The sequence below is a fragment of the Burkholderia dolosa genome, assembly GCF_902499135.1.
In the GTDB taxonomy this organism is placed as follows: Bacteria; Pseudomonadota; Gammaproteobacteria; order Burkholderiales; family Burkholderiaceae; genus Burkholderia; species Burkholderia dolosa.
In genome coordinates, this window is sequence record NZ_CABVPR010000052.1 from 1 (window position 1) to 41,082 (window position 41,082).

Below are 41,082 nucleotides of genomic sequence, written 5' to 3' on the forward strand. Positions count from 1 at the left end.
CAATTCCGGCAACTGCATCAACCGAAAACCGGCGAGCCCACTAAATTACGAATGGTGTACTCGGCGGGGTAAGGTCATCTCGACAGGACCCGATGTCAGACAACGCAAGACGCGCCCCGTCCAAGGAAACCCCACTTAACTCGTGGTACCGGGATCCGCCCCTCCAAATCGGCTGCGATACAGTTCTGGCCCAAGTGCCATCGCCTCAATGTCATTCTCGTTCACCGCGGAAGCATTCTTTACACTCAACTCTCGCTTGAGGATTGCGAGCTCTGGAAGAAGCTCTGGCTTGGCACCTCCATTCAAGATCGCAGGAAGGAGCAGATAGGCGCGTGCCTGATCATAGATACTGAGGAAACGATTCAGATTGACATCGGACTCCGCGTGCATCGTTTGAATTCGCGACGCCATCATGATGGTCTTACCCGTTGGCCTCTGGTCTTCGGGAGGAAGCCGCGAAGTAATGAGAACACGGTAGTGGGCCGGGCTTTCAATTGAGATACCTCGCACGATCGCCACGTATATCTCGTCTTGACTGTCGACCTGCCCCAATCTTTCGCGCCAATGCGCGAAGATCTTCTTGGCAGCGTCTTTGTTCGTGAACATGAGAGCGACCGCTGGCGGATAGGAGGCCCCCCAATGGGCAAAGGCCGTCCCAGTCCAACCTGCCCGGTTCCAAAGATGCACATCGATCACGGAGCGAACCCCGAGATCCCGATGATCGCTCATCGGAAATGGAGCACTTCGGCCACGCTCTGCCGAGGGGCCGTCGCCATCATCTTCAGAATCAAGCACGCGACGAGTGATGACAGGGCGCGACAACTCAAGAGTGAACTCCGATGTGGCCAGTTGCGTCCAGTCGCTTAGCCTAGACATCCCCCTCTTGAATATGCGTTGGCGGCTATTTCCGACAACCACAATCATCCCAATGCGATCGAGCACTGCCTCGTTCTCAAAGAGATATTCGATCGTCTTCCGCAGATCTTCCACATAGCATGTGGCAGCAAAGATCGAACTCGCCAATCCGATCAGCATCTTCTGGACGTCGTCCTGTCGCTCGTATGTGGCTGGGATAAGTCCTACAGGCCACCGAACGGTGGCAGTCATTTCCTCAGCATCGACGGTGAAGTCGGGCGCCAGGATCTCTGAACTTTCTCGAATTGAGATAGTAAAGTTCTCCGTATGCGCTGCAGCGCCCAGCTCGATCGCGGTTGCAAAAAGTGCTTCTATGGAACCTACTACGGCTTCCGCGGCCAGGACTAAGACGTCAGAGCATGGGTGATGAACAGCCACTCGAACGCCCTGCACTCTCGATACAAAGCACTGCTGCTCGGCCTCGTTAAAGATAACGGGGCCATGCGGGTTGCTGGACACCGGTTGGCTAGCCAGTAAATCGAACAGCTCGGCCACACGCTCTGGCGTTTCTTCTTGCGGTATTGATCCCTCCTCGCGGAGTACGGCCTCATGGCCGAGCGTATAGAGCAGCGAGTTTCGACTCTGTAGCAGACCGAGCCCGCCGAGAACATCGGGCAACTTGACAACTCGCCGAAGCTCTTCCGTCGTGAAATTCAGAATCTGGCTGGCAAAAATGAGATCGAATTCCGCGAGGCGCTTCGCGACACGCTCTTTTGACAAGTCGTCGAGCGGGAGTCCTGCCGCACAGCCTCGAACCAGTCGAACAGCTTCGAGAGCGTCTGGAAGATGCCGAAGTTCGATGGCGACCCAGGCAAGCATCATGACCGTAGGCACGATCGAGGCCGGAAGATCGTTGCCCTCTTCCGCTTCGATGAACATCGAAGCCATCGAGAAAATGCAGCTAGCGCGCGCAGCCCAGAGCAATCCGGCACTGCGATAAGCCAGCGTGAGCAGTTGCAGCGCTTCGATCAGTGAATCGGCGTACTCCTTTTTGGTGAGCTGCCGCGCGGCCTTGCCCAGCAATCGGATCATTTCGAAGTTGTCTTCAAAATCGAGTTGCTGGGCGCGCTTAAGGAGCACAAGCGCTCCCTGAGCCTCACCAGTGCGCTCCGACACAAACGTCGCCACGTCATCGACGAGCTTGGCGTAGCCGGGATCTTTGCCCGCGATGTTGCCAAACGCCTCAATCATCTTGGTCAACCGATCGGCAGAGAACTCGCCGAGCCCCCTTGCTTGCTTGATCACATCGGAGAACTGCGGCCAAAGCAAACTCAGTCGCTGAGGATCTTTGCTGAGTGCAGACTGATTGACCTCGATGACGAGCTGCGAGGTTCGAGCTTCCAGTGCGTTGTTCGGACGCTCGTCATCCGCAGCTATGGACTTTAACCTGTCACTCAATCGAGCTATTCGCTCTGCGAGCTTGGTCTCGTCGGCCGTCAAGTGCCGATGGATAACCGAATTGAAAAGTAACTGCGCCAGGTTGCACAGAAGCTCAATGTTCTTGGCATGATCCGTCTCGATTACGAGCTTCTCGAATGTATCGTAGCTGCTGTTCAAGTGCGAAATATCATCGAACCACCAGAAAGCAGTCCAGATCCATTCGTAGTGAGCTTCCAGCTTCTGGCGATAGGTCCCATTCTGCTCGGCAAGTCGAACTGCGCGAGCAAACCGCCCATCCGTCTCGGTTCGCGGACGCTCAAGATTGCGCGAGAGCTTGGCTGCTACCAGAGCCTCTGTCACACGCTGCATCTCCATCCCTGAAAATGCCTCAGGATTTCCGAGCGCCTTCTCAATATCTTCGAGCTGCTGGGAGCGAGAATAGTCCGACGGCCCCAGCCGGCGCGTATCTACAATCTCCTGACCCATACCGAGGTAGTTAAACGCCAGATCCCTGCGATCACCACCAACAATCTGGTCAACGATCCAATTCCGATCGAGGATAGTGACCGTCACGCCATATTGTTTGGTTAGTTCGTCTTCGACCCGCGCACGGTCCTTTGCACGGGCGAACTGCGCCGTGACACAATAGATTTTCTTATAGTCGCGTTGCGTCGCAACAATGCCTTCAACGTCGTTGCGTACCTTCTCAGCCCACTTCTTCTTGGCACTGAAGGCGAATGCCCAGCGCTCCTGGCCGGCATTTGCGTTTCCCACGTAAGTGAGATTTGCAATCTCGTCGGCAACCGGAATGGTTTCGGTGTCAGCCTTGCTGTCCCCGCCTCCCTCGGGCCCGGTGGCAGGTTTTAGATTTGGGCAGATCGTACGCTCGCACAGCTTGCGACAGAAGATCTCGAAGTCATGCGTCTGGTTGCGCGCAGTGATGGTATCGAGGCAATACTCAAGTGTCTTTGCATCGAGTAGGTATGCTATTCGGTCACTGGTGTCTGAATAGAGCTCAGGACGCAGTTGGCGCATGAATTCCGATGGGGACACCCTCTTTTCTTGTTCTTCCTCAGCCATTCACTGCCTCCTTCAAGAAACTACCGGCCTAATCGTATCCATCCAACCAACATATCAATCCACACGCCTCATCCAACCAAGGCTTCCAGCCCCTTGGAAGCCGAGCGCGGCAACCGGCGACCTTCTTTCGCCACGTTGACCTGCAAGGCCGCCTGCGCCACGTCGAGAACGTCCTTGGCCAGCGAATAGCCGCCCTTGGCCTGCAACCAGGCCAGCACGTCCGCCAGGTGCCAGATCGACGCACTGCCTTCATGCACCGGCGCCGGAAAGCTGCCCGGATGGGCCAACATCAGCTTGCGCATGTTCTGCCGCGACACGCCGACGATCTCGGCCACATCGGTCAACCCGACGAGATCCGGCGCCACCTCGATCAACCTGGCCGACGGCACGGCGCTGCGCACGTCGGCCAATGCGCTGCGCACGGCCGCGTCCGCACTGTCCGCCTCTCGGGTGAACTCCAACGCCAGCCGCCCCGGCTGGCCGATGCCGACCAGGGCATCGTCGCAGCCGGCCTCGCCCAGACGCTCGACCAGGCCATCCGGGTCGCTGTCGTCTTCGGTGAGCTGGTATTTCAGGGTGAAGGTGTATTCCATCTTGCTACTCCTCGGCGCCACCATCAGCCTCGTGCTGCTCGCGATGCGTGGTGCAGTTGTCCACGACGCGCCGAAGAGCGCGTGCGTGGTTGCCAGGGTTTCCCGGCGTGCTCCATACGCTGGTGATGCAGAACTCGCCGCAGCGACACTCCTCATCGTTGTACGGGCAATAAATCCGCCCCCAGGCGTGGCTGCCACCGACTTCGACGCGCCAGCCCTGCCCTTCGGCGTGCCTGAGAGCTTCCTCGACCTCTTTCTTCGGATGAGAGGGACGGGCCATCAATGATCTCCAGTATGGGGATGTCTGGGCGGGTTGTCAAGTGACAACCCGCTCGCCATATCAGGCCGTCGCACTCAGTGCCGGCACTACCACGTTCTCCGGCATCAGCTTGGGTACGTAGGTCTGCCCGTCGATCCAGGCATCGACCATGTTGGCCCACTCTTGCAGCATGTGACGCCGCTGCTCGGCGTACTCGGCCTTGTTGTAGATCGAGCGCGAGGAACGGCCGTCTTCGTGCGCCAGGCACTTCTCGATCCAATCACGGTTGAAGCCGACTTCGTTCAGCAACGTCGAGCCGGTGCGGCGCAGATCGTGGACGGTGAACGGTTCCAAGGGCAGGCCCGCAGCTTTCGCCCGCTCTGCGACGATCTGCGTCACCCGGTTCAGGGTCGCGTTCGACATGCAGCGGTCGGCGTCATAGCGCGACGGCAGCACGAACTTGGAGCCAGCCGCGCAGGTGTGCAGCGCCACGAAGATGTCGAGCGCCTGGCGCGACAGATAGACCACGTGAGGATTGCGCCCCTTCATCCGCTGCTTCGGAATCGTCCAGGTCGCGTTCACGAAATCCACCTCGTCCCAGGTGGCTTGAATCAGCTCGCTCTTGCGCACCAGCGTCAACAAGATCATGCGCAGCGCCAGCCGGATGGTCGGATAGGTCGCCACGGATTCCATCTGTCGTGCCATCAGTCGGATCTCCAGCGGCGACAAGGCGCGATCCTTCGGCACGAAGGTCGCAATGGAGGCGGCCCCCACGTCCTCGGCCGGGTTGTCCACCTTCTCGCCGTGCAGGATGGCGAAGGCGTAGACCTGCTTCACGATGTCACGGATGTGGACCGCGGTGGCAGGCGCACCACGCCCCTTCACCTTGTTGCAGAGGGCACGCAGGTCATCGGCGGTGATTTCGTTGAGCTGCCGGTTCTGGAAGGCCGGCAGGATGTCCCGATCGACGATGCTCTTGCGCATCGCCTTCGTGCTGTCGGCCATCCGTGCGCCCGCCAGCCACTTCTCGGTCACCTCGCCAAAGGTCTTGGCGGCGGTCAGGCGGCGCTTCTCGCGCTGCTTCTCCAGTGCGGGGGACTTGCCTTGGGCGACGGCCTTCTTGGCGTCGATCAGCTTTTCACGGGCCAAGGCAAGCGAAATGCCGGACGGTCCATAGCGGCCGATGGTCAACGTCTCGCGGCGACCGTTGAGACGGTAATCGTAGCGGAAGGTGACGGTACCGGTAGGCGATACCGTCACGTACATCCCATCGCGGTCGGAAGCCTTATAAGTCTTGGACTTAGGCTTGAGATTGCGCAGTGCGGTATCGGTAAGCATCGAGGTTTTTCCTCCTGTTCGTGACGGCTTTTACCGTCAGGGGCCAGGAGACCTGCTGATGCTCGGAAAGCCGCATAAAACCAGCTTTCCCGAGGAGACTTTTACCGTCAAAGACCGGTTAGGTCTCAATAGTGAACAGGAAGGTCTTGATCCGGCCTCCGGCTCTTACCGCCACTTTTACCGCCGACTTGTTCTGCTGGCCGGCGATAGCCACCGATAGTCGCTGCGACGTATTTATCTAAAAATCAATACGTTACGGCGTATTCTCGATAGCTAGCGATAGTCCCCGAAGGACCTGATTTCACTCCCACTCAATCGTCGCCGGCGGCTTCCCCGAAATGTCGTACACGGCGCGATTGATCCCGCGCACTTCATTGATGATCCGGTTCGACACGCGGCCGAGCAGCGCGTACGGCAGATGCGCCCAATGCGCGGTCATGAAGTCCGTCGTCTGCACCGCGCGCAGCGCCGTCACGTAGTCGTACGTACGACCGTCGCCCATCACGCCGACCGACTTCACCGGCAGGAACACCGCGAACGCCTGGCTCGTCAGGTCGTACCAGCTCTTGCCGACGTCCGCTTCGCCGCACAGGCCGGCCGCCGCATCGTGCGCGGTCGCGACCGTGTTGCGCAGCTCCTCGATGAAGATCGCGTCCGCGCGGCGCAGCAGATCCGCGTACTCGCGCTTCACTTCGCCGAGAATCCGCACGCCGAGGCCCGGGCCCGGGAACGGATGGCGGTACACCATCTCCGGGGGCAAGCCGAGCGCGACGCCGAGCTCGCGCACTTCGTCCTTGAACAGGTCGCGCAGCGGCTCGAGCAGCTTCAGGCCGAGCGTTTCCGGCAGCCCGCCGACGTTGTGGTGGCTCTTGATCGTCGTCGCCTTCTTCGTCTTCGCGCCGCCCGATTCGATCACGTCCGGATAGATCGTGCCCTGCGCGAGCCATTTCGCCTTCGACAGCTTCTTCGCCTCGGCCTGGAACACCTCGACGAACTCGCGACCGATGATCTTGCGCTTCGCTTCCGGATCGGCGACGCCGGCCAGACGGCCGAGGAACTGCTCCGACGCATCGACGTGCACGACCTTCGCATGCAGACGGCCCTCGAACATGTCGAGCACCATCTTGCCTTCGTTCAGACGCAGCAGCCCGTGGTCGACGAACACGCAGGTCAGCTGATCGCCGATCGCGCGATGAATCAGCGCGGCCGCGACGCTCGAATCGACGCCGCCCGACAGGCCGAGAATCACTTCCTCGTCGCCGACCTGCTCGCGGATCTTCGCGACCGCTTCCTCGATGTGGTCGCGCATGATCCAGTCGGGCTTCGCACCGGCAATCTGCAGCACGAAGCGCTCGAGCATCTGGCGGCCCTTCACCGTATGCGTGACTTCCGGGTGGAACTGCACCGCGTAGTAGCCGCGCGCCTCGTCGGCCATCCCGGCGATCGGGCAGCTCGGCGTCGACGCCATCAGCTTGAAGCCCGGCGGCAGCTCGGCCACCTTGTCGCCGTGGCTCATCCAGACCTTCAGCATTCCGTGGCCTTCGGCGGTCGAGAAATCCTCGATGCCGTCGAGCAGACGCGTATGGCCGTGCGCGCGCACTTCCGCATAGCCGAATTCGCGATGATCGCTCCACTCGACCTTGCCGCCGAGCTGCACGGCCATCGTCTGCATCCCGTAGCAGATGCCGAGCACCGGCACGCCGAGATCCCACACGGCCTGCGGCGCGCGCAGCTGATGGTCCTCATACGTGCTCGCGTGGCTGCCCGACAGGATCACGGCCTTCGGCGCGAACTCGCGGACGAAGTCGTCGGACACGTCGTTCGGATGGATTTCGCAATAGACGTGCGCTTCGCGCACGCGCCGCGCGATCAGTTGGGTGACTTGCGAACCGAAGTCGAGAATCAGGATTTTGTCGTGCATGGCTGCGGACGGGATGAAGAGAATAAGAAAAGCAGCGCATCGCTTCGCTGATGCGCTGCGTCAATAGCATGGACGACGCGTCGGGCGGCAGGCGGCACGCGCGACGCATCGCCGGTCAATCCTGCATCGGCGGGCGCCGGTCCAGTGCGACGGTGCCTGACGACGTGTCGGATGCAGCGGGCGGAGCCGCCGCATCCGACGATCGCGCGACGGGCGCCGCCGGCGCTACCGGACGGCTGACGATCGGCTCCGCGCGCGGCGACACGGCGACCGGTGCGACTGCCGGCTCGCCCGGCACTTTCGCGGCGCGAACCTCGAGCGCCTGCGCCTTCTCGCGCCGCCGGACGGCCGATGCGAGACGCACGCCGCCGAGACCGAGCACGATCAGCGCGACGCCGGCGATCGCCGACAACACCCTGCCGGCCGCGGCGAGCGCCGGGCCGCTGCCCGTGCCGACCGACCACACGACCGTCAGCACGCCGGTCAGCCAGTTCACATGGCCGACCGCCCGCGCGACGGGCGCCGTCAGATCGCCGTTCACCGCCGCATGAAACGCGAGCCACGCGAGCCCGAGCAGCGCGATGCCGAACGCCTGGCCCAGCATCGCCGGCTGCACGCTCGCGAGCCGCAGCGCGTCGAACAGCGCCTGCCACGGCGTCAGCACGAACAGCAGGCCGAACGCCAGCAGCAACACGGCATCGACGACGAGCACGGCTCGCAGCAGCGGTTTCATCGGCGCTCAGTCCACGTGGTAGTTCGGCGCTTCCTTCGTGATCTGCACGTCGTGCACGTGCGACTCGCGCATGCCCGCCGCGGTGATCTGCACGAATTCGGCCTTCTCGTGCAGCTCGTCGATCGTCCGGCAGCCGCAGTAGCCCATGCTCGCGCGCACGCCGCCGACCAGCTGGAACAGGATCGCGTTGACCGAACCCTTGTACGCGACGCGCCCTTCGATGCCTTCCGGCACGAGCTTGTCGATGTTCGCGGAGTTGTCCTGGAAGTAGCGGTCGGCCGCGCCGTCCTTCATCGCGCCGACCGAGCCCATGCCGCGATACGACTTGTACTGGCGGCCCTGATACAGGAACACGTCGCCCGGCGCCTCTTCGGTGCCGGCGAACATGCTGCCCATCATCACCGCGTTCGCGCCGGCCGCGAGCGCCTTCGCGACGTCGCCGGAGAAACGCACGCCGCCGTCGGCGATGCACGGCACGCCGGTGCCCTTCAGCGCTTCGGCGACGTTCGCGATCGCGCTGATCTGCGGCACGCCGACGCCCGCGACGATCCGCGTCGTGCAGATCGAGCCGGGGCCGATGCCGACCTTGACCGCGTCCGCGCCGTATTCGACGAGCGCCTTCGCGGCGGCGGCCGTCGCGATGTTGCCGCCGATCACCTCGACGTGCGGGAATTTCTGCTTGACCCAGCGCACGCGCTCGAGCACGCCCTTGCTGTGGCCGTGCGCGGTATCGACGACGATCACGTCGACGCCGGCCTGCACGAGCAGCTCGACGCGCTCTTCATTGTCGGGACCGACGCCGACCGCCGCGCCCGCGCGCAGCTTGCCGTGCTCGTCCTTGCACGCGTCCGGGTGCTCGGTCTGCTTCGTGATGTCCTTGACGGTCATCAGGCCGCGCAGTTCGAACGCGTCGTTGACGACCAGCACGCGCTCGAGACGATGGCTGTGCATCAGCGCCTTCGCTTCGGCGAGCGGCGTGCCTTCCTTGACCGTGACGAGCCGCTCGCGCGGCGTCATGATCGACTTCACGGGCTCGTCGAGACGCGTTTCGAAACGCAGGTCGCGGTTCGTGACGATACCGACGAGCTGCGGGCCTTCGACGACCGGGAAGCCGGAAATGCCATGCTGGCGCGACAGCGCGATCACGTCGCGCACCTTCATCTGCGGCGGCACGGTGATCGGATCGCGGACCACGCCCGACTCGAAGCGCTTGACCTTCGCGACTTCGCGGGCCTGCTCGGCCGGCGTGAGGTTCTTGTGGATGATGCCGACGCCGCCCTGCTGCGCCATCGCGATCGCGAGGCGACCTTCGGTGACCGTGTCCATCGCGGCGGACACGAGCGGCATGTTCAGGGAGATGTTGCGGGTCAGCTTGGTCTTGAGGCTGGTGTCGCGCGGCAGAACGTCGGAGAAGGCCGGGACGAGGAGCACGTCATCGAACGTGAGTGCTTTTTGGATCAGACGCATGGCAAATCCTATGGGCGCAAAAGCGAATTATACGCGAAGCGCTGCGAATTTTCACAACACGAACAACGGCTTAGCCGTTTTCCGGCATTCGGGGGCCGAATCGTTCGGATCGCCGTTCGGTTCGTTTTCGATCGCCTTTCGTTTTGCCCGGGGATCGGGTCGTTCGCGCAACGGGCCGGTGCCGGGACGCCGCGTGCCGTGTGCGCGGTCTCGCGCAAATGCACCGCTGCACCCGCGCCCACGCGTGACGGCGGTCGTGCGGCGCGTGCAGCCACCCTACCCGACGCTAGCCGCGCGCACGATCATCGCGACGCCGCCCGCGACCGCGACCCAGCCGACGGCCCGCGCAACGCGAGCGCCCGCCGGCGCGACGCGCTCGGCCGCGATCGCGATCGTCACCGCGACCATCACACGCAGATCCATCGCGCCTGCCGCCAGTGCGACCGCCATCAGGTTCCCGCAGCACGCGCTGCAATGCGCGGCGGCCCGCACCCCGTACAACCACGCCGCGGCGGCGCCCGCTTGCGACGCGCGCGCGTCCCGCAGCACGTGCCGGCAGCACGCAAGCCGACGCGCCTTCCACGCGGAAAACTGCAGCGCACCGGCCACGACGACCACCGCGCCCGCGACGAACGGCAGCGCGCGCGCGAATGCGGGCGCGCGTGTCGCGACGGCCGCCAGCGCATCGCCGAGCGGAAACGCCATCGCGCCGAGCGCCATCCACACGGACAAGTACGCGCCACCGACGATCGCGACGCGCGACGCGTTACCCATCGCGCCCGGCCGACCAGCGCGCCGGCCGTATTGCCACAGCACCGGCGCGAGCACCGGCAGCATCATCGCGACCGTCATCGCGCCCCACATGCCGGCAAATGCGGCGAATGCGCGTCCGGCCGACGAGCCGCACGGCCGCAACCATCCGCCGGGCATCGACATGCCGCCCATTGCGCCGATCGACGCATGCCGCGCGAGCGTCGCCCATGCAACTGCCCACGCGCCCACGGCGAACACCGCGACGAGCGTCGCGCCGAACACACGGCGATCCGCACCCGCGGTCAGCTTGGCGGCGCGGCTTGCCGCCCGCTCATGCATCGGCACGAGCGCCGGCTCGCGCTCGCCGCCGCCCGCCTGCTCACCCGCGCGCGTACTCGTCATGACGGCGCCACCATACGCCCGCTTCGTTGCGTCCGCGCGGCGCGCGATCGAGCCACTGGTACATCCCCCACAGCGCGTCGAGCCCGCGCGCATAGGTCGAGTACGTGTGATAAACGACGCCGTCCTCGCGCACGAACGCGCTCATGCCCGGCCGGTCGAGCGAGTACGTGACGGGATCGGTGCCGCACGTCGCCGCGAACGCGACGACGGGCGCCGGCGGCGGATTCATGTCCATCGCGTGGCCCGCGCGTTCGTAGTTGTATTCGACGGCGCCCGTGCGCTGCTGCGTTTCGGTGAACGACACGTTGAAGTCGAAGTTGAAGTCGCTGCCGACCGACGACGCCCACGGAAACGTCCATCCCATCCGCTGCCGATACGCGAGCAGCTTCGCGAGCGGCGCGCGCGATACCGCGGTGAGCGTCACGTCGTGGTGCGCGAGATGGATCGCGAAACCGTCGAAGCCGTCGGCAAGCGCGGAGCACGACGGGCAGCCGGCCTTGTAGTCGGGGCCGAACATGAAGTGATAGACGAGCAGTTGCGAGCGGCCGCGGAACAGGTCGTCGAGCGTCGCGGGCCCGTCCTCGGTGTCGAACCGGTAGGTCTTGTCGATCCGCATCCACGGCAACGCCTGGCGCCGTCGCGCGAGTTCGTCGCTTTGCCGCGTCAGCGCCTTTTCCGCGTCGAGCAGCGCCCTGCGCGCCGCGAGCCACTCGTCGCGCGTTCCGGTCGGATGAGTCGTCATCGCCGTTCCTCCTTTCGATGGTTGTCCGGGCACGGCGTACCGCGCCGTGTGCGTGGTGCTAGATTAGTGCGCGGCATCGAGCCGCAGGGAGTGACAACTGTGTCGGGATTCCGATGGATTCGCTGATCACCGCGGCCGCGCGCGCACTCGCGGCCGGCGACGCGCTCGGTGCGCTGAACCGCGTCGCGCTGCGCGACGACGCGCCGGCGCTCGCATTGCGCGGGATCGCGCTCGCGCAGCTCGGCGACTTCGAGCGCGCACGCTCGCTGGTGCGCAGCGCCGCGCGCGCATTCAGCGCGAAGGAAGCCGTCGCGCGGGCGCGCTGCATCGTCGCGGACGCGGAGATCGCGCTCGCATCGCGCGACCTCGGCTGGCCGTCGCGTGCGCTCGATGCCGCGTGCGCGACGCTCGATGCGCACGGCGACCGCGCGAACGCCGCGCATGCGCGCTATCTCGGCATACGCCGGCTACTGCTGATCGGACATCTCGACGAAGCCGAACGGCGGCTCGCGGGCCTCGACCCGGCGCCGCTGCCCGCTGCGGCGCGCGACGCGCTCGAGCGCGCACGCGCGGCCGCGCGGGATGCCGGCATCGCCGCGCTGACGGCGGAAGTCGATACGGCATTCGACGTGCTCGATACGCCGGCCGCGCGGCTGATCGCGCGCGGCGCATCGCGGCTCGTGCTGCTCGACGAAATCGAAGCGCTGCAGGCATCGAACACGCTCGTCGTCGACGCGTGCCGCCATACGGTGCGCGACGCGCGCACGACCGTATCGCTCGCGCGGCGCCCGGTGCTGTTCATGCTCGCGCGTGCGCTCGGCGAAGCGTGGCCGGCCGACGTATCGAGAAATGCGCTGGTAGCCGCCGCGTTTCGCGCGCGGCATGCGGACGAATCGCACCGCGCGCGTCTGCGTGTCGAAATCGGCCGACTGCGCGCCGTGCTGCGCCCGCTCGCGAACATCAGCGCGACGCCGCGCGGCTTCGCGCTCGAGCCGCTCGGCGTGCGCGAGACCGTCGTGCTCGCGCGGCCGGTCGACGACCGTCATGCGGCCGTGCTCGCGCTGCTCGCCGACGGCGAGGCGTGGTCGAGCTCCGCACTGGCGCTCGCGCTCGGCGCGAGCCAGCGCACCGTCCAGCGCGCGCTGGATGCGCTCCGCGAAGCCGGCAAGGTGCACGCGCTCGGCCGCGGGCGCGCGCGCCGCTGGATGATGCCGCCGCTGCCCGGATTCGCGACGACCTTGTTACTCCCGGCGCCGCTGCCGGCCGACTAATATCGGTTCACCGAACCTTGGGGCGACCATCATGAAGCGATCCACCGCAGACATCATCCGCGAATACGGCCCGTTTCCGGGCGTCGACGGCGTGCACGGCGTCACGTTCGACGGGCGGCACGTATGGTTCGCGTCCGGCGACCGGCTGAACGCGCTCGACCCCGACGACGGCACGACGGTCCGCACGCTCGACGTCGCCGCGCATGCGGGCACCGCGTTCGACGGCCGCCATCTGTTCCAGATCGTCGAGGACCGGATCGAGAAGATCGACCCGGAATCAGGCCGCGTCGTCGCGACGATTCCGGCGCCCGGCGGCGGCGGCGATTCGGGGCTCGCCTGGGCGGAAGGCACGCTGTGGGTCGGCCAGTACCGCGAACGGAAGATTCATCAGGTGGATCCGCAGTCGGGCGCGGTGCTGCGCACGATCGAGTCGAACCGCTTCGTGACCGGCGTCACGTGGGTCGACGGCGAACTGTGGCACGGCACGTGGGAAGCCGACGTCAGCGAGCTGCGGCGCGTCGATCCGGACACGAGACGCGTGCTCGAGCAGATCGACATGCCGCCGGGCGTCGGCGTGTCGGGGCTCGAATCCGACGGCCGCGACGCGTTCTACTGCGGCGGCGGCAACAGCGGCAAGCTGCGTACCGTGCGACGCCCCGCACGCGCCGGCAAGTCCGCGTCGCCGCGCGAGCATGGCGACGCGTCGACCGATTCCACCAGCTGACCGCGGCGCGGCACCGAGTGCAGGAATGAACAAGACGCGAACGCGGCGCCGTCGCTAAGATGCGCGCTCGTCAGTCTTTCGTTCGGAGCAGTCGATGCAGCGCGGTGTCGTGTATGGCGTCCTCGCAGGCGCCTTGTGGGGTATGGTGTTTCTCGTTCCGCGGCTGCTGACCGATTTCTCGCCGCTGCTGCTGAGCGCCGGCCGCTACGCGATGTACGGGCTCGTGTCGGTGGCCGCCGCGCTGCCGGCCGCGCGCTCGCTGCTCGCGCGGCTGACGCGCGGCGACGTCGTCGAACTCGCGAAGCTCGCGCTGATCGGCAACGTCGCGTACTACATGCTGCTGTCCGGCGCCGTGCATCTGATCGGCATCGCGCCCAGCTCGCTGATCGTCGGCGTGCTGCCCGTCACCGTCACGCTCGCGGGGCTGCGCGATCGCGGCGCGATGCCACTGCGGCGCCTGCTCGCGCCGCTCGCGCTGGTGATCGCGGGCATCGCGTGCATCAACGTCGAACTGTTCACATCCGAAGCCGCGCATGCAACGACACTCGCGCAGAAGCTCGCGGGCATCGCGTGCGCATCCGGTGCGCTCGCGAGCTGGACCTGGTATGCGGTTGCGAACACGCGCTATCTGCAACGCCATCATCGGTTCGGCGGCAACGAATGGTCGGTGTTGTGGGGCGTCGTGACCGGCCTGATCGGCGCGCTGTGCTGGATCGCGGTCGTCGCGCTGCCGGCCGGCACGGTGCAGGCGGCCGTTCCGGCATCGCGCTGGCAACTGTTCTGGCTGCTGAATCTCGCGCTCGCGATCGGCGCGTCGTGGCTCGGCAACGGACTGTGGAACGCCGCGTCGAAGCGGCTGCCGCTCACGCTGTCCGGTCAGCTGATCGTATTCGAGACCGTGTTCGCGATGCTGTACGCGTTCATCTACGACGAGCGGATGCCGCGTACGCTCGAGATCGCGGCACTCGTGCTGCTGCTTGCCGGCGTGTACGGATCGGTGCGCCGGCACGGCGGCGCGCATGACGGCGGCAGTCGACCATGCGATTCAGCAGCAAGCGCGAACGCCGCGACGCATTGAGCGCCGCGCAGGACGTCGCACCGCATGTCGGAGCGTATGTCCGACGAATCGGCACGAAGCGGGAAACGAAGCGACGGCGCCGTGCCGGTCAGCGCGCGTCCTTGTGCAGCCACTTGCGGCCCTCGACCGAGCCGTCGCGGCGCTGCTTGTCGACGCGCCGCTGACGCGCGAGCTTCGGATCGACGATCAGCGGACGGTAGATCTCGACGCGATCGTGATCGGCGAGCGGCGCGTCGAGCGATACGAGCTTGCCGTACACGCCGGTCTTCGCGTGCGCGAGCTCGATTTCCGGGTGCAGCGCGAGCACGCCGCTCGCGTCGATCGCGGCGCGCACGGTCGCGCCTTCGGGCAACGAAACCGCGATCAGCGTCTGGCGATCCGGCAGCGCGTAGCAGACTTCGACCGACAGCATCGCGTCACCCCTTCCCGTAGCGCTGGTTCGCGCGCTTGACGAACGAATCGACGAACGTGTTCGCGATATGGCTGAACACTGGCCCGATGATCTTCTCGAGCAGGATGCTCGAAAATTCGTAGTGCAGCGCGAACTCGATCTTGCATGCATCGGCGCGCAGCGGGATGAAGCGCCACGAGCCGGTGAACTTCTTGAACGGACCGTCCGCGAATTCCATGTCGATCCGTGTCGGACGCTGCTGCGTATTGCGCGTCGCGAAATGCTGCTTGATGCCCTTGAAGTTGATGTCGATGCGCGCTTCCATCCCGCGGTCGTCCTGACGGCGGATTTCGACGCCGCCGCACCACGGCAGGAAATTGGGGTAGTCGGCCACGTCGGTGACGAGGTCGAACATCTGTTCCGCCGAATGACGGATCAATACGGTTTTCTGGACATCTGCCATAAATCGCGCGGCATCGCTTGAAGTGGGAACGCAAGCCGGGCGATTCCCCGCCCGCTTTGCTAAAATCGTGATTTTAAACGAGTTGGGCCGATCCCTTCATGAGCATCATCGACAACAGGAAAGCGCACTTCGATTACCACATCGAGGAACGCTACGAGGCCGGGCTCGTGCTGGAGGGCTGGGAAGTCAAGGCGTTGCGCGCCGGGCGCGGTCAGATCAAGGAAGGCTACGTCGTGATCAAGAACGCCGAGATCTTCCTGATCGGCACGCACATCAGCCCGCTGCCCGAGGCCTCGACGCACATCAAGCCCGATCCGGTGCGCACGCGCAAGCTGCTGCTGCACCGTGACGAAATCAAGAAACTGATCGGCAAGGTCGAGCAGCGCGGCTACACGCTCGTGCCGCTGAACTTCCACTACAAGGGCGGCCGCGTGAAATGCGACATCGCGCTTGCGAAGGGCAAGAAGCTGCACGACAAGCGCGAAACCGAGAAGAAGCGCGATTGGGAGCGCGAAAAGGCGCGCATCCTGCGGGCGGGCACCTGACGCCGCCGCGCTCGACGCGCATCGCAAACGACACGGCCCGCGCGAAGCGGGCCGTGTCGTTTTGAAGGCGCCGAACGAGCGTGTCGATCGGCGGGCTGCGCGACGATTCGCCGCACGCCGCCGGCAGCGGCCGGCGCCGCACGCATGCCCATGTCAGCCCTTTCCGCTTGCAACGGGCGCCGCGCTCTTGACGATGGTCAGCGCCGACGCGATCGCGGTGCCGAGATCCGACAGATTCGACGGCACGATCAGCGTATTGCCCTGCTTCGCGAGGTTCGAGAATGCGCCGACATATTGCTCGGCGATCTTCAGGCTCACCGCATCCATCCCGCCCTGCGACTGAATCGCGTTCGCGATCTTCTGGATCGCCTGTGCATTCGCGTCGGCCACCGCGAGAATCGCAGCCGCCTCGCCCTGCGCCTGGTTGATCGCCGCCTGCCGCTCGCCTTCGGATTTCTGGATCGCCGCCTCGCGCGCGCCGGACGCGAGGTTGATCTGCTCCTGCTTGCGCCCTTCGGACGCCGCGATCAATGCGCGCTTTTCACGCTCCGCGGTGATCTGCGCCTGCATCGCGTGCAGGATTTCCTTCGGCGGCGTCAGGTCCTTGATCTCGTAGCGCAGCACCTTCACGCCCCAGTTCGCGGCCGCTTCGTCGAGCGCCGACACGATGCTGTGGTTGATGAAGTCGCGCTCCTCGAACGTCTTGTCGAGCTCGAGCTTGCCGACCACCGAGCGCAGCGTCGTCTGCGCGAGCTGCGTGATCGCGAGCACGAAATTGCTCGACCCGTACGACGCCTTCATCGGATCGGTCACCTGGAAGTACAGCACGCCGTCCACCTGCAGCTGCGTGTTGTCGCGCGTGATGCAGACCTGGCTCGGCACGTCGAGCGGAATTTCCTTGAGCACGTGCCGATACGCGATCCGATCGACGAACGGCAGCACGATGTTGAGGCCGGGCGACAGCGTCGCGTGATAGCGGCCGAAGCGCTCGAGCACCCACGCATGCTGCTGCGGCACGATCTTCACCGTCTTCGACACCAGCACGATCGCGATGACGAGCAGCACGACCCAGACGATCAGCGTATCCATCATGCATTCCCTCCTTGTTTTATCAACGGACGATCAGCCCGGGCGCTTCGCCACGACCACGAGACAGTTGCCGCGCACGGCGCTCACCTGATAGACACGCGCATCGTCGCGCTCGCCGGCAGCGAGCTCGACGTCCCACTCGGCGCCGCGATACTGGACGCGCGCGCGTCCGTCGCGCCACGCGTCGACGGCGACGGTCGCGCCGATGTCGAGATTGACGTCGGGATTCGTCGACGTATCGCGCTTCTGCTTGCGTCCGAGCCCCGAGCGGCGCAGCACGATCATCGCGACGACGGCCACCGCGGCGGCCGCGCCGAGCTGCACGTGCGGCGCGAAGCCCGCGAACTGCAGCAACCCGCCCGCGAGAAAGCCGAGCGCGATCATCAGCAGATAGAACGTGCCGGTCAACAGCTCGGCGACGACCAATACGCCGACCCCGATCCACCAGAACAGATGCCCCGACATCATTGTGGTCTCCTGCAAACGAAAACACCCCGGTACATACCGGGGTGTTTATAGCATGAACCTTGCAGCTTGCCTTCATCGAAAGAGCGGTTGCGCCGCCCTTTCGTCGAAGACCGATGACGAATCGTTACTTGCGGTTCGCCAGCGCCTGCCACGTGTCGATGATCGTGTCGGGGTTCAGCGAGATCGACACGATGCCTTCGTCGGTCAGCCACTGCGCGAAGTCCGGATGATCGGACGGGCCCTGGCCGCAGATGCCGACGTACTTGCCCATCTTGCGGCAGGTATCGATCGCGCGCTTGAGCAGGAACTTCACGGCGGGATCGCGCTCGTCGAAGTCGACGGCGAGCAGTTCCATGCCCGAGTCGCGGTCGAGGCCGAGCGTGAGCTGCGTGAGGTCGTTCGAACCGATCGAGAAACCGTCGAAGTGCTGCAGGAACGCTTCGGCGAGGATCGCGTTGGTCGGGACTTCGCACATCATCACGAGGCGCAGGCCGTTTTCGCCGCGCTTCAGGCCGAACTTCTCGAGCAGGCCGACGACGCGCTCCGCCTGCTTCACGGTCCGCACGAACGGCACCATGATCTCGACGTTGGTCAGGCCCATCTCGTCGCGCACGCGCTTCAGCGCACGGCACTCCATCTCGAACGCCTGCGCGAAATCGTCGGCGATGTAGCGCGACGCGCCGCGGAAGCCCAGCATCGGGTTTTCCTCGTCCGGCTCGTAGCGCGAACCGCCGATCAGCTTCTTGTACTCGTTCGACTTGAAGTCGGACAGACGCACGATCACGGGCTTCGGATAGAACGCCGCGGCGATCGTCGCGACGCCTTCGGTCAGCTTGTCGACGTAGAACGCACGCGGCGATGCGTGACCGCGCGCGACGCTCTCGACCGCCTTCTTCAGATCCTGGTCGACGTTCGGATACTCGAGAATCGCCTTCGGGTGTACGCCGATGTTGTTGTTGATGATGAACTCGAGGCGCGCGAGGCCGACACCGGCGTTCGGCAGCTGCGAGAAGTCGAACGCGAGCTGCGGGTTGCCGACGTTCATCATGATCTTGACCGGGATTTCCGGCAGATCGCCGCGCTGCACTTCGGTCACTTCGGTCTCGAGCAGGCCGTCGTAGATCTTGCCTTCGTCGCCTTCCGCACACGACACCGTGACGAGCGCGCCGTCCTTCAGCACGTCGGTCGCGTCGCCGCAGCCGACCACCGCCGGCAGGCCGAGCTCGCGGGCGATGATCGCCGCGTGGCAGGTCCGGCCGCCGCGGTTCGTGACGATCGCGGACGCGCGCTTCATCACCGGCTCCCAGTTCGGGTCGGTCATGTCGGCGACCAGCACGTCGCCCGGCTGCACGCGCTCCATTTCCGACGGATCCTGAATCACGCGCACCGGGCCCGCGCCGATCTTCTGGCCGATCGCGCGACCCGTCGCGAGCACCTGCGACTGGCCCTTCAGCTTGAAGCGCTGCTCGGCCTTGCCGCTCGCCTGGCTCTTCACCGTTTCCGGACGCGCCTGCAGGATGAAGATCTTGCCGTCGCGGCCGTCCTTGCCCCACTCGATGTCCATCGGACGCTGGTAGTGCTTCTCGATGATGACCGCGTATTTCGCGAGCTCTATCACGTCGTCGTCGGTGATCGAGTAGCGGTTGCGCTGCTCGTGCGGCACGTCGACCGTCTTCACGCGGCCCGGCTCGCCCGGCTGCGTGAACTCCATCTTGATCAGCTTCGAGCCGATCGAGCGGCGGATGATCGGGTACTTGCCCTGCGCGAGCGTCGTCTTGAACACGTAGAACTCGTCCGGGTTCACCGCACCCTGCACGACCGTTTCGCCGAGACCGTAGCTCGACGTGATGAAGACGGCGTCCTTGAAGCCCGATTCGGTGTCGATCGTGAACATCACGCCGGCCGCGCCGACGTCCGAGCGCACCATGCGCTGCACGCCGGCCGACAGCGCGACCTCGGCGTGCGTGAAGCCCTTGTGCACGCGATACGAGATCGCGCGGTCGTTGTACAGCGACGCGAACACGTGCTTCATGCGATCGAGCACGTCGTCGATGCCGACGACGTTCAGATACGATTCCTGCTGACCCGCGAACGACGCGTCGGGCAGGTCTTCGGCCGTGGCCGACGAGCGCACCGCGAACGACAGCTCGCCCGGCGAGCCGCTTTGCAGCACTTCGAACTGCGCGCGGATTTCCTGCTCGAGACGCGGCTGCAGCGGCGCGTCGACGATCCACTTGCGGATTTCGGCGCCGGCTTCGGCGAGCGCCTTCACGTCGTCGATGTCGAGCGACTCGAGACGCTTCGCGATGCGGTCGGTGAGGTCGTTGTGCTTGAGGAAATCGCGGAAAGCGAGCGCGGTCGTGGCGAAACCGGTGGGTACGCGAACGCCTGCTTCGGAAAGCTGGCTGATCATCTCGCCGAGCGACGCATTCTTGCCGCCAACGATCTCCACATCGGTCATCCGCAACTGCTCGAACGGAATTACATACGCCTGGTCCTTTGCGACGTTTGCTGCGTTAGTCATACAAGCCCCTAAGTGTGAAAAAAATGCTCGATCGCGCAAGTGGGCTTGAACGCGGGCGCTTGCAAAAAGGCGCGGCGCGTCTTGCGCAACCTGTTAGATAAACAATCGCAGCGGCCGAAGCGCTTTCGACCCGATTTACAAAAATCCCGGCAGAAATGCGATATTTTCAGACAAATCGCCGAACTTGCCGGGAATTTCTCGGTGGATCGCGGCAAGCCTCGGGCGTCGATCGCGCCGCGCCCCCGCAATTGCTTATCCAACAGGTTGCCGCTATTCTACCGTGCCGGCTGCCGGATGTGGCGCGACCTTGTCACTGCGTGTGGAGGCGGGCCTCGGCCGCCCGCGCAACCGCCCTCCACGTTCGACGCCCAGATTCATGCTGCCTACCGTTTTCATCGTGTCCGACGGCACCGGTATCACCGCCGAGACCTTCGCGCACTCGATCCTGTCCCAGTTCGATCAGAAATTCCGCCTCGTGCGCGTGCCGTTCGTCGATTCGCTCGACAAGGCGTATGCGACCGTCGAGAAAATCAACGACGCCGCCGTGCACGACGGCCGCCGCTCGATCGTGTTCACGACGCTGGTCGACAGCGAGTCGAACGACATCGTCAAGCGCTCGAACGCGCTCGTGCTCGACATGTTCCAGCGCTTCGTCGAACCGCTCGAGCAGGAACTGCAGCTGAAGTCGAGCCATGCGATGGGCCGCGGCCACCAGAACGCGGACACCGAGGAATACAAGACGCGGATCGAGGCGATCAACTTCTCGCTCGCGCACGACGACGGCCAGTCGAACCGCAATCTGTCGGAGGCGGACGTGATCCTCGTCGGCGTATCGCGCAGCGGCAAGACGCCGACGAGCCTGTATCTCGCGATGCAGTACGGCGTGAAGGCCGCGAACTATCCGCTGATTCCGGAAGACTTCGAGCGCGGCAAGCTGCCGTCCGCGCTGGCGCCGCACCGCGACAAGCTGTTCGGGCTGTCGATCGATCCGCAGCGGCTGTCCGAAATCCGCAACGAGCGGCGGCCCGGCAGCAAGTACGCGGCGCCGGAGAACTGCCGCTACGAGATCAACGAGGCCGAGGCGATGATGCGGCGCGAAGGGATCAAGTGGCTGTCGTCGACGCACAAGTCGATCGAGGAAATCGCGACGACGATCCTGCAGGAGATCCGGCTCGACCGGCAGTCGTACTGATTGCGTCGTGCACCGCGGCCGCCGCCGCGCTGTCGCCGAATGGCAAAAAGGCCGCGTTCGACGCGGCCTTTTTTCGTTGCGCGGGCGAGCGCGCGTGCTGTTCGCGCGCGGACGTCAAGCGCGCCGCTGCTGCCGCACCTGTTCGAACAGGCACACCGCGGCAGCGGCCGCGACGTTCAGCGACTCCATCCCGCCCGGCTGCGGAATCGTCACGCGATGCGTGGCCGCATCGCGCCAGAACGCCGACACGCCGGCGCCCTCGTTGCCGAACACCCATGCGACCGGCTGCGACAGGTCGCAGTCGTAGATCGCCTGCGCGCCGTGCGAGTCGGTCAGCGCGATCGGCACGTCGAGCCGACCCGCGAGCACGTCGGGCGCGACGTCTTCGTGGATCGACAGCAGGAAATGCGCGCCCATTCCGGAGCGCAGCACCTTCGACGACCACGCATACGCGGTGCCCGGCGCGCAGAACACGTGCCGCACGCCGGCCGCCGCCGCGCTGCGCAGGATCGAGCCGACGTTGCCGGCGTCCTGCACGCCGTCGAGCACGACCGACGTGTGCGCGACGCGCTCCGGCAGCGGCTGCGCGGGCCGATCGACGAGCAGCAGGAATCCGACGCCGTTCACGACGTTCGACAGTTGGCCGAACAGCGCGTCCGGCAGCGTGACGACGCGCTGTGCGTCGACACGCGCGACGATCGCCTGCGCTTCCGCATGCTGCAGCGCGCCTTCGGTCGCGACGCACAGCTCCGGCGCGGCGCCCGTGTCGAGATACGCGCTCGCGAGATGGAAACCTTCGAGCAGCGCCTGGCCGCTGCGGCGCTGATGCGGCGTCGAACCCGCGAGCGCCTTCAGACGCTTGTACAGCGGATTGTCGCGGGACGTAATGACTTTCATCGAATCAGATCGAGCGCTGCACGGACCGGCGCGAACGAGCGCCGATGCGCTTCGCACGGGCCGTGCTCGCGCAGTGCGGCAAGGTGTTTCTCGGTGCCGTAGCCCGCATGCACGTTGAAGCCGTACACCGGAAAGCGTTCGTGCAGATCGACGAGCATCCGGTCGCGCGTGACCTTCGCGAGAATCGATGCGGCGGAAATGCTCGGCACCAGCGCGTCCCCGCTGACGATCGCCTCCGCGCGCACCGACAGCGTCGGACAGCGATTGCCGTCGATCTGCGCGAGCGTCGGCAGGATCGACAGGCCTTCGACCGCGCGCTTCATCGCGAGCATCGTCGCGTGCAGGATGTTCAGCGTATCGATTTCGTCGACGCTCGCGGACGCGACGCAATAGGCGAGCGAACGCTCGACGATCAGCTCGTACAGCGCGTCGCGCTTTTTCGCGGACAGCACCTTCGAATCGTCGAGCCCGTCGATCGGCCGCTCGGGATTGAGGATCACCGCGGCGGCGACCACCGGCCCGGCGAGCGGCCCGCGTCCGGCTTCGTCGACGCCGCAGACGATCTCGCCGGGCCGATTGAAGTCGAAACCGCCCTGCACTTCGCCGGACGCGACGCGGCGCAATACACGTACCGTCGTCGTCATGCGCGCCTCTTGCGTTGCTCGAGCACGCGCACGACCGCGTCGGCTGCCTTCGCGGCGGTGTTCTGCCGCAGCGACACGTGCATTTCGGTGAAGACCTCGGTCAGCGTGCGGCGATTCGCATCGTCGCGCAGCTGCGTGAGCGTCGCGTCGGCGAGCGCCTCTGGCGTCGCGAAATGCTGGAGCAGCTCCGGCACGACGAAGCGGCCGGCGAGAATGTTCGGCAAGCCGACGTACGGCAGATAGCCCTGCCGGCGCATGATCTGCCCGGTCAGCCACGGCACCTTGTACGAGATCACCATCGGCTTTTTCAGCAGCGCGGCTTCCAGCGTGACGGTGCCGCTCTTCACGAGGATCGCGTCGGCGGCCGTCATCGCGACCTGCGAACGGCCGTCGGTAATCGTCAGCGCGAGCTGCGGATGCGCATCGACGAGCGGCTGCAGCAGTTCGCGCAGCGCCGGCGTGGCGGCCGGCATCACGAATCGCAAGCCCGGCTCACGCTGCTGCATCAGCGCCATCGCCGCGAAGAACGTCGGACCGATCAGCGCGATTTCCGAGCGCCGGCTGCCCGGCAGCACCGCGATCACCGGGCCGTCGGCCGGCAGGCCGAGCGCGATGCGCGCGCCGTGCGTATCGGGCTCGAGCGGAATTTCGTCGGCGAGCGGATGGCCGACGTACGTCGATGCGACACCGGCCTTGTCGAGAATTGCCGGCTCGAACGGGAACAGGCACAGCATGTGATCGACCGACTTGACGATCTTCTTGATCCGGCCGCCGCGCCACGCCCAGATCGACGGACACACGAAGTGGATCGACGGAATGCCCGCGTCGCGCGCCGCCTGCTCGACGTTGAAGTTGAAGTCGGGCGCGTCGACGCCGATGAACACGTCCGGCCGCTCCGCGAGCAGCTGACGCTTCAGCTCGCCGCGAATCCGCAGGATCTCGGGGATCTGGCCGAGCGCCTCGACGTAGCCGCGCACGGTCAGCTTGTCCATCTGCCAGTGCGAATCGAAGCCGTGCGCGATCATCCGCTGCCCGCCGATCCCGTAATACTGGGCCGACTCGGGCAGCCGCTCGCGCAGCCCGCCGAGCAGCGACGCACCGAGCAGGTCGCCCGAAGGCTCGCCGGCCACCATCGCGAGCCGAAGCTGGTTGGTCGGGAGCGGCATCGCTTAGCGGATGATGCCGCGCTGGGACGCGTCGATGAACCGGACGAACGCGGCGACGGCTTCGTCGCCTTCGCCGCCCGCCTGCGCGAGCTCGCGCAGCTGCACCTTCGCCTCTTCGAGCGACAGGCCGTTCTTGTACAGCAGTCGATACGCGGTGCGCAGTGCCGAGATCGCGTCCGGCGAGAAGCCGCGCCGGCGCAGCCCTTCGACGTTGATCCCGTGCGGCTCGGCCTTGTTGCCGGCCGCGATCACGAACGGCGGCACGTCCTGCACGAGCGCGGACGCGCCGCCGAGCATCGCATGCGCGCCGATGCGCACGAACTGGTGAACGCCCGACATCCCGCCGATGATCGCCCAGTCGCCGATCTCGACGTGGCCGGCCATCTGCGCGTTACTCGACAGCACCACGTGATTGCCGACACGGCAGTCATGGCCGATATGCACGTAAGCCATGATCCAGTTGTCGTCGCCGATCGTCGTCACGCCGGCGTCCTGCACGGTGCCCGTATGGATCGTCGTGAATTCGCGGATCGTGTTGCGGTTGCCGATCTCGAGCCGGGTCGGCTCGTCCTTGTATTTCATGTCCTGCGGACGGCCGCCGACCGATGCGTAATGGCCGATGCGGTTGTCCTCGCCGAGCGTCGTGTGGCCTTCGATCACGCTATGCGAGCCGATCGTCGTGCGTGCGCCGATCGTCACGTGCGGACCGATGATCGCGTACGGGCCGATCTCGACCGATTCGTCGATCTGCGCGCCCGGTTCGACGATCGCGGTGGGATGAATCCTGGTCATGCGCCGTTGCCTCTCGATGTGGTGTGTCGCGTTGCGTTGCCCATGTGTGCCGCGTCGCTCAGGGCGCCGCGTCGGCCGTCTTGACCGTGCACATCAGTTCGGCTTCCGCCGCCACCTTGCCGTCCACTTCCGCCACTGCCTTGAACTTCCAGATCCCGCGGATATAGCGCTCGAACGTCACGTTCAGAATCAGCTGATCGCCCGGTTCGACCACGCGCTTGAAGCGCGCACCGTCGATGCCGACGAAGTAGTACAGCGTGTTTTCCGGATCCTTCGGCTGCTCTTCCGCGAAGGTCAGCAGCGCGGCCGCCTGTGCGAGCGCTTCGAGAATCAGCACGCCCGGCATCACCGGCCGCTTCGGGAAATGTCCCTGGAAGAATGGCTCGTTGATCGACACGTTCTTCAGCGCTTTGATCCCCTTGTGCGGTTCGAGTTCGAGTACGCGGTCGACGAGCAGAATCGGATAGCGATGCGGCAGCAGCGTGAGGATCTTGTGGATGTCGAGATTGATTTTTTCAGTGCTCATGATGGTTCGTCTCACGCAAAGGCTGCGCGGTGGTGATGCAAAGGCTGATGCAGGCCGCCGCGCGGCCCGGTCTGGCTGACCGGGCCGGATGCGCAGGCCTTGCCCGGTCGAGGTCTCGCATGGTGCCGGTCAGGCGTCCGTGCCGCCCTGGGCGGCGAGCGCGGTTTCGAGCGCCTTGATGCGGTCGCGCAGCTTGTCGAGGTTGCGCACGAGCGCGGCGCTCTTGTTCCATTCGCCGTGGTCGACGGCCGGGAATGCGCTCGTGTAGATGCCGGCCTTCGGCAGCGACTTCGACACGCCCGACTTCGCGGTGATGATCACGTAGTCGCCGAGCGTCACGTGGCCGGCGATCCCGGCCGCGCCGCCGATCATGCAATGGCGGCCGATCGTCGTGCTGCCCGCGATGCCGGCGCTGCCGGCGATCACCGTATAGGCGCCGATCCGGCAGTTGTGTCCGATCTGCACCTGGTTGTCGATCTTCACGCACTCCTCGATGACGGTGTCGGCCATCGCGCCGCGGTCGATCGTCGTGTTCGCGCCGATCTCGACGTCCGGACCGATCGTCACGCCGCCGACCTGCGGAATCTTGACCCACGTGCCGGTGCGCGCGTCGCCTTCGCCGACGAAGTCCGGCGCGAAACCGAACCCGTCCGAGCCGATCACCGCGCCCGAATGGATGATCGCGCGCGGGCCGATCGTGCAGCCGTGGTACACCGATGCGTTCGGATACAGATGGGAGCCCGCGCCGATCGTCGTGCCGCGGCCGACGAATACGTTCGCGTCGAGCTGCACGCCGTCTTCGATTACCGCGCCGGCCTCGACCGTCACGTGCGGGCCGATCACCGCGCTCGCGGCGACCTTCGCGGCCGGATCGATCGTCGCGCTCGGATGCACGCCGGCCGCGCGCGGCGGCGCGGCGAGATCGATGAACATCTGCGCGACGCGCGCGAAATACGCGTACGGATTCGGCGTCACGATGAAATTGCGGGCGACCGGTCGGGCGCCGGCGTCCGGACCGCTAGCGGCGGTGCCGAGCTTCTCCAGATCCTTCGGCGAGATCAGCACCGCACCCGCGCGGGTCGATTCGACCTGCGACAGGTACTTCGGATTCGCGAGGAACGCGAGCTGCTGAGGGCCTGCCTGATCGAGCGGCGCGAGGCCGCTCACCTTGCACTGTGCGTCGCCGACGATCTCGCCGCCGAACCGCTTTACGAGTTCCTCGAGCGTCAATGCCATTCGTCGTCTGCTCCGTTCAGTTCGTCGAGCCGGACGCGAGTGCCTTCAGCACCTTGTCGGTGATGTCGATGCGCGGACTGACGTACACGGCTTCCTGCACGATCAGGTCGTAGTTCTGCTGCTCGGCGATCTGCTTGATGACCTTGTTCGCCTTGTCGAGCACGGCGGCCAGTTCCTCGTTGCGACGCTGGTTCAGGTCTTCGCGGAACTCGCGCTGCTTGCGCTGGAAGTCGGTATCGAGCTGCGCGAGATCGCGCTGCTTCTGCGCGCGATCGGCGCCCGACATCGACGCGCCGTTCCTGTCGAGCGAGTCGGACAACGCCTTCAGGCGCGCCGCCATGTCCTGCAGATCCTTGTCGCGCTTCGCGAACTCGGCTTCGAGCTTCGTCTGCGCCGCCTTCGCGGGCGCCGACTCGCGCAGGATCCGATCCGAATTGACCGCCGCGATGCGGGCGACGTCCTGTGCGTGTACCGTCGCGGCGCCCAAGGCCAGTGCAACGGTCAGCGCGCACATCACTCGTTTCGAAAACTTACCGGTTAGCAAAATTACCCTCTCGTTGCTGTTGTTGTCCGTTCGATCAGAACGCCGTCCCGATCTGGAACTGGAATTTCTGGTACTGGTCGCCTTCGTGCTTCTGCAGCGGGAAGCCGAGGCTCAGCTTCAGCGGGCCGATCGGCGAGATCCATGCGAGGCCGACGCCGTAGCCGTAGCGCAATCCGTTCGCGCCGGTGCTGTTGCCGCCCGGCGCGTTGCCCCACACGTTACCGCCGTCGAGGAACGTAAACACGCGCAGCGTGCGGTCGTAGCCGGTGCCCGGCAGCGGGAACGTCAGCTCGATGTTGCCGACCAGCATCTTCGAGCCGCCGATCGGGTCGTTCGTCTTCGTATCGCGTGGGCCCAGCGAGCTCGGCTCGTAGCCGCGCACGGAGCCGATACCGCCCGCGTAGTAGTTCTTGAAGATCGGGTACGGGTTGCCGATACCGTTACCGTAGCCGCCTTGCAGGTTCAGCCCGAGGATGAAGCCGCGCGAGAACGAATAGTAGTACTGCGCCTGCAGATCGGCCTTGTAGTACTGGATCTTGCCGACCGGCACGCCGTATTCGATGTTCGCCTGCGTGAAGTAGCCGCGGCTCGGAATCAGCGCGCTGTCGCGCGCGTCGCGCGACCATGCGACGGTCAGCGGCACCGTGTTCGACACGCGGCCGAACTCGTTCACGTAATCCTGGTAGCTCTGCGGCGTGTTCGAATCGACGTCGAGGCGGTTCTGCTCGAAGCCTGCGCCGAAGTAGACGGTGTCGACTTCGGAGAACGGGATGCCGAACTTCAGGTTGCCGCCCGCGCTGATGATCCGGAAGCTCGAGCTCGTCGAATAGTAGAGCGGCTGATACGTGCGGTAGTAGACGTCGGTGATCCGCTTGATGCCGTCGACGGTGAAGTACGGGTCGACCTGCGTGACGGTCAGCGTGCGGTAGCTCTTCGCGGTGTTCACGTTCACCGCGAGGCTCGTGCCGGAGCCGAACACGTTGTCCTGCGACACGCCGGCCGACAGCACGACCTTGTCCGTCGACGAGAAGCCGGCACCCAGCGTGATCGCGCCGGTCGGCTTTTCGTCGACCTTCACGTTCACGTCGACCTGGTCGTTCGTGCCTTCGACCGGCACCGTCGTCACGTCGACGTTCGTGAAGTAGCCGAGACGGTTCACGCGGTCCTTCGACAGCGCGAGGCGGTTCGAATCGAACCACGAGCTTTCGAGCTGGCGCATTTCGCGGCGCACCACTTCGTCGCGCGTGCGCGTGTTGCCGACGACGTTGATGCGGCGCACGTACACGCGGCGGCTCGGATCGACGACGAGGTTCAGGTTCACCTTGTGGTTCACCTGATCGATGTCCGGCTGCGCGTTGACGGTCGCGAACGCATAGCCGTACTCGCCGAGCTTGTCGACGATCGCCTTCGTCGTCTGCTGCAGCTTCTCCGCGGAGAAGCGGTCGCCCGGCTTGATCTTGATCAGCTTGTTCAGTTCCGCTTCGCGATCGAGCAGGTTGCCCGACAGCTTGATGCCCGACACCGTGTACGGCTCGCCTTCGTGCAGCGTGACCGTCAGGTACATGTCCTTCTTGTCGGGCGAGATCGACACCTGCGTCGACTCGATGTTGAATTCGAGGTAGCCGCGGTTCAGGTAGTACGAGCGCACGGCCTCGAGGTCGCCGGTCAGCTTTTCCTTCGAATACAGGTCGTTCTTCGTGTACCACGAGAACCAGTTCGGCGTGGACAGCTGCATCTCGTCGCGCAGCGTGCTCGTGCTGAACGCCTTGTTGCCGATGAAGTTGATCTGGCGGATCTTCGCGCTCGGCCCTTCGGCCACCGCGAAGAGGATCGACACGCGGTTCGCGTCGACCGGCGTCACCGTCGTCTTGACTTCGGCTGCGTAGAAGCCGCGCGTCAGGTACTGGCGCTTGAGTTCCTGCTCCGCCTTGTCGACCAGCGCCTTGTCGTAGTAGCGGCCGTCTGCGAGACCGACCGCGCGCAGCGCCTTCGTCAGGTTGTCCTTGTCGAACTCCTTCGTGCCGGTGAAGTCGATCGACGCGATCGCGGGACGCTCCTGCACCTGCACGATCACGACGTTGCCCTGCGTCGCGATCCGCACGTCGTTGAAAAAGCCCGTCGCGTACAGCGCACGGATCGCTTCGGATGCCTTGTCGTCGGTGAACGTATCGCCTTGCTTGATCGGCAGGTACGCGAACACCGAACCCGGTTCGACGCGCTGCAACCCCTCGATCTTGATGTCTTGCACCACGAACGGTGCCGCTGCATGCGCCGCGAGGCCGTGCGCGGCGAGCGCGGCCGCTGCAACTGTCTTAGGTACAAAGCGATGAGGTTTGAACAACGTGCATCCCCAATGTTTAGCTGCATCAAATCAGGCGGCGGCCGACCGGCCGCCGCCTGACGCTTCAGAAATGGATTAGCCGAGCCAGATCGTTGAACAGCGCGATCGCCGACAACGCAACGATGCAGATCAACCCGGCTCTTTGCAGAATCAGTTGCCAGCGCTCCGAGACGGCTTTCCCGGTCGCGGCTTCAACCAGATAATATAACAGATGCCCCCCGTCCAAAACGGGAATCGGCAACAAGTTCAGCACGCCGAGGCTAATGCTGACAAGGGCGAGGAACGACACGAACGCCGACGGTCCGAGCCGCGCACTCTTGCCCGCGTAGTCCGCAATCGTCACCGGCCCGGACAGATTTTTCAGCGATGCGTTGCCGGTAATCATCCGCCCGAACATCCGCACCGAATAGACGGCGATGTCCCACGTGCGGCGCGCGCCGAGCTGCAGGCTCTCGAGCGGCCCGTAACGCACGTCGACCGACGGCGTATGCATCGACAGCGCCGCGCCGATGCGCCCGATCTGCTGCCCCGACTCTTCATCGCGCTGCGCCTGCGGCACGATCGACACCGTCTGCACGGCGCCGTTGCGCTCGATCCGCAGTTCGACCGCGGCGCCGGCGTGATGCTTGACGGTATCGATGAAACGCGATGCGCCGCCGATCGGCTTGCCGTCGAGCGCGAGCAGCTTGTCGCCCGGCTTCAGCCCGGCTTGCTGCGCCGCACTACCCGGCTGCACCGACGCGACCGACAGCGTGCCGCCGCCGGTCTCGAAGCCGAGGTGCATCATGAAGTCGTCGTCGAGTTCGCTTTCGGGAACATTGCGCAGATCGACGCGGAAGTCGAACGTCGAACCGCCGTCGCGCGCGCCGAGCACGACCTCGCGGTGATCGAACGCGGCGGCCAGCAGCTTCCAGCGCAGGTCCGACCAGGATCGCACCGGTTCCGGCTCGCCGCCTTGCGCGTCGCGGATCGACACGATCGTCTCGGTACCGTCGAAGCCCGCGCGGGCCGCGACCGTGCCGGCCGCCGGCGGCGCGACGACCGCGGCCGGCTCGGTCACGCCGGTCGCGAATACCGCGGAGAACAGCACGATTGCCAACAGGAAATTCGCGATCGGGCCGGCCGCGACGATCGCGATACGCTTGAAGACCGGCTGCCGGTTGAACGCCTGATCGAGTTCCTCCGGCTTCACGCCGGGGCCGGGCTCGCGCTCGTCGAGCATCTTCACGTAGCCGCCGAGCGGCAGCGCGGACAGCGTCCACTCGGTGCCCGTCTTGCGGCTGACCCAGCGCGCGACGGGCTGGCCGAAACCGATCGAGAACCGCAGCACCTTCACGCCGCACCAACGCGCGACGCGATAATGTCCGTACTCATGCACGACGACCAGCACCCCGATCGCCACCGCAAACGCGATCAGTTCGACCAGCACGTTCATGAGCACCTCATTCAGACTGTGCGCTCCACGCGTGGCGCAGGCGCTTTCGCAATGATTTCGGCGGCGAGGCGACGCGCGTCGGCATCGGCCGCGAGGACGTCGTCGAGCCCGTTCGGCGTGCGGTTCGGCAGCGCGTCGAGCACGGCCTCGACGGTCGCCGCGATCGCCATGAAGCCGATCCGGCGCTCGAGAAACGCTTCGACCGCCACTTCGTTCGCCGCGTTCAGCGCGGCGCTCGCGATACCGCCTTCATCGAGCGCCTTCAGCGCGAGCGCGAGACACGGGAAGCGCGCGTAATCGGGCTTCTCGAACGACAGCTGCGCGATCTGCGCAAGGTCGAGCGGATCGACGCCCGCGTCGACGCGGTCGGGAAACGCGAGCGCGTGCGCGATCGGCGTGCGCATGTCCGGGTTGCCCAGTTGCGCGAGCACCGAGCCGTCGCGGTACGACACCAGCGAATGGATCACGCTCTGCGGATGGATCAGCACGTCGATCCGGTCGCCCGGCAACCCGAAGATCCAGTGCGCCTCGATCACCTCGAGGCCCTTGTTCATCATCGTCGCGGAATCGACCGAGATCTTGCGGCCCATCACCCAGTTCGGATGCTTGCACGCCTCGTCGGGCGTCACGTCGACCAGCGTGGCCGGCTCGCGCGTGCGGAACGGCCCGCCCGACGCGGTCAGGATGATCTTCGAAATCCCGCCGTGCTCGGCCGCGTCGCGCGGCATGCACTGGAAGATCGCGTTGTGCTCGCTGTCGACCGGCAGCAGGATCGCGCCGTGGTCGCGCACCGCGTCCATGAAGATCGAGCCGGACATCACCAGCGATTCCTTGTTCGCGAGCAGGATGCGCTTGCCGGCGCGTGCCGCCGCGAGGCTCGGCGCGAGGCCCGCCGCGCCGACGATCGCCGCGACGACCGTATCGCAGCCGTCGCTCTTCGATACGTCGACGAGCGCCTGCGGCCCGTACAGCACGATCGTCTTGCTGCCCGCCGCGCGCAACTGCGCTTCGACGCGTTCGGCCGTCGCCGCATCGCCGACCACCGCGACTTCGGGCGCGAAGCGCAGACACTGCTCGACGAGCTTGTCGCCATTGCGGTGCGCGGTCAGCGCGTAGACCGAGAAACGCTCGGGATGGCGCGCGACCACGTCGAGCGTGCTGTCTCCGATCGAGCCCGTGGAACCGAGCAATGTCAGACGTTTTTGCATAACAGAAATAGTGGTTTAACCAAGCAGCAGCATCGCGAGCGGCAGCACCGGCAGCAGCGCGTCGACGCGGTCGAGCACGCCGCCGTGGCCGGGCAGCAGTCCGCTCGAATCCTTCACGCCCGCCTGCCGCTTGAGCAGCGACTCGAACAGGTCGCCGATCACGCTGTACGCGACGAGCAGCGTCAGCGCGGCCCACGCGCCCGGCATCCCGTAGTGCGCGGCGAACGCCGAAAACAGGGTCGGCTCGAACCGGTGCGCGGCCATCGCGACGCCCGCGACGATCATCACCGCGAGCCAGCCGCCGATCGCGCCTTCCCAGCTCTTGCCGGGGCTGATCGTGACGGCCAGTTTACGCTTTCCGAATGCCTTGCCGGCGAAGTATGCGCCGATATCGGCAAGCCAGACGACCAGCAGCAACGACAGCACGAACGCAACGCTCTGCGCGCGGGCCGCGACGAGCGCGTGCCAGCACGCGGCGAACACGATCAGGCCGGCCGCGAGCAGAAACGGCCGCCATACGCCGGCCGCGAGCTCGGGCTTGCGCCGCAGCGCGAACGGGCCGACCAGCAGCCAGAACACGCCGGCCGCCCAAAAAAGGGGGCGGGACGAAACGACGTCGATGCCGAGCGGCGTGGTGGCCGCGAGCGCCAGCGCCGCGACGATCGCGTAGACGATGGAACCGGCGCTGCCGAGCTTCAGCAGGCGCGCCCATTCCCACGCGGCGAACACGAGCACGATGCCGATCAACGCGCCGAAGGCGGCAAGCGGCGCGAACAGCGTGACCGGCAGCAGCACTGCCAGCATCACGACTGCCGTGATCACACGGGTTTTCAGCATGAAAGGGAGTCGGCGTTCTGCGACTGCGGTTCGAGCTGCGCGCTGGTGCGCCCGAAACGGCGCTCGCGCTCGGTATACGACGCGATCGCGTCGGCGAGCGCCGCGCCGTCGAAGTCCGGCCAGTATTTGTCGGTGAAATAGAATTCGGCGTACGCGAGCTGCCACAGCAGAAAATTGCTGACGCGCTGCTCGCCGCCGGTACGGATGAACAGATCGGGCTCCGGCGCATACGCCATCGCGAGGTGCGGCGCGAACGCCTCTTCCGTCACCTCGATCTCGCGGCCCTCGCGCGCGGCCTGCTCGACGAGCTTCTTCGTCGCCTGCAGGATGTCCCATCGACCGCCGTAGTTCGCGGCGATCGTCAGCGTGAGGCGCGTGTTGCGCGCCGTCTTCGTTTCGGCACGGCGGATCAGTTCGCGGATGCGCGGCTCGAAACGCTCGAGATCGCCGACGACCCGCAGACGGATGCCGTTCGCGTGCAGCTTGCCGACCTCGCGTTCGAGCGCGGTGATGAACAGCCGCATCAGGAACGACACTTCTTCGGTCGGCCGTCGCCAGTTTTCGGAACTGAACGCGAACAGCGTCAGATATTCGACGCCGGCGCGCGCGCAGCCTTCGACCACCGCCCGCACGGCATCGACGCCGCGCGTATGGCCGGCGACGCGCGGCAAGCGGCGTTCGGTCGCCCAACGACCGTTGCCGTCCATGATGATCGCGATGTGACGCGGCACGGCGCCGACGTCAGGCACGCGAACAGTAGAGCTGGTATAGGTCATGGCCGTTGAGACAGTGATGCGGAAAGAAGGCGGCGCGCGAGGACGGTCGTCAGACCGTCATGATCTCGGCTTCCTTGGTCTGCACGAGCTTGTCGATTTCGGCAACGTGCTTGTCGGTGAGCTTCTGCACGTCGTCGCCGGCGCGTCGCTCGTCGTCCTCGGAGATTTCCTTGTCCTTCACGAGCTTCTTCAGCGCTTCGTTCGCGTCGCGGCGCAGGTTGCGGATCGCGACCTTGGCCGTTTCGCCTTCGCTCTTGACGACCTTCGTCAGCTCGCGGCGGCGCTCTTCGGTCAGCGCCGGCATCGGCACGCGGATCACGTCGCCGGTCGTGGCCGGGTTCAGACCGAGATCGGCTTCGCGGATCGCCTTCTCGACCTTCGCGACCATGTTCTTTTCCCACGGCTGCACGCCGATCGTGCGGGCGTCGACGAGCGTCAGGTTCGCCACCTGCGAAATCGGCACCATCGACCCGTAGTAGTCGACCTGCACGTGATCGAGCAGACCGGTATGCGCACGGCCCGTACGGATCTTCGCCAGATCGTTCTTGAACGCTTCGATCGAGCGCTGCATCTTCTGCTCGACGCCCTTCTTGATATCAGCGACACTCATTTCAACCTCCGAACCTTCAAACCTTCAAAGAACGCGGGCCTCGCGCGGCGCGCACGCATGTCGCGGCCGGCGCCGGTTGCCCGCATCCGCGGGAGTTTACACGTGGACGAGCGTACCTTCGTCCTCGCCCAGCACGATGCGCTTGAGCGCGCCCGGCTTGTTGATCGAAAACACGCGAATCGGCAGCTTCTGGTCGCGGCACAGCGCGAACGCGGTCGCGTCCATCACCTGCAGGTTGCGGCTGATCGCCTCGTCGAAGCTGATCGTCGCGTAGCGGGTCGCCGACGGATCCTTCTTCGGATCGGCAGAATATACGCCATCGACCTTCGTCGCCTTCAGCACGACCTCCGCGCCCACTTCCGAGCCGCGCAGCGCGGCCGCCGTATCGGTCGTGAAGAACGGGTTGCCGGTGCCGGCCGCGAAGATCACGACCTTGCCTTCCTCGAGCTGGCGGATCGCGCGCGGGCGGATGTACGGCTCGACCACCTGGTCCATCCGCAGCGCGGACTGCACGCGCGCCTCGATACCGGCGTGGCGCATCGCGTCCTGCAGCGCCAGCGCGTTCATCATCGTCGCGAGCATCCCCATGTAGTCGGCCGTCGCGCGGTCCATGCCGGCCGCGCCGCCCGCGACGCCGCGGAAAATGTTACCGCCGCCGATCACCACCGCCATCTGCGTACCCAGACGCACGACTTCGGCGATATCGGCCACCATCCGTTCGATCGTCGCGCGATTGATGCCGAAGGCATCGTCGCCCATCAGCGCTTCGCCGGAGAGTTTGAGGAGGACGCGTTTATAGGCATTGGACATAGGGGCTTCCGAGCGACGAGAGGATGACAACCACGAACTGTAGGGGCGAAATACTGATTCGGGCAAGCGCCGACGGCCGGACCGGGTTTCCCGGCCGGCCGGCGACGCCGCCGGCCGCGGCGGAGCGGACGCCCGCCGCGGATACTGCCTGACTGCTTACTGCTGCTTTGCCGCTGCGACCTGCGCGGCCACTTCGGCGGCGAAGTCGTCCTGGCGCTTCTCGATGCCTTCGCCGACGACGAACAGCGCGAACTTCTGCACTGCGGCATTCGCGGCCTTCAGCATCTGCTCGATCGTCTGCTTGTCGTTCTTCACGAACGTCTGGTTCAGCAGCGACACTTCCTTCAGGTACTTCTGGACGCTGCCGTCGACCATCTTCGCGACGATCTCGGCCGGCTTGCCCGATTCGGCCGCCTTCTGCTCGGCGACGCGACGCTCCGTCTCGATCAGCTCGGCCGGCACGTCGTCCGACGACAGCGCGACCGGCTTCATTGCCGCGACGTGCATCGCGACGTCCTTGCCGACCTGCTCGTCGGCGCCCGTGTACTCGACGATCACGCCGATGCGGCTGCCGTGCAGGTACGTCGCGATCTTGTTCGCGGTTTCGAAGCGGACGAAACGGCGGATCGAGATGTTCTCGCCGATCTTGCCGACCAGCGCGAGACGCACTTCGTCGACCGTCTTGCCGTCGAGCGGCAGCGCCGACAGCGCGGCCACGTCGGCCGGGTTCTTCGTCGCGACCAGCTCGGCGACCTGCTTCGAGAACGCGAGGAAGTCGTCGTTCTTCGCGACGAAGTCGGTTTCGCAGTTCAGTTCGACGAGCGCGCCGACGTTGCCGCCGACGAACGATGCGACGACGCCTTCGGCCGTCACGCGCGATGCCGCCTTGCTCGCCTTGTTGCCGAGCTTGACGCGCAGCAACTCTTCAGCCTTGGCCAGATCGCCGTCGGCTTCCGTCAGCGCCTTCTTGCACTCCATCATCGGTGCGTCGGTCTTTGCGCGCAGTTCTGCCACCATGCTTGCGGTAATTGCCGCCATCATTCGCTCCTTGAGTCTGTATTCACAACGCCGCCCGCTTGGACGCGAGCGGCGGGGATTCGTTTCCGGACCCGCGCCGATTCGACGCGATCAGGTCCGGCGCACAAGCTTAAAAAAAGGGGGCCTGTTGAGAGCCCCCTTTTTGCGCCGGCTCGGGGCCAGTTACGCGTTTTCCTCGACGTATTCGTCGTCGCCACGCACAGCCTGAACCACTTCGTTGACCGCGTTCGCACGGCCCTCCAGGATCGCGTCGGCGATGCCTTGCGCGTACAGCGCGACAGCCTTGCTCGAGTCGTCGTTGCCCGGGATCACGTAATCCACGCCTTCCGGCGAGTGGTTCGTATCGACCACCGCGATGACCGGCACGCCGAGCTTGTTCGCTTCGGTGACGGCGATCTTGTGGTAGCCGACGTCGACGACGAAGATCGCGTCCGGAATGCCGCCCATGTCCTTCACGCCGCCGATCGACTTCTGCAGCTTCGCGATTTCACGCTCGAACAGCAGCGCTTCCTTCTTGCTCATCTTCTCGAGCTCGCCCGCCTCGACCGCCGCTTCCATGTCCTTCAGGCGCTTGATCGACACCTTCAGCGTCTTGAAGTTGGTCATCATGCCGCCGAGCCAGCGGGCGTTGACGTACGGCATGCCTGCGCGCTGCGCTTCCTGAGCGATCGTGTCGCGCGACTGGCGCTTCGTGCCGACGAACAGGATCGTGCCGCGGTTCGCTGCCAGCTGACGCACGTACTTCTGTGCGTCGGTGAACATCGGCAGCGTCTTTTCGAGGTTGATGATGTGAATCTTGTTGCGGTGACCGAAAATGAACGGAGCCATCTTCGGGTTCCAGAAGCGCGTCTGGTGACCGAAGTGGACACCCGCTTCCAGCATTTGGCGCATCGTGACTGCCATGTGAATTCTCCACGAGGGTTGGGTCTTAAGCCGGCTGCCGTACCGCCGCGCGAACGCGCCCGAAAGGACGACATGCGCGCGGCCGGCACCCTGGGTGCGCCGGCTTGCGATTCGGCACGTGCGAAATGCCCGTGCCGCAAGCCTTCCACCTTCACACCGCCCCGACACGAGGAAAATTCGGCATTCGGATGTCGACTTAGCCGGAGAGTATAGCACGCCGATTTATCGGCCCTCAAGTCGCGCGGCACTTTCGCCTAGCCGCGCGGCAGCGGCCCGGACAATCGGCGAAAACCCGTACCGGCGCGGCCGGCAGGGGCTGCGAGGGCCGCCATAAGGTGCGATAATCCGTCAATTCACCGCATTGCAGGCATACCTCGATGGCCATTACGCTCAAAAACGAACACGATATCGCCCAGATGCGCGTCGCCTGCCGTCTCGCGAGCGAAGTGCTCGACTTCATCACGCCGCACGTGGTCGCCGGCGTCACGACCGCCGAACTCGACCGCCTCTGCCACGAATACATGGTGAAGGTGCAGGGCACGATCCCCGCGCCGCTGAACTATCAGCCGCCCGGCTATCCGCCGTACCCGAAAGCCACCTGCATCTCGGTCAACGACGTGATCTGCCACGGCATTCCGGGCGAGAAGGTGCTGAAGAACGGCGATGCGCTGAACATCGACATCACCGTGATCAAGAACGGCTATTTCGGCGACACGAGCCGGATGTTCATCGTCGGCGAGGGGTCGATCCTCGCGAAGCGTCTCGTGCAGACGACCTACGAATGCATGTGGCTCGGCATCGACCAGGTCCGCCCCGGCGCGCACCTCGGCGACATCGGCCACGCGATCCAGAAGCACGCGGAAGCGCAAGGCTACAGCGTCGTGCGCGAATACTGCGGGCATGGGATCGGCACGGTGTTCCACGAGGATCCGCAGGTCGTTCACTACGGCCGCCCGGGCACCGGGATCGAGCTCAAGCCGGGCATGATCTTCACGATCGAGCCGATGATCAACGCCGGCAAGCGCGACATCCGCACGATGCCCGATCAGTGGACCGTGAAGACGCGCGACCGCAGCCTGTCCGCGCAATGGGAGCACACGGTGCTCGTCACCGAAACGGGCTACGAAGTGCTGACCGTCTCGGCCGGCACGCCTGCGCGCCCCGTATTCGCGCAACCGGCCGCCGCGGTCTGAGCGCCGCCGCGCCGTCCGCCCCGCCTTCCCTGCATCCGACCCGCCGCCCATGAGCGCTCACGCTGCCCCCTCACCCGAAGCGCTGTCGCGGCGCGCCGAATTCAAGGCCGCGAAGGCCGACCTGCTCGAACGCTTTCGCAGCGCAACCAACGTCGCGTCGCTGATGCACGCGCTGTCGAAGCTCACCGACGACGCGCTGAAGCGCGTGTGGGACGACTGCGCGCTGCCGGCGACGCTCGCGCTCGTCGCGGTCGGCGGCTACGGACGCGGCGAGCTCGCCCCTCATTCGGACGTCGACATCCTCGTGCTGCTGCCCGATGCGCACGATGCGGCACTCGACGCGCGCATCGTGCGCTTCATCGGCATGGCGTGGGATCTGGGCCTCGAGATCGGCAGCAGCGTACGCACGGTCGCGCAATGCATCGAAGAGGCGTCGCAGGACGTCACCGTGCAGACGTCGCTGCTCGAAGCGCGTCGCATCGTCGGCAGCACCGCGCTGTTCGAGCGCTTCACGGTTCGCTATCACGAAGCGCTCGACGCACGCGCGTTCTTCACCGCGAAGGTGCTCGAGATGCGGCAGCGCCACGCGAAATTCCAGGACACGCCGTACAGCCTCGAGCCGAACGTGAAGGAAAGCCCCGGCGGGCTGCGCGACCTGCAGACGATCCTGTGGATCGCGCGCGCGGCCGGCTTCGGCAGCAGCTGGCGCGAACTTGACACGCGCGGCCTCATCACCGAGCGCGAAGCGCGCGAGCTGCGCCGCAACGAAGGGTTCCTGAAGACGCTGCGCGCGCGGTTGCACGTGATCGCCGGCCGCCGCCAGGACATGCTGGTGTTCGACCTGCAGACGCAGGCGGCCCAAAGCTTCGGCTATCAGCCGACGCCGGCCAAGCGCGCGAGCGAACAGCTGATGCGCCGCTATTACTGGGCTGCGAAGGCCGTCACACAGCTCGCGACGATCCTGATCCAGAACATCGAGGCGCAGCTGTTTCCGGCGACGAGCGGCATCACGCGCGTGCTGTCGCCCGATCGCTTCGTCGAGAAACAGGGAATGCTCGAAATCGTCGACGACGGCGTGTTCGAGCGTCATCCGGACGCGATCCTCGAGGCGTTTCTGCTATATGAGACGACTCGCGGCGTGAAGGGCCTGTCCGCGCGCACGCTGCGCGCGCTGTACAACTCGCGCGAGATCATGAACGACGTGTGGCGGCGCGACCCGCAGAACCGCCGCACGTTCATGCAGATCCTGCAGCAGCCCGAAGGCATCACGCACGCGTTCCGGCTGATGAACCAGACGAGCGTGCTCGGTCGCTATCTGCTGAATTTCCGCCGCATCGTCGGCCAGATGCAGCACGACCTGTATCACGTGTACACGGTCGATCAGCACATCCTGATGGTGCTGCGCAACATCCGCCGCTTCGCGGTGGCCGAGCATGCGCACGAATATCCGTTCTGCAGCCAGCTGATCGGCAACTTCGAGCGGCCGTGGGTGCTGTACGTCGCCGCGCTGTTCCACGACATCGCGAAGGGCCGCGGCGGCGATCACTCGACGCTCGGAATGGCCGATGCGCGCCGCTTCTGCCGCGAGCACGGCATCGCGGGCGACGACGCGGCACTGATCGTGTGGCTCGTTCAGCATCATCTGACAATGAGCCAGGTCGCGCAGAAGCAGGACACCAGCGATCCGGAAGTCATCAAGCGCTTCGCCGAGCTGGTCGGCAGCGAGCGTCGGCTGACCGCGCTGTATCTGCTGACCGTCGCCGACATCCGCGGCACGAGCCCGAAAGTATGGAATGCGTGGAAAGGCAAGCTGCTCGAGGATCTCTATCGCGTCACGCTCGCGGTGCTCGGCGGTGCGAATCCCGACGCGCATTCGGAGCTGAAGTCGCGGCAGGAGGAAGCGCTCGCGCTGCTGCGGCTCGAGACCGTGCCCGACGACGCGCATCGCGCGCTGTGGGACCAGCTCGACATCGGCTTCTTCCTGCGCCATGACGCGGCCGACATCGCGTGGCAGACGCGCGTGCTGTACCGGCACGTGAACGCCGAAACCGCGATCGTCCGCGCGCGGCCGTCGCCGATCGGCGACGCGCTGCAGGTGCTCGTGTACGTGAAGGACCGCCCCGACCTGTTCGCGGGCATCTGCGCGTACTTCGACCGCAACGGGCTGTCGGTGCTCGACGCGCGCGTGAGCACGACGAAGCACGGCTATGCGCTCGACAACTTCATCGTCACGCAGACCGAGCGCGACGTGCAGTACCGCGACATCGCGAATCTCGTCGAGCAGCAGCTCGCGACGCGTCTGGCCGAAACCGCGCCGCTGCCGGAGCCGTCCAAGGGCCGCCTGTCGCGGCTGTCGCGGACGTTCCCGATCACGCCGCGCGTCGACCTGCGGGCCGACGAGCGCGGCCAGTACTACATCCTGTCCGTGTCCGCGAACGACCGGCCGGGCCTTCTCTATTCGATCGCGCGCGTGCTGGCCGAGCATCGGGTCGGCGTCCATGCGGCGCGGATCAATACGCTCGGCGAACGCGTCGAAGATATCTTCCTGCTCGATGGCGCCGGCCTGTCCGACAACCGTCTGCAGATCCAGCTCGAAACCGAATTGCTGCGCGCGATCGCAGTCTGAACGAACCCCAGCGTTTATGCGCACCAAATTGACCGTCAAGAATCCGCGGCCGGCGTCGCCGACCCGCGCCCCCGTCCGCTCCGGCAGCCTCGTCGCCCGCAAGGCGGTACGCCCCGCCGCGCCGCCGCCCGCGGCCGCGAAGCCGGCACGCCCGAAAAAGGCGTCCGCGCCG

37 protein-coding genes are annotated in these 41,082 nt (G+C 65.6%); 7 read left to right on the top strand and 30 right to left on the bottom strand.

Annotated features, from left to right (window positions below):
* Positions 1-135: 135 nt before the first annotated feature.
* From BUB20358_RS20820 to BUB20358_RS20860, 9 genes are all read right to left on the bottom strand, one after another.
* On the bottom strand, positions 136-3,375 hold the full coding sequence (locus BUB20358_RS20820; protein ID WP_035972174.1) for a hypothetical protein: 3,240 nt from the start codon (positions 3,373-3,375) through the stop codon (positions 136-138).
* 68 nt (positions 3,376-3,443) lie between these two features.
* A complete protein-coding gene (locus BUB20358_RS20825; RefSeq protein WP_035973335.1) occupies positions 3,444-3,968 on the bottom strand; it encodes a helix-turn-helix transcriptional regulator in 525 nt (174 codons plus the stop codon).
* 4 nt (positions 3,969-3,972) lie between these two features.
* A complete protein-coding gene (locus BUB20358_RS20830) occupies positions 3,973-4,248 on the bottom strand; it encodes a hypothetical protein (protein ID WP_081293581.1) in 276 nt (91 codons plus the stop codon).
* 60 nt (positions 4,249-4,308) lie between these two features.
* Entirely contained in the window at positions 4,309-5,565 is a 1,257-nt protein-coding gene (locus BUB20358_RS20835) for a tyrosine-type recombinase/integrase (protein WP_006764051.1), read from the bottom strand.
* 301 nt (positions 5,566-5,866) lie between these two features.
* Entirely contained in the window at positions 5,867-7,486 is a 1,620-nt protein-coding gene (gene guaA / locus BUB20358_RS20840) for a glutamine-hydrolyzing GMP synthase (RefSeq protein ID WP_006764050.1), read from the bottom strand.
* Positions 7,487-7,601: 115 nt separating this feature from the next.
* Positions 7,602-8,219, bottom strand: coding sequence for a hypothetical protein (locus BUB20358_RS20845; protein WP_035972172.1), 618 nt, complete (start codon positions 8,217-8,219; stop codon positions 7,602-7,604).
* Between the two features lie 6 nt (positions 8,220-8,225).
* Positions 8,226-9,686: an IMP dehydrogenase gene (gene guaB, locus BUB20358_RS20850; RefSeq protein ID WP_006764048.1), complete on the bottom strand. Its 1,461-nt coding sequence runs from the start codon at positions 9,684-9,686 to the stop codon at positions 8,226-8,228.
* Positions 9,687-9,962: 276 nt separating this feature from the next.
* Positions 9,963-10,841, bottom strand: coding sequence for a DUF2182 domain-containing protein (locus tag BUB20358_RS20855; RefSeq protein ID WP_375136214.1), 879 nt, complete (start codon positions 10,839-10,841; stop codon positions 9,963-9,965).
* A complete protein-coding gene (locus BUB20358_RS20860) occupies positions 10,819-11,583 on the bottom strand; it encodes a DUF899 domain-containing protein (protein WP_006764047.1) in 765 nt (254 codons plus the stop codon). The genes BUB20358_RS20855 and BUB20358_RS20860 overlap by 23 nt, the downstream gene beginning before the upstream one ends.
* Positions 11,584-11,696: 113 nt before the next feature.
* On the opposite strand from BUB20358_RS20860, the gene BUB20358_RS20865 reads away from it, so the two are divergent.
* From BUB20358_RS20865 to BUB20358_RS20875, 3 genes are all read left to right on the top strand, one after another.
* A complete protein-coding gene (locus BUB20358_RS20865) occupies positions 11,697-12,854 on the top strand; it encodes an HTH domain-containing protein (RefSeq protein WP_035972169.1) in 1,158 nt (385 codons plus the stop codon).
* A gap of 31 nt (positions 12,855-12,885) precedes the next feature.
* Positions 12,886-13,578 (top strand): Vgb family protein, encoded by a 693-nt coding sequence (locus BUB20358_RS20870; RefSeq protein ID WP_006764046.1) that lies wholly within the window; start codon positions 12,886-12,888, stop codon positions 13,576-13,578.
* Positions 13,579-13,672: 94 nt separating this feature from the next.
* Complete coding sequence (locus tag BUB20358_RS20875; RefSeq protein ID WP_006764045.1) at positions 13,673-14,656, top strand: DMT family transporter; 984 nt, start codon at positions 13,673-13,675, stop codon at positions 14,654-14,656.
* Positions 14,657-14,744: 88 nt separating this feature from the next.
* On the opposite strand, the gene BUB20358_RS20880 is transcribed toward BUB20358_RS20875, so the two are convergent.
* Both BUB20358_RS20880 and BUB20358_RS20885 read right to left on the bottom strand, forming a co-directional pair.
* On the bottom strand, positions 14,745-15,068 hold the full coding sequence (locus tag BUB20358_RS20880) for an RnfH family protein (protein ID WP_006764044.1): 324 nt from the start codon (positions 15,066-15,068) through the stop codon (positions 14,745-14,747).
* Positions 15,069-15,072: 4 nt separating this feature from the next.
* Complete coding sequence (locus tag BUB20358_RS20885; protein ID WP_006764043.1) at positions 15,073-15,510, bottom strand: type II toxin-antitoxin system RatA family toxin; 438 nt, start codon at positions 15,508-15,510, stop codon at positions 15,073-15,075.
* A 98-nt stretch (positions 15,511-15,608) separates the two neighbouring features.
* On the opposite strand from BUB20358_RS20885, the gene smpB reads away from it, so the two are divergent.
* A complete protein-coding gene (smpB, locus tag BUB20358_RS20890) occupies positions 15,609-16,055 on the top strand; it encodes an SsrA-binding protein SmpB (protein ID WP_006764042.1) in 447 nt (148 codons plus the stop codon).
* A 153-nt stretch (positions 16,056-16,208) separates the two neighbouring features.
* Here the strand turns inward: smpB and BUB20358_RS20895 are convergent, their stop codons facing one another.
* The 3 genes from BUB20358_RS20895 to ppsA form a co-directional block, all read right to left on the bottom strand.
* Positions 16,209-17,144, bottom strand: coding sequence for an SPFH domain-containing protein (locus BUB20358_RS20895; protein ID WP_006764041.1), 936 nt, complete (start codon positions 17,142-17,144; stop codon positions 16,209-16,211).
* Between the two features lie 33 nt (positions 17,145-17,177).
* Complete coding sequence (locus BUB20358_RS20900) at positions 17,178-17,612, bottom strand: NfeD family protein (RefSeq protein ID WP_006764040.1); 435 nt, start codon at positions 17,610-17,612, stop codon at positions 17,178-17,180.
* Positions 17,613-17,736: 124 nt separating this feature from the next.
* Entirely contained in the window at positions 17,737-20,136 is a 2,400-nt protein-coding gene (ppsA, locus tag BUB20358_RS20905) for a phosphoenolpyruvate synthase (RefSeq protein ID WP_174905112.1), read from the bottom strand.
* 376 nt (positions 20,137-20,512) lie between these two features.
* On the opposite strand from ppsA, the gene ppsR reads away from it, so the two are divergent.
* Complete coding sequence (ppsR, locus tag BUB20358_RS20910) at positions 20,513-21,328, top strand: posphoenolpyruvate synthetase regulatory kinase/phosphorylase PpsR (RefSeq protein ID WP_035972167.1); 816 nt, start codon at positions 20,513-20,515, stop codon at positions 21,326-21,328.
* A gap of 114 nt (positions 21,329-21,442) precedes the next feature.
* Here the strand turns inward: ppsR and BUB20358_RS20915 are convergent, their stop codons facing one another.
* The 16 genes from BUB20358_RS20915 to rpsB all read right to left on the bottom strand — a co-directional run bounded on the left by BUB20358_RS20915 (position 21,443) and on the right by rpsB (position 37,091).
* Positions 21,443-22,225 (bottom strand): TrmH family RNA methyltransferase, encoded by a 783-nt coding sequence (locus BUB20358_RS20915; protein WP_006764037.1) that lies wholly within the window; start codon positions 22,223-22,225, stop codon positions 21,443-21,445.
* Positions 22,222-22,869, bottom strand: coding sequence for a ribonuclease HII (rnhB, locus tag BUB20358_RS20920; protein WP_006764036.1), 648 nt, complete (start codon positions 22,867-22,869; stop codon positions 22,222-22,224). The genes BUB20358_RS20915 and rnhB overlap by 4 nt, the downstream gene beginning before the upstream one ends.
* On the bottom strand, positions 22,866-24,035 hold the full coding sequence (gene lpxB, locus BUB20358_RS20925) for a lipid-A-disaccharide synthase (RefSeq protein WP_035972165.1): 1,170 nt from the start codon (positions 24,033-24,035) through the stop codon (positions 22,866-22,868). Before lpxB ends, rnhB begins: the two co-directional genes overlap by 4 nt.
* Before the next feature lie 3 nt (positions 24,036-24,038).
* Positions 24,039-24,827 carry an acyl-ACP--UDP-N-acetylglucosamine O-acyltransferase gene (gene lpxA / locus BUB20358_RS20930; protein WP_006764035.1) on the bottom strand — a complete coding sequence of 263 codons (789 nt, stop codon included), beginning with the start codon at positions 24,825-24,827 and terminating at the stop codon, positions 24,039-24,041.
* A gap of 58 nt (positions 24,828-24,885) precedes the next feature.
* The gene (gene fabZ, locus BUB20358_RS20935) at positions 24,886-25,353 is read right to left on the bottom strand and encodes a 3-hydroxyacyl-ACP dehydratase FabZ (RefSeq protein WP_006495559.1); all 468 of its coding nucleotides are present in this window, start codon (positions 25,351-25,353) and stop codon (positions 24,886-24,888) included.
* A gap of 129 nt (positions 25,354-25,482) precedes the next feature.
* Entirely contained in the window at positions 25,483-26,589 is a 1,107-nt protein-coding gene (gene lpxD, locus BUB20358_RS20940; protein ID WP_006764034.1) for a UDP-3-O-(3-hydroxymyristoyl)glucosamine N-acyltransferase, read from the bottom strand.
* A gap of 16 nt (positions 26,590-26,605) precedes the next feature.
* Positions 26,606-27,103, bottom strand: coding sequence for an OmpH/Skp family outer membrane protein (locus BUB20358_RS20945; RefSeq protein WP_035972161.1), 498 nt, complete (start codon positions 27,101-27,103; stop codon positions 26,606-26,608).
* 64 nt (positions 27,104-27,167) lie between these two features.
* On the bottom strand, positions 27,168-29,474 hold the full coding sequence (gene bamA, locus BUB20358_RS20950; protein WP_006764032.1) for an outer membrane protein assembly factor BamA: 2,307 nt from the start codon (positions 29,472-29,474) through the stop codon (positions 27,168-27,170).
* Positions 29,475-29,538: 64 nt separating this feature from the next.
* Positions 29,539-30,909, bottom strand: coding sequence for an RIP metalloprotease RseP (gene rseP, locus BUB20358_RS20955; RefSeq protein WP_035972159.1), 1,371 nt, complete (start codon positions 30,907-30,909; stop codon positions 29,539-29,541).
* 11 nt (positions 30,910-30,920) lie between these two features.
* Positions 30,921-32,117, bottom strand: a complete 1,197-nt coding sequence (locus BUB20358_RS20960; RefSeq protein ID WP_035972158.1) for a 1-deoxy-D-xylulose-5-phosphate reductoisomerase — start codon at positions 32,115-32,117, stop codon at positions 30,921-30,923.
* A 15-nt stretch (positions 32,118-32,132) separates the two neighbouring features.
* Positions 32,133-32,954, bottom strand: coding sequence for a phosphatidate cytidylyltransferase (locus BUB20358_RS20965; protein WP_006764029.1), 822 nt, complete (start codon positions 32,952-32,954; stop codon positions 32,133-32,135).
* The gene (gene uppS / locus BUB20358_RS20970; RefSeq protein WP_006764028.1) at positions 32,948-33,730 is read right to left on the bottom strand and encodes a polyprenyl diphosphate synthase; all 783 of its coding nucleotides are present in this window, start codon (positions 33,728-33,730) and stop codon (positions 32,948-32,950) included. The genes BUB20358_RS20965 and uppS overlap by 7 nt, the downstream gene beginning before the upstream one ends.
* 49 nt (positions 33,731-33,779) lie before the next feature.
* On the bottom strand, positions 33,780-34,340 hold the full coding sequence (gene frr, locus BUB20358_RS20975; protein ID WP_006764027.1) for a ribosome recycling factor: 561 nt from the start codon (positions 34,338-34,340) through the stop codon (positions 33,780-33,782).
* Between the two features lie 96 nt (positions 34,341-34,436).
* Positions 34,437-35,150, bottom strand: a complete 714-nt coding sequence (pyrH, locus tag BUB20358_RS20980; protein WP_035972156.1) for a UMP kinase — start codon at positions 35,148-35,150, stop codon at positions 34,437-34,439.
* Positions 35,151-35,306: 156 nt separating this feature from the next.
* On the bottom strand, positions 35,307-36,188 hold the full coding sequence (gene tsf, locus BUB20358_RS20985; protein WP_035972153.1) for a translation elongation factor Ts: 882 nt from the start codon (positions 36,186-36,188) through the stop codon (positions 35,307-35,309).
* 162 nt (positions 36,189-36,350) lie between these two features.
* Positions 36,351-37,091: a 30S ribosomal protein S2 gene (rpsB, locus tag BUB20358_RS20990; protein ID WP_035972151.1), complete on the bottom strand. Its 741-nt coding sequence runs from the start codon at positions 37,089-37,091 to the stop codon at positions 36,351-36,353.
* A 377-nt stretch (positions 37,092-37,468) separates the two neighbouring features.
* Between rpsB and map the strand changes: the two genes are divergently transcribed.
* Both map and BUB20358_RS21000 read left to right on the top strand, forming a co-directional pair.
* Complete coding sequence (map, locus tag BUB20358_RS20995; RefSeq protein WP_006764023.1) at positions 37,469-38,284, top strand: type I methionyl aminopeptidase; 816 nt, start codon at positions 37,469-37,471, stop codon at positions 38,282-38,284.
* A gap of 49 nt (positions 38,285-38,333) precedes the next feature.
* Positions 38,334-40,910, top strand: coding sequence for a [protein-PII] uridylyltransferase (locus tag BUB20358_RS21000; RefSeq protein WP_006764022.1), 2,577 nt, complete (start codon positions 38,334-38,336; stop codon positions 40,908-40,910).
* Positions 40,911-41,082: the final 172 nt, after the last annotated feature.

Excerpts from the sequence above, each read along its gene's own strand:
- rpsB (WP_035972151.1), bottom strand. The coding sequence starts at position 37,091 with ATGGCAGTCACGATGCGCCAAATGCTGGAAGCGGGTGTCCACTTCGGT.
- BUB20358_RS20820 (WP_035972174.1), bottom strand. The coding sequence starts at position 3,375 with ATGGCTGAGGAAGAACAAGAAAAGAGGGTGTCCCCATCGGAATTCATG.
- BUB20358_RS20945 (WP_035972161.1), bottom strand. The coding sequence starts at position 27,103 with ATGTGCGCGCTGACCGTTGCACTGGCCTTGGGCGCCGCGACGGTACAC.
- fabZ (WP_006495559.1), bottom strand. The coding sequence starts at position 25,353 with ATGAGCACTGAAAAAATCAATCTCGACATCCACAAGATCCTCACGCTG.
- ppsR (WP_035972167.1), top strand. The coding sequence starts at position 20,513 with ATGCTGCCTACCGTTTTCATCGTGTCCGACGGCACCGGTATCACCGCC.
- ppsA (WP_174905112.1), bottom strand. The coding sequence starts at position 20,136 with ATGACTAACGCAGCAAACGTCGCAAAGGACCAGGCGTATGTAATTCCG.
- guaB (WP_006764048.1), bottom strand. The coding sequence starts at position 9,686 with ATGCGTCTGATCCAAAAAGCACTCACGTTCGATGACGTGCTCCTCGTC.
- map (WP_006764023.1), top strand. The coding sequence starts at position 37,469 with ATGGCCATTACGCTCAAAAACGAACACGATATCGCCCAGATGCGCGTC.
- pyrH (WP_035972156.1), bottom strand. The coding sequence starts at position 35,150 with ATGTCCAATGCCTATAAACGCGTCCTCCTCAAACTCTCCGGCGAAGCG.
- BUB20358_RS20960 (WP_035972158.1), bottom strand. The coding sequence starts at position 32,117 with ATGCAAAAACGTCTGACATTGCTCGGTTCCACGGGCTCGATCGGAGAC.
- BUB20358_RS20875 (WP_006764045.1), top strand. The coding sequence starts at position 13,673 with ATGCAGCGCGGTGTCGTGTATGGCGTCCTCGCAGGCGCCTTGTGGGGT.
- BUB20358_RS20825 (WP_035973335.1), bottom strand. The coding sequence starts at position 3,968 with ATGGAATACACCTTCACCCTGAAATACCAGCTCACCGAAGACGACAGC.
- BUB20358_RS20900 (WP_006764040.1), bottom strand. The coding sequence starts at position 17,612 with ATGATGTCGGGGCATCTGTTCTGGTGGATCGGGGTCGGCGTATTGGTC.
- BUB20358_RS20835 (WP_006764051.1), bottom strand. The coding sequence starts at position 5,565 with ATGCTTACCGATACCGCACTGCGCAATCTCAAGCCTAAGTCCAAGACT.
- BUB20358_RS20870 (WP_006764046.1), top strand. The coding sequence starts at position 12,886 with ATGAAGCGATCCACCGCAGACATCATCCGCGAATACGGCCCGTTTCCG.
- rseP (WP_035972159.1), bottom strand. The coding sequence starts at position 30,909 with ATGAACGTGCTGGTCGAACTGATCGCGTTTGCGGTGGCGATCGGGGTG.
- BUB20358_RS20845 (WP_035972172.1), bottom strand. The coding sequence starts at position 8,219 with ATGAAACCGCTGCTGCGAGCCGTGCTCGTCGTCGATGCCGTGTTGCTG.
- BUB20358_RS20965 (WP_006764029.1), bottom strand. The coding sequence starts at position 32,954 with ATGCTGAAAACCCGTGTGATCACGGCAGTCGTGATGCTGGCAGTGCTG.
- BUB20358_RS20860 (WP_006764047.1), bottom strand. The coding sequence starts at position 11,583 with ATGACGACTCATCCGACCGGAACGCGCGACGAGTGGCTCGCGGCGCGC.
- frr (WP_006764027.1), bottom strand. The coding sequence starts at position 34,340 with ATGAGTGTCGCTGATATCAAGAAGGGCGTCGAGCAGAAGATGCAGCGC.
- guaA (WP_006764050.1), bottom strand. The coding sequence starts at position 7,486 with ATGCACGACAAAATCCTGATTCTCGACTTCGGTTCGCAAGTCACCCAA.
- BUB20358_RS20915 (WP_006764037.1), bottom strand. The coding sequence starts at position 22,225 with ATGAAAGTCATTACGTCCCGCGACAATCCGCTGTACAAGCGTCTGAAG.
- BUB20358_RS20885 (WP_006764043.1), bottom strand. The coding sequence starts at position 15,510 with ATGGCAGATGTCCAGAAAACCGTATTGATCCGTCATTCGGCGGAACAG.
- lpxA (WP_006764035.1), bottom strand. The coding sequence starts at position 24,827 with ATGACCAGGATTCATCCCACCGCGATCGTCGAACCGGGCGCGCAGATC.
- BUB20358_RS21000 (WP_006764022.1), top strand. The coding sequence starts at position 38,334 with ATGAGCGCTCACGCTGCCCCCTCACCCGAAGCGCTGTCGCGGCGCGCC.
- lpxB (WP_035972165.1), bottom strand. The coding sequence starts at position 24,035 with ATGCCGCTCCCGACCAACCAGCTTCGGCTCGCGATGGTGGCCGGCGAG.
- uppS (WP_006764028.1), bottom strand. The coding sequence starts at position 33,730 with ATGACCTATACCAGCTCTACTGTTCGCGTGCCTGACGTCGGCGCCGTG.
- lpxD (WP_006764034.1), bottom strand. The coding sequence starts at position 26,589 with ATGGCATTGACGCTCGAGGAACTCGTAAAGCGGTTCGGCGGCGAGATC.
- smpB (WP_006764042.1), top strand. The coding sequence starts at position 15,609 with ATGAGCATCATCGACAACAGGAAAGCGCACTTCGATTACCACATCGAG.
- BUB20358_RS20895 (WP_006764041.1), bottom strand. The coding sequence starts at position 17,144 with ATGGATACGCTGATCGTCTGGGTCGTGCTGCTCGTCATCGCGATCGTG.
- BUB20358_RS20880 (WP_006764044.1), bottom strand. The coding sequence starts at position 15,068 with ATGCTGTCGGTCGAAGTCTGCTACGCGCTGCCGGATCGCCAGACGCTG.
- BUB20358_RS20865 (WP_035972169.1), top strand. The coding sequence starts at position 11,697 with ATGGATTCGCTGATCACCGCGGCCGCGCGCGCACTCGCGGCCGGCGAC.
- rnhB (WP_006764036.1), bottom strand. The coding sequence starts at position 22,869 with ATGACGACGACGGTACGTGTATTGCGCCGCGTCGCGTCCGGCGAAGTG.
- BUB20358_RS20830 (WP_081293581.1), bottom strand. The coding sequence starts at position 4,248 with ATGGCCCGTCCCTCTCATCCGAAGAAAGAGGTCGAGGAAGCTCTCAGG.
- tsf (WP_035972153.1), bottom strand. The coding sequence starts at position 36,188 with ATGGCGGCAATTACCGCAAGCATGGTGGCAGAACTGCGCGCAAAGACC.
- BUB20358_RS20855 (WP_375136214.1), bottom strand. The coding sequence starts at position 10,841 with ATGACGAGTACGCGCGCGGGTGAGCAGGCGGGCGGCGGCGAGCGCGAG.